Raw genomic sequence first — 56,924 nt, 5'->3', positions numbered from 1 at the left:
ACGGTCTCGAACTCCGACACCCACCAGCCCGAGCGCAGCACGGTGTCCTTCTGGGGCGCGTTGGCGAACCGGGCGGCGCCCGCGGGGAAGGCGGTGCTGGGGTTGCGGGTATAGGCCGTCGGCGCGGCGCAGTTGCTGGCCTCCACGTAGGTGGAGTGCGAGTAGAAGTCGTGGGTGGTGTGTGAGCGGACGCCCACGGACTCACGCACCTGCACGTCCAGCTTGTCCAGGTACTTGCGCTTCAGACAGCCGGTCTTCGTCGGCTGGCAGTGGTTGTTCTTCTCCACGACGACCTTGGCCCACAGGTCGTCGATGGCGGCCTTCACGCGGATGCGCTTGTCGCTCGGGCTGGCGATGACGGAGTTGCTCCAGGCCCGGTCCATGAGCTGCCGCGCGTTCAGCCCGGTGGCGCCTCCGGTGCGAAGGACGACGGTGTCGTCGTCGGCGTGCCACTCGGCGGGGCACCACGGCGCGAACCCATTGCCGCAGCCGTTGTCGACCCAATAGTTGTACTCGTCCAGCGCGTCGTTCTCGTCGTTGCCCCACAGACCGGGAGCCACGTTGCCCTGCCGGTGGATGGCGCGGTGGGGCTCGGTGTCGAAGGCCAGGGCCCCCGCCGCCAGGAGCCCGCAGGCCACGGCGGTCAGTACGCGTGCGTGATTCATCGTCCACCTCCCCACGGGTTCACGATGCGGCCGGAGTTCACATCCCCCGCGGCCGTCTGGCAGGCGAAGCCGCCGTCCACGTCCTCGATGATGATGACGGGCGCCTCTTCCTCGGGCAGGCCGGCATCGTCGGTGCCGCCGTCGCGCACCTCGGTGCCCGGCCAGGTGCCGCCGTCAAGCTCGCGCGGCTGCGTGGGCACGCGGGAGATGGGCTGGCCCGGTGGGACGGGCTTCTCCTCACACTCGCGCTCCGGTGAGGCCGGGCCCCGCGGAGGCTCGCCCTCCAGGTCCGCCAGCTTGCCGCAGAAGGAGAGGGGACCCTCGAAGCAGACGGTGCGCTCGAGCAGGTTGCCACTCACCTGCACTGGCACCTCCCGCCGCTCTCCGGCGCCTGGACCCGTGCCGGCGAACGTGGCGATGAAGGCCGTGGAGAACTGGCCCGTGCGGCCGTCGTAATCGCCCTGCGCGCACGAGGGGAACTCCGTGGGCGGGAAGGGGTTGGACTCGGTGACGCAGTCGGACCAGGTGAGCGCGCGCGTGCTCCCGTCAGGCAGGGCCAGCTTCAGTGTCGTGCCTGGCTGGGGACGGATGCGCCAGAGGGTGGTGTCCCGCGCGGCGTAGGCTTCGTCCGGCAGGGGCTCGACGGGAGCGCCGTGATAGCCGGCGTCGGCCGTGCTGCGGGTGAAGGTGAGCTCCTCGAGGGGCTGCTCGACCTGCAGCTTCAGCCGGCCGTTCAGCCGGGCGACGACGGGCTGGGTGGCGCCCGGGAGTCGAAGGCCGGGCTGCCCTTCCAGTCGCGCGGAGAGCGGCCGCCGCACCAATGGCGCGCAGGTGTACAGCAGGCACTTCCCGTCCTCGGTGGTGAGCGTGCTGTCGGCGCACTTCAGCGCCGGAGGCTCCACGGGGATGGGCTCGGGCCGGGGGGTAGGCTCGGGAAGAGGAAGAGGCGGTGGTGGCTTCGGCGGACAGCCGACGCTCATGGCGCCGAGCAGAAGCAAGGTGGGCAGCAACCCGCGGATGCCGGAACGCAGCGACATGAAGTGAACGCCCCCCTTCCGCGAGTCGTTCGCGGAGTGAAGGCGAGGGTAGTTCCCGCGAGTGGAGTGGCAAGAAAGTGGCCCTGTTCCACCCGCACGCGCGGTAGCACCCGCTTCCTCGAGGCTCACGACGTGAGCTCCGAGGCCCCTTGGTTCTATTGCCGGCGGAAGGTGATGCCTCCGACCAGGAACCGGGTGTTGATGGCCATCAGCTCGCGGCCCTGGTCGACGATGATGAAGGTGACGGGGACCGGATCACTGATGGGCGAGCCCGGGAAGACGGCCTGGCTGGTCCCTATCCCGTCGGGGCCGACCGAGTAGCTGCAGCTCGACGACTGGTTGGTCATCGTCTGCCCGTTGATGTTGACGACGGTGGTGACCGAACAGCCGCCTCTTCCGTCGAAGGAGACCTTGCCCACCCCGACCGAGGGCACCGGCGGGCCGCCCCCCGGTGGCAGAAACATGCCGAAGGAGGACGAAAAGCCCCAGACGCCCTGGAGCGAGCGGTTGTTGTATCGCCGGTGGTCGCCCTTCAGGCTGTCGTCGTCATCGCGGAGAGCGTCGTCATCGCGGGCGGCCAGCGACGACCTGGCGGTCACCGCGGCTCCCACCCCCACGACCATCGCCAGCAGAACCTTCACCCTCATCCCCGCGAGCCGGAAGCGTCTGGCTCCAATCATGACTCTCCTCCTTCCGTCGTATCCACCCATCAAACCGCCGCCCTCAGGTGGCAGTATCGGCGGTGACGAGGAATGCCACGGAGCAATCACCGTGGGGTTGCCAGGGATTGGGCAATCGACTCCACCGAGCATGAAGCAGTGGACGCATGGGCTGCACCGAGCGGCCATGTCGATGCGGGCGGGCGGCGCTGTGCGCCGCGGTCCGGGATGCCCTCGCGCGCGTGGAGCCCGCCCCGTCCCCTCACGTCACGTAGCGGCACGCGCGGGGGCGTTCGGCAGGATGACCACCTTGGCAGTACGTCGAAGTAGCAACCCGGACGAGCCTGGGAAATACACCGGTCCAGCGAGGGTGGCCTTCGAGCCGGAACCCGCGTTTCATGCCGCGAGCACCTGCTCCCTCTTGGCGCGCAAGAGGGAGGTGCGTCCGGCAACCCCGGCGCATGCCCGCGCCAGAACGGCTTCATTGCAGACTGATCTTGCGGATCATGTTGTTGCCGTAGTCCGCCACGAAGAGCGTTCCCGAGGCGTCCACGGTCACGGCTTGGGGCAGATTGAAACGCGCATTGGCTCCCGTGCCATTCGCGCTGCCGTTGCTGCCGACGCCAGCCTTGCCGGCGAGGGTCGTGACCACACCCGCGGAGGTGACCTTGCGGATCAGGTTGTCAGCGATGCTGGAGACGAAGACATTGCCTGAGGCATCCACCGTCACCCCCATCGGATCGCCGAAACTGGCGGCTGTCCCGGTGCCGTCTGCACTGCCGACAAAGCCGGTGCCGGCCAAGGTGCTGACCACACCCGCCGCCGTGATCTTTCGGATCAGGTCGCTGGAAGGTTCGGCCACATAGACGTTGCCGGAGGCATCCACCGCGACCGCTCTGGGTCCGGTGAAGCTGGCGGCGGTGCCGATGCCATTGGTGCTGCCATGGCTGCCGCTGCCGGCCAGCGTCGTGACAACACCGGCCGGGGTGATCTTGCGAATCGACAAGTTGCCGGAATCGGCCACGTAGACGTTGCCGGACGTGTCCACGGCCACCCCCAGGGGGCCCCTGAAGCTGGCGGCAGTGCCGGTGGCATCGGTGCTCCCCGGTGTGGTGCTGCCGGCCAGCGTGCTGACCAGCCCTGCCGGCGTGATCTTGCGGATCATCTGGTTGAAAGAGTCGGCCACATAGACGTTGCCCGAGGTGTCGACGGTCACGCCACTGGGGGCACTGAAACTGGCGGCGGTGCCCATGCCATTCGTGCTGCCACTGCTGGCGCTGCCGGCCAGCGTGGTGACAACACCGGCCGGTGTGATCTTGCGGATCAGGTTGTTGTTGAACTCCGCCACATAGACGTTGCCCTGGATGTCCGTGGCGATGCCCATGGGTCCGTTGAAACTGGCCGCGGCACCGATGCCGTTGGCGCTGCCGGCGCTGGTGCTGCCGGCCAGAGTGGTGACCACCCCTGAGCCGGAGGGATCGGCAGGGTCCGGCTCAGGATTGCCTCCGCCTCCGCCTCCGCAGGCAGAGAGGAGCACCGCGCAGACCGCGGCGGAAACCAGGCGCGCGTTCGCACCAGGGAAAGTGGGCAGGACACGATCCGCCAACGACGACGGCATGTGACGACAGGAAGCATGGTTCATGGAATTCCAGGGAACGAGCAGTGCCGGTCTATCGGCCCGGATTCCATAAACCACTCCCACGATCTTGCCGAGCACTACGGGATGCCCTCGCGCGCGTGGAGCCCGCCCCGTCCCCTCACGTCACGTAGCGGCACGCGCGGGAGTGTTCGGCAGGATGACCACCTTCCCCGAGGTCTTCCGCTGAGCCAGCGCACGGTGGGCGTCTGCCAGCTCGCGCAGCGCGAAGGTCTGTCCGACGACGACCTCCAGCTTCCCGCGCGCCACGAGCGCGAAGACGTCGCGGAGCGTCTCGCCCTGGACCTCCGGTGGCAGCGCCGGCAGCGCGAAGCCGACGAGCGACTGGTTCTGGAAGAGCAGCTGGGTGAACTGCTCGCTGCTCACAGAGGTGCTGAACATGCTGTCGGCGCCGAAGACGACCATCCTTCCTCGCGGCGCCAGCGCGCGGAGGCTCCGTGCGAAGGACTCGCCCCCGTCCCTCTCGAAGACCACGTCGGCGCCGCGTCCCTCCGTGGCTTCCCGGACGCGCTCGGGCCAATCCGCGCGCATGGAGTCGACGGTGCCGTCCGCGCCCAGCCGCCGGGCGAGCGCGCGCTTCTCCTCGGTGCTGGCTCCGGCGATGACACGGCCCGCGCCGAGCTGCTTCGCGAGCTGCACCATGAAGGAGCCCACGCCGCCCGCCGCCGCGGGGATGAACACCGTCTCACCTTCCCGCAGACGGGCCGCGACCCGGAGCCCGGCCAGTGCGGCGGGCGCCTGGCTCAGCAGGGCCACGGCCTTCTCGAAGGGAAGGTCGTCTGGAATCGGGGTGACGAGCGGGGCCGGTGCGACGGCCAGCTCCGCGAAGGCGCCCTGCGCCGGCAGCATCGCCACGACGCGAGCGCCCTTCTGGAGCCGTGACACCCCGCTTCCGACGGCGCTGATGATGCCCGCGGCCTCGTAGCCCGGGGTGAACGGCGGGTTGGGCGCTCCCGGTACGTGGCCCGCGCGCTGCAACAACTCCGCGTAGTTCAGGCCGGCGGCGTGGACCTGGATGAGCACCTCGCCCTCGCCCGGAACGGGTGCCTCCAGCTCCTCGAGCCGAAGCTCCTCGGGACCACCAAAACGCAGCAATCGCATCGCCTTCATGTCTGTCTCCAGGGTGGAGCCGCGCATCGGGAGAAGCGGCTCGCGACGGAAGGTAGTCCCGTGAATCCGGACGGGCACTGGCTACACGTCCGTCTTCATGGTCCATTCGTCCTGACGGAGGAGCCATGGACGTCCTCGCCGACACGCTGCACGGCATTCACATGCGGAGCATGGTCAACGGCCGGCTGGAGGTGACCGCGCCCTGGGGCATGCGCGTCGATGCGCGAGACGTGTGCCTCTTCTACGTGGTCTCCCGTGGGAGCTGCGTGCTGGAAATCGAGGGCACGCGCCACGTGCTCGCGAGCGGCGACTTCGTCTTCATCCTCGGCGGGGTGTCCTACGTCCTCAAGGACAGCGCGAAGACGCGCCCCGTCCCGGTCAGCGAGGTCTACGCGAGCCGGAGCGGACGCTGCGGAGGCGTCGTCCGCTACGGTGGAGGGGGCGCGCCCACGACGCTCATCTGCGGTCGCTTCATCTTCGATGGAACCTCGCTGAGCCCGCTCGTCGCGAGCCTGCCGCCGTTCCTCCATGTGAAGGGGGACGGCGGCATCGCCACGCGGTGGCTGGAGTCCACCATGCAGTTCGTGGCCTCGGAGATGGAGGCCGAGCAACCCGGCTACGAGACTGTGGCGAGCCGGCTGGGCGACGTGCTCCTGGTCCAGGCCCTGCGGACGCACGTGGCCTCCCTTCCCCCCGAGCAGGGAGGTTGGCTCCAGGCGCTCACCGACCCGAGGCTCAGCACCGCGCTCCAGCGCCTGCACGAGCGGCCCGAGGCGCCGTGGACGGTAGAGGGGCTCGCCCGCGCCGCCGGCATGTCGCGCTCGGTGTTCGCCGCGCGCTTCAAGTCCATCGTGGGCGAGGGGCCCCTGACGTACCTGACGCGCTGGCGCATGCACAAGGCCACGCGGCTGATGACGGCGGGGAACCTGTCGGCGAGCGAGATTGCCCAGGCGGTGGGCTACGAGACCGACAGCGCCTTCGTGAAGGCCTTCAAGCGTCATGTCGGAGAGACGCCCGGCGCGTATCGGCGCCGCCTCAAGGGGCGCGACGCGGACTCCGTGCCTGGGAGGAACAGGGGCCCTGTTGCGACGTGAGGCGCGAGTGGGCATGGGGCGCTGAGGGGGCAGGAGGGTCGCACGCCGATGCGGCGGCCGTCGGGGAGGGGCCGCTGTCCCGGCGGCTGGTCGGTATCCCCGAGCCGGCGCCGGACGAACCGCTCCCCGCCCTGTCTGCTGCGGTGCTCGCGGAGTGGCCCACACCGCTTGCCGCCGAATCGCGACACCTGGAGGCCATCACACACTCAGGGGGCAGGCCGCGTGAATGCTGCGCGCGGCGCGGAGCCACTCCACCTTCATGGCACAGGTGATTCGCTGAAGGATGGTGACGGCCATGAGATGGAGAGCCAATGCCCCCCTCCTGGGCGCAGCGGTGCGTGCCCTGGCGGTCGTTGGATTCGTCCTCGCCACGGGCCCCGTGGCCGCACAGGAGAGGCGCGATGCGGAGAAGGTGGACCCGGAGGCCGACCGCATCCTGCGCTCGATGTCCAGCTTCCTCGCTGGCCAGAAGGCCTTCTCCGTAGACTACGACGTGGACAGCGAGGTCATCGACAAGGACGGGCAGAAGCTGCAGTTCAGCAGCTCGGGCCTCCTCGAGGTGCAGCGGCCCGGCATGCTCCACGCGACACGCCGCGGCGGCTACGTCGATGCCGAGCTCTTCTTCGACGGACGGACCCTCACGCTCCTCGGCAAGAATCAGAACGCCTACTTCCAGCTGAATGGACCGACCACGATTGACGAGGCCATCGAGACGCTCCGCGGCGAGGCGAACCTGGACCTCGCGGGCGCCGACCTGCTGTACGCCTCACCCTACGATGCGCTGCGCACCGACGTGAAGGGTGGCACCTATCTGGGACCCGCCGTCGTGGATGGCATCGAGTGCGACCACCTCGCGTTCCGCGCGGACAAGGTGGACTGGCAGCTCTGGGTGCAGCGGGGAGACAGGCCGCTCCCCATCAAGTACGTCATCACCAGCAAGTGGATTACCGGTGCTCCCCAGTACACCGTCCGCCTTCGCAACTGGAAACTCCAGCCGCAGCTGGATGCCCGGCGCTTCGAGTTCAGGCCCCCCGCGGGCGTCAAGCGATTGGAGTCGATTCCAACCAACGAGCTGGGTGAGCTGCACGGAGGCGCGCAGCCATGAAGACCCGGTCAATTCGCTGGAAGGGTGTCCTCCCGGCCGCGGCGTTCGCCGCCCTCCTGATGGGTGACCTCGTCCCCGTGGCCGAAGCCGTCGTCGGCCGTCCCGCCACGCCGGTGAGCGTCGCGGGCGTCGCGCGCCGGACCACCCGGCGGACCGTGGTCCGCACCTCGGCCTACGTGGCGGCGCTGCCGCATGGCTGCACCACGGTCACCATCAACGGGATGGGGCTCCATCAATGCGGCGCTACCTACTACCAGGCGTCCGGCTCGCAGTACGTCGTCGTGCAGGTCGATTGAGCCGTGAGTCACGGGGCGGGGCAGGGCCGTAGCGGCCTCCGCGCCCCGAAAGCCAGACGCTCTCAGGGGCCGCGAAGGGTGGAGCTCAATCGGTGAGGAGGAACTCGACCCCCGTCGGTGGACTCACGATGGGGGAGGAGCGGCAGCAGGTGGGCGTGTGCTGGGCCTCGTTGCCGAGTTGCTGCGGACCTGTTCGCACTGCCTATCTTTGTCTCTGAGTTCTTCCATGCGTGAGAGCCGGAGCAATCATGGGAGCGCACGCAGGATTGGAGGGACCCGTGCAGGCCCGGCGTGCCGGCCTCCTCTTGCTCGAGGGTCTCGCGATCATCGCCGGATATGTCCTGCTGGGCTGGGTCGGACAGCGCATCATCGTCGCTGGCCGACTGGTCGCCCTCTGGCCAGCGGCGGGGTATGCCCTTGCGATACTGCTGCTGAGGGGCCCTTCGCGGTGGCCCGCCATCCTGCTCGGGTCACTGATCGTCTCCGAGCTCTGGCTCCTGGAAGTCGGGGGTACCTCATCCCCTCGTGGGCACGTCGCGGCGATCCTGACGGGAGGGGTCCGCGCGCTCACAAGCGTGGTGGGCGCTCGGCTCATTCGCTGGCAGAACGGGCCTCCTCGATGGCCTGGCACTGTACGCGGCGCCGTGAGCTTCGTGCTCATCGCCGGTCTCATCTATCCCGCGGTGGTTGCCGTGGCGACCCATTACTCGATGTGGTTGAGCGGAAACGCCGTGGCCGCTCGGATGTCCCTGCACTCGCTGTGGGGCTGGTTCATCGCCAACAGCACGGGCGCCCTGGTCGTGGCGCCGCTCATCCTGGTATTCGCCGCGCCCTCCATGGCGTATCCGCGCCGACCGCACTGGGAGCTGGCCTTGCTTGGCTCGCTCTACCTGGTGGGCAGCTTCGCCTCCATCGAACTCGGACGATGGCTCGGGTTGGGCGGCCTGATGGCATACCCGCTTGTTCCTCTCATGATCTGGGCGGCGCTCCGGTTCGGCTCGCGAGGGGCCGCCGTCAACAACCTGATCTGGGCCGCCGCGCTCATCGTGTTCGCCCTGTCGAATCCCTCATCGATGGAGACGGCCCAGGTCTTCTTCCAGACCCAGGCGCGGATCGTGGTGTTCTCCGCCGTCATCCTCGTGCTGGCCGCAGCCATCGAGGATCGGCAACAGATGCGGGAGGCTTTGGAGGAGGAGCGCCAGAGTCTCGAGCAGCGGGTGGCCGAGCGCACCCGCGACCTCGCACGCTCCCTCTCCTTGCAGAGCCACGCGCGCCAGTCCGCGGAGCAGGCCTACCGAGAAGCCCGCCAGGCGCTGGGGCTGCGCGACGAGTTCCTCGCGATTGCCGCTCACGAGCTGCGGACCCCGTTGACGTCCATGAAGGCGCAGATCCAGCACCTGGAGCGGCTGCTGGACAACCCGTCCGCCAGTCGCGTCGAGTCCTCTCGGCTGAGGTCCGCGGTCGCCAGCACGTCACAGCAGTTGAGGCGTTTTCAGTATCTCTGCGACCAGCTCCTGGACATCACGCGACTCACCCTGGGCAGGCTCGAGCTGCGGTATGAGCGGCTCGATCTCCGGGGCCTCGTGGAGGAGCAGATGGGTCTCCAGGCCGGGGCCGCGTCGAGCGCCCGTTCGGAGCTCCGACTCGAGTGCGCGGGCCCGATCGTCGGCGAGTGGGATCGGGGGCGGCTCGAGCAGATCGTGTGCAACCTGCTCTCCAATGCGATCAAGTTCGGCGCGGGAAGCCCCATCACGCTCAGGCTCCAGGGGCTGGCGGACCACGTGCGTCTTCAAGTCATTGATGGCGGCATAGGCATCGCGCCAGGAGATCACGCTCGGATCTTCCACCGGTTGGAGCGCGCGGTCGACTCACGGCACTACGGTGGACTGGGGCTCGGGCTCTGGATTGTCCGTCAGAGCGCCGAGGCGCTCGGAGGCGCCATCACGGTCGAGAGCGAGCTGGGAAGAGGTTCCACTTTCACCGTCGAGCTGCCGAGAACCCGCGAGGAGCCTGTTGGGGTAACGGTGCCCGGGCTCCATGACCTTCGTGCTTGAATGCAGCCCGGAGGGAAGGTCACTTGCTGGAAGTGCTGTTGCTGGCCGTGGGTGCGCCCTCGGCGGAATTGCTGAGGGGGCGACCGGAGTTGCTCGAGCGGCTCTCGTCCGCACTGGACGAGGCAGGCGCCTTGGGAGAGGACACCGCGCCCGGGTCGACGGCCTTCGCGCGACACGTCGGGGAGCAGCTGGGACGGACCGCTGACGTCGCCCGGGCCATCGAGTTGCTGCATGCTCGGGACCTGGCAATGGCCCTGGCATGCGTGGAGGGCAAGCCAGGCGCCCTGGCCTGGATGGAGACGTCCATCTTCGCGAAGCTCGGGGCCCCGCTCGCGCGCGTGGACGCCTCTCCCGCTTTCGTGGCCGAGGTGGTCCAGCATGTCCGGACCTGGCTCCTGCTCCCCCGGGAGGACGGGCCGCCGCGACTGATGGACTACTCGGGAATGGGACCGTTGCGCTCCTGGGTCCGGGCCACCGCGGTCCGGGCCGCGCTTCGGATGCGCAAGGCGAAGGGGCAGGAGGAGCCGACGGAATCGGAAGTCCTCGCCCGCCATGCCCTGCCGGACGTGACGCCGGAGGCGATGTACCTGCGCGCCGACGTGCGCCAGCACGTCCGTGAAGCCCTGGCCCAGGTCGTCCGGACACTCGACACGGAGGAGCAGGAGGTGCTCCGGCTCTTCTTCGTGGATCAGCTCTCCTTGACGCGCATGGGCGAGCTGCTCGGGCTGCACAAGTCCACCCTTTCGCGGCGACTGTCCGCCGCGCACTCCCTGCTGGAGAAGAGAACGCGGAAGCTGCTCGCAGACCGGCTGGCCCTGTCCACCCCTGAGCTGGAGAGCCTGATGCGCGCCGTGAGAAGCCAGCTGGACCTCAGCCTCTCCGGCGTGTTCGGCGCGCCCCGATGAACTGCCCCGATGAGGGCTCGCTCTCCCTCTACGTCGCCGGGCTGCTTGCCGCCGCGGAACACGAAGCCCTCCGCGCACACCTGCGCGACTGCTCCGAATGCCGGGCCGCGCTCGGGGCGCTCGAGGCGCCCGACGACGAGCCTCCCGAGGCCCGAGGCGCGCTGGTCCCCGGCGACCGGGTGGGCCGCTTCGTGGTGCTGTACCCGGTGGGCGAAGGCGGGATGGGCCGGGTCTATGCCGCGTATGACCCCGAGCTGGACCGCAACGTGGCGCTCAAGGTGCTCCATGCCCGGCAACTGCGAAGGCTGGACCTTCCGCAGGCCAAGGCGCGGCTCGAACGGGAGGCCCGTGCGATGGCCCGGCTCTCCCATCCGCACGTGGCCAGCATCCACGACGTCGGGGAACGGGACGGGCAGCTCTTCCTCGTCATGGAGCTCCTCGAGGGAGGCACCCTCCGGCAGTGGCTGCGAGAGCGGCCGCGCTCACGGCAGGAGGTCCTCACGGCCTTCGCGCAGGCCGCTGAGGGGCTTGCCGCCGCGCACGCGGTGGGCATCGTCCATCGCGACTTCAAGCCGGACAACGTGGTGCTCACCCGTGACGGGCAGGTGCGCGTCACCGACTTCGGCCTCGCGCATGCCGTGGCGTCGCCCCAGGTGGGCGCGCCGGTCCCAAAGGGGACTCTCGGTGAGCCGCTCACCGTCAGCGGGGCCCTGCTCGGGACGCCGGCCTATAGCGCGCCCGAGCAACTGCGCGGGGAGCGGGGCGACGCACGCGCGGACCAGTTCTCCTTCTGCGTGGCGCTCTACGAAGCGCTCAACGGCCAGCACCCCTTCCAGGCCACCACCCCCGAGGAGCTGTTGGCGAGGGTGGAGGCAGGCACCATCCGGTCCGAGACCACGCGGCTTCCCGGCTGGCTCAGGGCGGCCGTGCGCCGGGGCCTCTCGGCGAGCCCCGTCTCGCGCTTCGGCTCCATGGCGGAGCTGGGACGGTTGCTGTCGAGGGATCCCCACCGGTGGAAGAAGCGGGCGGCGGCGCTCGCCGTCGGTGTGCTGCTGTCGGTGATGGCGGTGCACCAGTCGGTTGCGACCTGGCGGCAGCGAAACGAGCTGTGCCGCGACAGCGCGCGGCACCTGGCTGGCATCTGGGACGCGCGGAGCCGGGAGGCCGTCCACCGTGCCTTCCTCGCGACTGGAAGCCCCGCCGCCCCGTACTCCTTCCAGGCCGTGGCCACCGCGCTGGACCGCTTCGCCCAGGACTGGGTGGCGCAGCACGAGGAGTCCTGCGCGGCCACCCGGCTGCGCGGCGAACAGTCGGACCAGATGCTGGAGCTGCGCATGGCCTGCCTGGAGCGGCGGCGAAAGGACCTGGAGGCGCTGTCCGCCGCGCTCCAGCGCGCGGAGGCGACCACCGTGGAGGAGGGCTTCCAGCTGGGTGCGTCGCTGGGAGGGCTGTCGCGCTGCGCGGACACGCGTGCGCTGCGAGAGGCGGTGCCCCTCCCTGACGACCCCGCCGTCCAAGCGGAGGTCCAGGCGGTACGCGCGGAGCTCTCGCGCTCGCAGGCAGAGGCGCTGGCGGGTCGCCGTCTGGAAGCCATGAAGCTGGCGGTGGCCAGCCGCGAGCGCGCGCTCCGCACCCGCTACCGTCCGTTAGAGGCGGAGGCGCTCCTTGCCATGGGCAGACTGCAGCACAGGGAAGGCGCCTTCGAGGAGGCGCGACGCTCCCTGACGCAGGCCGCGCTGTCGGCGGAGGCGGGCCGGAGCTTCGCCGTGCTCGTGCAGTCCCTGAGCGCGCTGGCCTGGGTCCAGAGCACGCGGCTGGCGGCCCCCGAGGAGGCCTTCCACCATCTCCAGCGCGCTGAGGCGGTGCTCGAGCAACTCCAGGACCCCGACCTCGCGGCCGACGTGAAGGCCACCCGCGCGGAGCTGCTCGAAGCACAGGGCCGCTTCGACGAGGCCGAGCCGCTCCTGGCGGAGCTGGTCGACCGGGCCGGCGCGCGCGCGGATACCTGGGAGTGGGCCCAGATGCGCATGAGACAGGGAGTCCTGCTCATGAAGCAGGGTCGCCCGATGGATGCACGGCGCATCCATGAGGAGGCCACCGCGCGATACGAGAAGCTCCGGGGCCCGAGCGACTGGGAGGTGGCCACCGCCCTGCTCAACCTGGGCGCGACCCTGTATGAGCAGGGCGAGCTCACACGCGCGGAGGAGCTGTTCCAGCGCGCGCTTCGCACCTACCAGTCCTTCTTCGGGAAGCCCGCGCTGGACACGGCGCTGACGCTCACCAACCTGGCCCTCCTCTATTCCGAGTGGGGACGCAGCCGCGAGGCGCTCCAGGCGGCGGAGGAGGCCGTGGCCATGGCTCGCCAGCTCCTGACGCCGGACCACCCATACCTGGGCATGCTGGAAGGCAACCGGCTGACCATCCTGGGCGAAATGGGTGACCGCACCCTGGAGCTCGAATACTCCCGGCGCCAGATGGCCCAGAGGGAGCGCGACTATGGTGCCGACCACGCAGAGGTGGGTCTGGACCTGCACTCCATCGGGGTGTTGCTGCGCGAGCTCGGACGCCCCGCGGAAGCACGGGAGGCCCACCGCCGCGCCCGCCTGCTCCTCGCGCCAAGGCTGGAAGCGGGGAAGTCGTCAGGGGAGGAGCTGCTGGCGACGGCCGACGCCGAGTGGTTCCTCGGGGAGACAGTGGACGCACGGAGGCACGCGGAGGCCGCCCTGAAGACGCTGGAGCGGGCCTATGGTCCCCGCGCGCTCCCCAGGGTGGATGCGCTCCACCTGATGGGGCGCATGCACCTGGCGCGAGGGGAGCTCGCCCAATCCCTCCTCCCGCTCCAGGAGGCACTGAAGGTGCTGACGGAGCAGTCCATCACCTCGGCGCGAACCCCGTTGGTGCGCGCGACGCTCGCCCAGGCACTGCATGAAACCGGGGCGGCCCGGGAAGCCTGCGCGCAGGCACGCATCGCTCGCGCCGAGCTCGTGCCATGGGCAAGAGCCCACCCGCGTGAGCAGGCCGAGCTGGCGGCGTTCCTGTCTCGCTGCCAGTGACTTGCAGAAAGAATGCAACAGCCCGGGGGCGGGCTGACTCCAGGAGGACAGACCGGCCGCTCTTCCACTTCGCGGCCGGAGTGCACCTCTCGAAACCCTGTCGACTCCTGGAGCGTCCTTCGTGAATACCCGCCTGTTCGTCGTGCTGTTCTGCCTGGGGCTCGTTGCGTGTGGTGAGGATTCTCCGTCCCCGGGTGGGTCGGAGGAGAAGGATGGCGGCGTGACGCAGCCGCCTCCCCGGGACTCCGGCGTGGTGACGCCACAGTGTGACCCGAACGTCGACCGGCTGACCGGCAGCTCCACCATCAGGGGTGGAACGGTGGAGTGGCGGCAGTTCTGCTCCGCCGCACCTGGCTCCCTCCTGCCGGGCGCCGAAGTCCGGCAGAGGTGCTCGACGACGGCGGACTGCCAGGAAATCCTCTGCTCCTGCACGACCGCGGCCAAGAGCTTCGCTGCGCGCACGTGTGGCGACGGCCTGTGCCGCGGCGTCTCCGAAGCCTGCCTCTATTCCTTGAACAAGGAACCCCGGCTCTGCCAGTAGTCCCCAGTCCCGCTGAAAAGGACTGGGATTGCCTGCCGGCCCTGGAAAGGCCGGCGAGGCGTGGCTTGCTGTCGCCCCACGGCATCCCCAGCATTTGAGGAGGCATCACAGGAGGGGAGTCCGTGCAAAACCTCGCCCGGGTGTTCAGTCTGCTCCTGCTTCTCGTCGTACCGGCCTGCACCCACGAGGAGAAGGAGCCCCTGCGCGTCGCCACGCTCCTCTGGCCGGGAAGCGAGCCCATCTTCCTCGCGCGGGACCTCGGCTACATCGACGACGGCTCGATTCGCCTGGTGGAGTACTCCACCACCCAGGGAGGGACCACCCGCGAGTTCCGCAATGGGGTGCTCGACGCGGCCTTCGTCACGTTCGACGTCGCCCTCCAACTCCAGCAACAGGGCTTCGAGCCCCGGGTGGTGCTCGTCGTCGACTATTCGGAAGGCGCGGATGCCATCGTCGCGCGTCCGGGGGTGAGGCGACTCGAGGACCTCCGGGGCAAGCGCGTGGCGGTGGAAGATCTGGTGGTGAGCATCTACGTGCTCGGCCGGGCCCTGGAGCTGGCGGGGCTCCAGCCCTCGGACATCCAGATCCTCCGGATACCGATCGATCAGCACCTGCGCGCCTATGAGTCGGGACAGGTGGATGCCGTGGTCACCTATGAGCCCTTCGTGAGCAAGCTGCGCGCCGCGGGCGCCCACTCGCTCTTCGACAGCCGTCAGCTCCCCGGAGAGATCGTGGACATGCTGGTGGTGCGCAAGGACGTCCTCGAGAAGAAACCCGAGCAGGTGGAGCACCTGCTCCAGGGATGGCGCCGCGCCCTGCGCTATCTGGAGGAGCACCCGGCCGACGCCGTGGCCCGCATGAGCCCCCGCCTCGACACGAGCCCCTCCGAGCTCGCCTCCATGTTGGACAAGCTGCGACTGCTCTCACTGGAGGACAACCGTTCCCTGCTACGGGGGCCCTCCTCACCCCTCATCGAATCGGCGCGGCAGCTCCAACGCTTCATGCTGGAGGAAGGGCTGCTGCGCGAGCCGGTACAGACCGAGCAGATGCTGGACGCACGCCCTCTCGAGGCGACCCGGGAGCGCCGGTGATGAAGCGCCCCCAGTGCAGCGGCACTGGGGACCGGTCTGGGCACCCTCACAGGCTTCCCCCGCTTCCCCCGCTGCGCATCACCATCCCGCTGGTGCTGCTGCTCTTCGCGGTCACGCTGGGCCTGCTGGACCTGCAGCAGAACTCGCGCCTCGCCTCCCTCCGTGTGGAAGAGAGCTCCCTCCAGGAGTTCACCCGACACCTGGGCGAGAAGCAGTACCAGCTGGAACTACTCCTCCGACTGCGCGAGCCCGAGCGGGTCCGGGAGGAGGTCGCCAGTCTCGGTGCGGATACGCACGTGAAGATGGCGTTGCTCGTCGACGACACCGGCAAGGTGCTCGCCTCGATGCGGCGCGCGGAGATAGGCCATCAGGCCCGGGAGCTCTACCCCGGGCTGTTCACCCGGGAAGCAGAACAGCAGGCGCACCGGGCCCGCGAGGACCTCGTCTCGAGCGTCCAGGTGACTCCGGATCGTCAGGCCATCGTGGCCTGGTTCCCGGTGATCGGCCCCACGAGTCTCGATCAGCTCACCCCCCCGGCGGTCTGGTTGCTCACCGTCGAGCGGGACCTCACCACCCTCAAGGCGCAGGCGCGCAACCATGTGTGGATGAACGTGGTGCGGCGCAGTGGTGCGCTCGCGGGGCTCGCGGGGCTGCTCTGGCTCTTCTTCCACTTCGTCCTCACCCGCCGGGTGGACCGGCTGGTCACCACCGCCCGCCGCTTCGCCGCGCGCGACTGGGATGCGCGCAGTGGGCTCTCCGGGAGCGACGAGCTCGCCGGGGTGGGGCGCGCCTTCGACGAAATGGGTGAGCGACTCCGTGAGACCCAGACCCAGCTCGAAGAGAGCGAGTCCCAGATCCGGCTGTTGCTCGACTCGGTCGCCGAGGGCATCTTCGGGCTGGACCTCGACGGGCGCAGCACCTTCGTCAATCGCTCCGCCGTCCGGATGCTTGGCTATTCGGACGCGCGGGAGTTGCAGGGGGTCGATGCGCACGCGACGTGGCATTACGCCCGGGCGGATGGCACGGCCTATCCCCCGAGCGAGTGCCCCATCCTCCAGGCGCTGAGCGTCGGCACCAAGCACCACGACGAGCGGGATTTCCTCTGGCGCAAGGACGGCAGCCGCCTGGCAGTGGAGTACTGGTCCTACCCCATGCACCAGAGGGGCCAGCGAATCGGCGCCGTCGCGACGTTCGTGGACATCACCGCGCGCCAGCGCGCCGAGGAGGCCCAGCGGTTCCTCATCGACGTCAGCACGCAACTGGCGGAGCTGCTCGACGAGAAGAGCACCCTGGAGCGCGTGGCGCGGCTGGCCATTCCCCAGCTCGGCCAGTGGTGCGTCATCGACACGGTGGACGACGAGGGCATGCTCCACCCCGCGGCTCAGGTACACCAGGACCCGGCCCGACAGGAACTGCTCCGCGAGCTGGCGCAGCATCCTCCCCCGAGCTGGAACACGCTCCAGCCCACCGCGCGCGTGCTGCGCACCGGCAATCCCCTCCTCGGGGACGAGACCTCCCAGGCGCTGCTCCACACCGACAACTCCGATGCGGAGTACCCGCGGTTGCTGCAACGACTCGGAACGAGAACCGCCATCGCCCTCCCCATCACCGTGCGGGGACAGGCGCTGGCGGCCATGCTCCTGGTCTCGGGCACGCCAGGCTTCCGGTACGGCCCGCTCGAGCTGGAGCTCGCCGAGGAGCTCGCCCGACGAGCCTCGGTCGCCATGGACAACGCCCGGCTCTACCGCCAGTCCCAGGAGGCGGTGCGCCTGCGCGAGGACTTCCTCTCCGTGGCCTCCCACGAGCTACACACCCCCCTCACACCTCTGCGCCTGCATCTGCAGACGCTCCAGCGTGCGCTGGCCTCCCCTCGGGATGGAGCCGCCTGCACCCATCTGCTCCCGAAGGTGGACAAGGCGCTCGGACAGGTGAAGCGCCTGTCCCTGCTCGTCGATGATCTGCTCGACGTCTCTCGGCTCGCCTCCGGCCGGCTCCGCCTGCAACTGGAGGAGGTGGACATGGGGGAGCTGACCCGGGAGCTGGTCGAGCGTTTCGCCGAGCAGGCCAGCACCGCCAGCTGCCAGTTCTTCGTCTCCACCGAGGGGGCCACCGTCGGCCACTGGGACCGGACATACCTGGAGCAGGTCCTCACCAACCTCGTCACCAACGCGCTGAAGTACGGTGTGGGCAAGCCGGTGGAGTTCCACGTCTCCTCATCCGGAGGATGGGCGCACTGGAGCATCCGGGACCACGGCATCGGAATCGCCGCCAAGGACCTCGAGCGCATCTTTGGACGTTTCGAGCGGGCGGTCTCCACCCGGCAGTACGGTGGATTGGGACTGGGCCTCTACCTCTCACGAGCCATCGTCAACGCGCTCGGGGGAGAGATCCACGTCGAGAGCCAGCCAGGAGCCGGAGCACTCTTCACCGTCGAGCTGCCGCTCGAACCCACCCTGGACTCGAGAGAACCCGGGGTCCCCTCACCGGACCCGGCCGGCGAAGGCCCTCCCGCACCTGGGCCCTGAGCCTTACCGGACCTCCCTGAAGCAGGTTAGCGTGCCCTCCGCATGCCGACCGAGGTCACTGTCCAGTCCACGTTGTTCGAGTCCCTCGTCCGCTTCACGAAGCCCGATGCGAAGCTCCGCGCCGACTTCCTGGCGGCGGGGTACGACGTGGACAAGCCACGCGCCACGTACCCGGCCGCCGTGTACCTCGGGTGCCAGGAAGCGGTGCTACGCCACCTGTACCCGGGCAAGGAGCGCAAGGCCGCGCAGCGGGAACTGGGGCGCGAATTGGTCCGCATGTACTTCGAGACGCTGGTGGGCCGCGTCGTGGGCATGGCCCTGAAGGTGGCCGGCCCCGAGCGCGCCATGAAGCGCGTGGCGCTGAGCTTCAGCTCGGTGCTCTCCCCGGTGGACATCCAGGGTCAGCAACTGGCGCCCGCGGACTGGCGCGTCCAGTTCCGCGGCTACCCCTTCCCGGCGGACGCCGCCGCGGGCACGTGCGAAGGCGCCCTGCGGCAGGCCGGCGCCACCCAGCCTCGCGTGGAAATCGAGCGGTACGAGGGCACGGACGGCTTCGACCTGCGCATCCGCTGGTGACGACTCCCGGCGGCCTGCACCGCCGGGAGGACCCAGGGCTTCAGCGCGTGGGCCGGGCTTCCATCGCCACCTGCTGTTCCTCGGTGGGCTCCGTGACGTTGTCGCTGGACGTGCGGTCGATGAGCACGTTGAGCGGATCGACGCCCACCTGCGCGGGCTTCACCGGGACGGTGAACTGAATCTCCGACTCGCCCTTGGGCACCTTGCGCTTCTCCAGGAAGACGGCCTCGCCCTTCTCGTCGAGCGCGCCCACGTCCATCCAGTCGTTGAAGTCCAACTCCGTCTGGGTGCCCTTGTCGTCACTCCGGTACTTCTTCGCCATCACCTTGAGGGTGACGTCCCACGTGCCCTTGTCATTCTTTCGCGTCGTCGCGGACACGGTGCGGTTGTCGTAGAGGGTGATGGTGTCGAAGAGGTCCTCGAGCAGGTACTGGTACTCGGGAGGCGTCTCCTCACGGAGGAAGCCGAGCAGCTCGGTGGAGCCCGTGTACGGCGGGCCCTGGAAGCGCACCTTCTCCACGTAGCGCTTCAGCGCGCGGTTGACGCGCTCCTCGCCGATGAAGTCCTGCAGCGCGTACATGACGAGGCTGCCCTTGTTGTAGTGGATGTACGCCTGGTTCTCCACGCGCGACAGGGGCACTTCCTTCTTCCGTTCAATGGCGCGGCCCATGAGGTAGCGGTCCAGCTCGAACTTGAGGAAGCGCTTCATCTTCTCCGGCCCGTAGCGGTGCTTCATCACCATCAGCGCCGAGTACTGCGCCATCGTCTCGGACGTCATCGTCGCGCCCTGGGCGCGCCCGCCGACCACCTGGTGGGCCCACCACTGGTGGGCAATCTCGTGCGCGGTGACGTAGTACGGGTAGTCCACGTCGTCGGCGTTGCCCTCGCGCACCCGGGCGATGAAGCCGAGGCCCTCCGAGTAGGGAATCGTGTTGGGGAAGGACTGGGCGAACAGCTGGTAGCGGGGGAACTCGAGGATGCGCGCCTGCCGGTGCTGGTACGGCCCGAAGCTCTCGCTGCAGTACTCCAGCGCGTCCTTCATTCCGCGCATCATCCGCTCCAACGCGTAGGTGTGCGTGGGGTGGTGGTAGATCTCCAGCTTCACGTCGCGCCACGTGTCGCGCGTGACTGCGTAGCGCGCGGACAGCACGGAGAAGAAGTTGAGGATGGGCTGGTCCATCTTGTAGCGGAAGAAGCGGCGGCCGTTCTCCGTCCACTCCTTCTCCAGGTAGCCTGGTGCCACCGCAATCTGGTCCGGCGACGTGCTCACCGTGGCCTGGAAGGAGATGAAGTCCGAGTCCTGCCGGATGTAGTTGTCCTCGCGGGCCTTCGGGTCATCGCGGTCGGGCAGGCGCTCCTTCGGCGCGAGGCCGTACTCCTTGCGGTCCCCGTCCTCCACCAGCTCCGAGTCCTTCTGGTAGCCGAGCACCGGCAGGTTGCCGTTGTTGAAGAAGGTGCCGTTGCCGGCGATGTCCGTGCGCTGCGTCCCATGCTCGAAGCCGCGCGTGCCGAACTCCAGGTCGAAGGCGAGGTCGGCCTCGGCACCGGGAGCCAGAGGCGTGGGCAATTCGAAGACGAACAGCCCCAGCGCGGTGTCGTGTGAAGCGGGCTTGTCCACCCCGGCGATGGAGAGCCTGCGCACCCGCGCATCCTGCGGGAGGCTGATGAGCACCTTCTGGATGGGCGCCTGCGTCTTGTTGCGGACGCGATAGGTGCCGAGCGACTCCAGCCGTAGCTCCTCCGGGTAGATGTTGAAGGTGACGTCCGCGGAGATGATGCGCGGGTGGGGCAGGTCCGCGTAGGACTTGTATTCCTTCTCGTACCGGGCCGTCAGGCGCTCGCGGTCCTTCGCCGTGACGTACGGATTGAGGATGTGCGTGTTGTAGAAGATGAACGCTCCGGCCCCGAGGAACACGAGCAGCGACAGCGCGGCGGCCAGTGTCCAGCCCGTGGAGCGCCGGGCCTTCGCTGCGGCCCAGCGTTCGCGCCAGCGAGTCTCTCGTCCGCGCACGGTGAGCAGCAGGCCCGTCGCGACGAGGAGCGCCGCCGCCGCGTACCAGTACAGCCGGTACCAGAAGATGACCGGGAGCAGGTTCGCGTAGCGGTTCATGTCCGAGTACTGCACCGACGGCTCGGAGGCATAGCGGACGAGGGCGTCCTCCACGCCCAGCAGCCCCAGCCCGGCCTGGGCCGCGAAGTAGAGCACCATCACCAGGTACGCGAGGTACTTCTGGTGGATGAGCACCTGCGCGAAGAACGCGAGCACGCAAAGCAGCACGTCGCGCAGGTAGTCCAGGAGGATGAGCTGGGTGAAGTAGAGGTTCCACTCGATGTCGAAGAAGCCGCGGCCCACCTGGGACACGAGCGCGGCGACGGCGACGACGCCTTTGAGCGAGAGCGCGACGAGCAGCAGCGCGCCCAGCTTGCCGGAATAGACGACCCACGTCGGGACGCGCGTGGCGTCCACGATGTCGCCGAGCTCCGCGTCGCGCTCCTTCCACACCAGCTCGCCTGCGTAGAAGGTAATCGTGATGAGGACGAAGGGACGGAACGTGCCCATCGCGAGCTCCAGCACCTGCCACGTCACCGGGTACGTGGGCGTGCCGAAGATCTGATTCGAGAAGAGGATGCCGAGCGTGACGAAGGAGAGCCCGGCCACCACGAAGGACCAGTACACGGGCGAGCGGAGGACGTCGCGGAAGGCGAGCCACGCGGAGGACGCCGCGGTGCGGAGCCAGCTTCCCGTCGTCGGCGCGGCGGCAACGGAGGGCAGGGCGACGGGCGCCGGAGAGGTCGCCTCGCGAATCACGCTCCGGCCGCTGTGCTCCTCCACGGTGGTGCGGAAGCGGGCCACCGCGAGCCCGAGCAGCGCCGCGCCCGCGGCGAGCCAGATGAGGCGGTTGGCGAGCATGGCGCCGGACAGCGACACCAGGTCGCGGTTGCGCTCATCGGGCGTCCAGTACCGCGTCGCCGTCTCGAAGGTGATGAACCCGAACGGGTCCAGCAGCGAGCCCAGGTGCTGGTACTGCACGTCCCCGACGGCCGCGCTGATGACGATGTAGCCGAGCACCAGGACGACGATGCCCACGTACACCGGGGCCATGCGCCGGGTGACGGCGGCCAGCGTGAAGAAGAGGGCTCCACAGAAGAACAGCGTGGGCCACACGCCGATGACATAGGGCCACAGGTACGCGGCCGTCTGGTTCGTGGTGAGCTGGGAGTGGTCCATCAGCCACGCCACGACGAGTCCCACCGCCAGGCCGGGGAGGATGGACAGCAGGAGCACCGCACTGAAGAGGTACGCGCCCAGGAAGCGGCCGAGCAGGTACGGGGCCTTCTTCACGTTCTTCGTGAAGATGAGCATCCACGTGCCGTGACCGAAGTCCTGGTACGCGGCCTGACCGAAGACTGCGGCCACCATGAGCAGGCCGAAGAAGGCGAGCGTGGTGATGAGGCCGAAGAGGCTGTGGGGGCTGTTGGCGAAGACGCGCTCGGAGCCGGAGCTCGCCGAGACGCTCTTGAACACGCCTCCGGTGGCCATCGCCATCAGCAGGCCGGCGCCGGCCAGGACCACGGCGTAGACCCAGGTGGAGATCATCTTCACCCGGCGCCGCAGCTCGAAGAACACGAGGGCAGAGAACATGGCGTGCCCCCTCAGGACTGCTTCTGGGCCCGGGACAGGGCGTGGAAGTAGACGTCCTCCAGGTCGGGATTCGCGGGCTCGAAGCCCGGCGGCTGGGTCTCCGCATAGACGTGGACGAGCCGCTGCCCGGCCACGCGGCGCACGGCGATGACCTCCAGCTCCTTCATCAGGGCGTCCAGTTCCTCCTGCTGGGAGATGAAGCGCTTCCACACGCGCTGCTGGAGCGCGTCCACGAGCTTGAGCGGGTGCCCGCTGAGGACGACGTTGCCCTGCGCGAGGATGGCCATGTTCTGGCAGAGGTCCGCGACGTCCGAGACGATGTGCGTGGACAGCAGCACCACGACGTCGGTGCTGATTTCGGCGAGCAGGTTGTGGAAGCGGAAGCGCTCGGCGGGGTCGAGGCCGGCGGTGGGCTCGTCGACGATGAGGAGCTTGGGGTTGCCGAGCAGCGCCTGGGCGATGCCGAAGCGCTGTTTCATGCCGCCAGAGAAGCCGCCGAGCCGGCGGTCCCGGTGCTCCCAGAGGTTGGTCTTCTGGAGCAGCGCCTTCACCGCGTCATGGCGCGGGCCCCGCTGGGCGAGTCCCTTGAGCTGGGCGAGGTGGTCCAGCATGTCCCACGCCGTCACCTTGGGGTACACGCCGAAGTCCTGGGGCAGGTAGCCGAGCACCTCGCGCAGCCGGTCCTTGTCGCGGCGCACGTCGATGCCGTCGAATGTCAGGGTGCCCGTGTCCACGTCCTGCAGCGTGGCGATGCTGCGCATCAGCGTGGACTTGCCGGCGCCGTTGGGCCCGAGCAGCCCGAACATGCCCCGGGGGATGGTGAGGTTGACACCCTGCAACGCGCGAGTGCCGTTGGGGTACGTCTTCGACACGCCTTCCAGTCTGAGCTCCATGGAAGCGCACGCTAGCGGACCATGGGGCCGGTGCGCGAGGCTCGCGGGACCGGTAGCATGCGGTCATGTCCTCTTCATGCCGGAGCACCGCCGCGGCCCTGGCCCTCGTCCTCTGCGCGTGCGGGGACGGTGAGCCGGTGATGCTGGAGGCGGTGGCCGCGGACTGCGCGGGAGGCCCGGCGCAGCAGTTGGACCGGCTGCCCTCGGGCAGCATGGTGCTCAACGCGTACTTCCTGCAGGAGGAGGCGGCGCGCGACGTGCGGCGCGGGCTGCCGGAGTCGCCGGTGCTGGAAGAAGTGCTGGCGAAGGCGGCGGCACTGGGCGTGCGGGCGGTGCGGACCAACGGGCACAACGAAGCGATGTCGAAGGTGGGGGACAGCGCCATGCAGGTGGCGCCGCTCCAGTACGACGAGGTGTCGCTCGTGGGGCTGGACCGGGTGCTTGCCCGGGCGCGGGTGCATGGCGTGCGGCTGGTGCTGACGCTGGGCAACTACTGGGACGCGTATGGCGGGGCGCGGCAGTACGTGGAGTGGGCGGGACTGCCGCAGCCAGTGGAGGGCGACCCGCGCTTCTTCACCGAGCCCTCCGTGGTGGCGCACTACAAGTCGCACGTGGCGCGACTGCTGGAGCGGGTGAACACGGTGGACGGCATCCGCTACGGCGACCACCCGGCGGTGCTCGCATGGGAGTTGCTCAACGAGCCGCGCGGGAAGGGATTGGACAAGGAGGGCGTGAAGCTGCGCGCCTGGATTGACGACGTGGCGCGCGAGGTGAAGGCGCATGCGCCCGGTCACCTGGTGGGCACGGGGGAGGAGGGCTTCGAGCCGTCAGCGGAAGGCTATGACGGTGCGTTCTGGACGGCGGTAGGGTCGACGATGCTGCGCACTCCGGGCTCCAGCTTCGCTCGGAACACGGCGTCACCGTTCATCGACTTCGCGTCCGTGCACTTCTATCCGGAGGCGTGGGGACTGGACGGCCCGGGCACGGCGGTGGCGGGAGCGAAGTGGATTTCTGAGCACGCCGCGATTGCGCGGAGCCTGGGCAAGCCGCTGTTCGTCGGGGAACTGGGGCTGCGTAACGAGGGCGACCTGGACCTGTCGCAGCGCCGCGCGCTCTACCGGGGCTGGCTGGAGTGCATGCGCGAGGAGGGCCTGGGGGCCGGAGCGCTGTGGATGTTCGCCAATGACTCACGGCCCGATGCCTGGGATGCGCACACGTTCTATTTCCGTGACGGCACGGCGCCGGAGGACCCGGTGAACCGCTACGCGGACCTCATCATCGAGGCGGCCTCGGCGGCTCGGTGACGCCCGGGGCGCGTCCCTTGGGGACGCGGCTGCGTTCCAGCGGGCAGCGGACGGTACGCGCGGTGAGGGCGTGTGCCTCGGGAGGGAGCGGCACGCGAGTGGCAAGGGAGTGGGTCCGGGAGCAGAGATGGCCTTCCAGGAACGACTCGCGCTGGACCTGTCGCTGAGCATCGGCGGGCAGACCTTCTCCGTGCCGGGCGGACAGGTGGAGTCGTGCTCCGTGCACCTGACGCTTCATGGCTTCACCGCGTCCGTGACGTTCTGGACCGGGCTGGAGAAGGACGACGCGGCGCTCTTCACCGCCTTCTCCACGCCAGACCTCCTCAAGGTCCGGCTGTCCATCTCCGGGGGCTACCCGGTGCCGGCGTCACCGCCAGCGCCGCTCGTCGTGCAGGGGCTTGCTCGCACCCGGCGACTGGAAGCGCGGACGCATGGCACGGTGGAGGGCACGGCCGTGCGCTTCCGCCGCTACACCGTGGACTTCGAGGATGCCGCGCGGGTGGTCTGGCGCCAGCACCGCCCCACCGAGCTGCACACCCAGATGTCGCTGGCAGACCTGCTCGCGGCCCACACCGCGGGCGCCGTCACGCTGGAGTGTGACTGGGACGTGCTCGACGAGAAGCGGCCCCTGGTCTGCCTGGCGCTCGGGGAAGATGCTCCGGGCACCAGCTTCCACGACTTCGTCCTCTGGCTGGCGCACGCCTACGGCGGGGCCTGGACGTATGACTCCGGGAGAGACGGCTACACCCTGTCCGGGCGGAAGCCCCGAGTGGGCACGGTGGCGCGCCTCGGCTCGGACCGGGTCGAGCGGTGCGAGGTGCTCCTTCCGCCCGTGCCCCGCCATGCGGCGCGGGTTCTCAATGGCTCGGCACTCCAGGGCGCTTCGCTGGACGTGGACTCCCAACAGGCTGCCACCGGCATCCGCCACGACTTCCTGGTGCGCACGCCCATTGCCGCCGAGGCAGAGCAGCGACAGTCGCTGGAGGCTGCGCGGCTGCGCGTGCCCCAGCGTCAGGTCCGGCTCACGTTCTGTCACTTCCCCACCGTCGCGGTGCACCCGGGCGCGGGGCTTCGGCTGGAGGGAACTGGGTGGAGCAAAGGCGCCGTGGGTACGGGCGAGGACCTGCGCGCGGTGGAGCTGTCGCTGGAGGCGCGGACCCTGCACTCGGGGCCACACGATGGGCTGCAGGTGTCGCATGCGGGCTACACGGTGGAGATGAGCGCGCGGCTGGAGCGAGCCTCCGACATCTCGGTGGAGCTGCCGCCGTTTCGTCGGCCGCGTTACCCGCTGCACGTCGAGGGCAAGGTGCACAGCCCGGCGGGCGGGGAGACGGACCGCACCTGGCTGCTGTCCGAGGACACGAAGACGTCCGTGCTCGCATGGCAGGTGACGGTGCCGATGTGGAACAAGACGGTCCGCGTACCGGCGGAGCCCGGGGCCTTTCCGGGCGAGTTCTACTTCCCGCCCTACAAGCATGAGCGGGTGCTGGTGGCCCTTCACTTCGACCGGGCCGAGCTGCACCGCCACCTCGACTGGGCCGAGGGGGCGCGCCTCCCGCAGGACGGGCAGGGCGATGGGATGCTGCTGGGCAAGAGCGCCACGAGCCAGACGTCGCTCACCCACGACTACCAGGACGGCAAGCCCGTGTGGAACATTCACCGGGTCTCGGGCGCGGACACGGGGACCGTGCGCATGGCCGAGGGCGTGCTGCTGCTCCAGACGAAGGAAGACCCGGGGGCGGGTTCCACTGAGTCCACCTACGACGTGTCCCCCCAGGTGGAGTCGGCGCGGGCGGACCTGTCGGCCGGCGTCACGGGGGCGATGGGGGAGATGACGGCCACATACCGGGTGGCCTCTGGCAGTGGGCAGGCGAAGCTGGACGGGGCAACGACTGAGACCACGGCCGCGCTCGAAGCGGCGCAGGCGGCAGTGAGCGCGAAGGTCTCCGAGGCACGTGCCGAGCTCAATGGGGCGCTGTCTGGTTTATCGGGACGCACGGCCCCGCTCTCGGGCGCTGCGGCGGAAGCTCGCGCGGCGCTGGAGCGGCTGAAGTGAGACGGGAGCGACAGGCCATGGCAGCGCGGGAGCCGCGTGGCATGGATGTGCTGACGGCGCGGATGACGACGTGGGCGCGGCGTCGCAAGGCGGTGCGGAAGTCGGCAGGGGAGGGCACGTCATGAAGGCACTGCTCGGCACGGTGACGGAGCTGAAGGGTGAGCTGGAGTCCACCGGGGCAGGTCTCTCCTCGCGTCTTGGCGCTGCTCGCGAAGACGTCGAGGCTCGGGCTGGTGGTGTCGGGGCGCTCATCGCAACCTTGCGTCCCGAGATGGAGCCAGCACTCACCGCACTTTCCGCGCGCATCGAGGCGCTCGATGCGAAGCTGGCGGCGCGTGAGGCCACGCCGGAAGTAGGCAGGCTCCGTGCTGGACTCCCACCGCTGCGCGCACAGGTGGAGAGCACGGCGAGCGCCGTGTCCGGGACGCTCTCCGCGCTGGAGCAGGGTGTGGGGGCGACGCTCGCGAGCGCGACCGAGGGAGCCTCTGGCGCGCTGGATGCGCTGGACACACTCCTCTCCGGACAGGTGGCCACGCTGCTCGGGCAGGTGGAGGCCGTGGCGGCCGCGCTGCTTCCCGCCATCGAACAGGTGGAGGCCCTTATCACCGGAGCCCAGGCGGCCCTGGATGCGCTGGTGAAATCCGCCCTGGCCGCGGTCGCCGCCATTCGCGAGCCGCTCCAGCGGGCGGTGGACAGCGCGCTGTCCACGCTCGACACCCTCGTCGGGCAGATGGCCGTCGTGAAGGAGCAGGTGATGGCCCTCTTCGCGCCACTGCCCGCCGTGCTGGAGCAACTCCAGACGCTCTATCAGACGCTGACCGGCTCACTGGACGCGCTGCTCGTCCGGCTCAACTCCCTGCTGGATGCGATTCCCGTCTCCAATCTTCCAAAGCCACTGGTGGACCCCGCGATTCAGGCGATTGGACAGGTGGTGACCCAGGTCACCCAGCAGCTCGGCACCTTCTCCAGCCAGGCCGCGCAGCAGCTCCAGTCCCTGCAACAGCAGCTCCTGTCACGCGTGGACTCCGTCCAGTCCCAGGCCGTGCAGCAGGTGGAGACAGTCCAGCAGCGGCTCGTGCAGCAGGTGGACACGCTGAAGCAGTCCATTCTCCAGGCCGTGGAGCCGGCGGGCGCACAGTTGGATCAGGCGGTGGCCGCGGCCGTCACGCAGCTCGGCACCGCGAAGGAACAGGCCGTGCAGCAGGTCCTCGCCGTGAAGGAGCCACTGACCGCGCGGGTAGACGCGGTGAAGACCCAGGTGAAGGCCGGGCTGCCGGAGCTGGGCCAGCGGGTGGATGCCGGCACCGAGGCCGCCAAGGCGCAGGTGGATGCGGCCGTCACGTCCGCCGAGGCGCAGGTGGCCACCGCGCGCACGCAGCTGAAGACCGGGGTCGATGCGACGGACGCCTCCGTGGGGGCCTCGCTCGATGCACTGGAGGTCCAGGCGGGCGCGCTCGCCACGGCGTGAGCGCGCGGCTCAGGGCGCCTTGGCTTCCACCTTGGCTTCGACCTTCGGTGGCTCGGCCTTCGGTTCCTCCGCCTTCTTCGCCCCGCTTCCCTTGCGGGTGGGGCGCCGCGCGACATCCGTACGGATGCGGCTCTCCTCCAGCTCGATGTCCACCTTGCCCGGGAAGGGCGCATCCAGCAGCACCTGCCAGGCGCCGTCCGGCGTGGTGAACAGGAAGGACACCGCCAGCGACGCGTCCTCGGGAACCTTCACGCGCGTCTCCGTCCGCGTCCCCGGGTACACCACCAACGTCTCCACCATCGAGTCGTCCGGGTGCACCACCTGCTTCGCCACGTCAGCGTAGGACTCCGTCAGGTACTGCTTCGCGTCCACCGCGCGCACCACCATCTGCAGCGGACGCCCCTGGTTCGCTCCCGGCGGAGCATTCACTCGCACCGACAGGTGACCCGGTCCGCAACCCACCGTGCCCAGCACCAGCGCCAGTCCCACCGCCGTGAAGCCGCCCGCGTTCATCGCACCACCTCCCGGAAGACGGTCCACGGCCCGCCCCGCATCCCGAAGCGCAGCCGCAGCTCCGTCGCCACCGTGGCTTCCGGTCCGGGTAGGGGCCACGCCGCGTTCTGCTCCTCGTCGAACGAGGCCTCATCCAGCAGCCGGAAGCAGTTCCACGACGAACGCGACAGCTCCGTGGACCGGTAGCGCTTTATCTCGCTCCCGGGCGTGCGCAGCTCCGCCCCCACCGAGGCCGTCTTCGGCTCCCACCAGCTCAGCGGGAACTCCTGCCAGGCCGGCGTCTGGTTGAACCCGAAGGCCGCGGCGGCGCCGCACTTCAGGAACGACATGGTGACGAATCCACCCGCGCCGGTGGCCGGCAGCGGCAGCGGGCGCACCTGCAACGGCAGCGGCTTCGGTTTGCCCTCGTCGTCCCACAGCGTCCGGGACAGCCGGGACAGCCGGCTCAGCATCAGCAACATGCGCGGTGGCACCGAGAGCTGCTGGCGCAACGGCCGGCGCAGCATCCACTCCGTGCCCTTCTCCTCCACCACCGGTGTCAGCACCTGCGCGACGAACTGCCAGAAGGCCCCGTCCCCACGGCGCAGCACGCCCAGCTCCTCGGGGTCGAGCTCCTTGCTCGACTCGATGTTGAACGGGTAGCGCCGCAGCAGCGGCTCCAGTGTGCGCTGGCGCTGCTCGTCCCACTGCTCCGCGAGCACCCGTTCCAGCTCCGCCCGCCCCAGCTCGCGCGTCAGCACGAAGGGCTCGCGAAAGGGGCGCCGTAGCTCGCCCAGCAGGCCCTGCTTGTCCAGCCACGCGTCCACGCGCGCCAGGTACGAGCCCTCGTCCTCCAGCATCATCGACAGGGCCACCCGTCCCAGCGGCGAAATCAGGTCCACCAACTGGGTACCCCCGCCCTCCGGCACCGCGGCCCCCGGGCCCGCCTTCGCCGCGATGGGCGGCGAGGCTGCCGAGCCCGCCAGCTCCGCCTGGAGCTGGGACACCAGCAAGAGGTACGGCACGAGCTGCGCCGTCTGCCCGTCCTTGTCCGGCGTCATCAGCTGGACGATGGGGGAGAACATCGCCAGCTCCTGGCGCAGCGGTGCGTAGTACGGGCTCTGCAGCGGACCGATACCGGCGCCATCCGCCACCTCGCGCAGCATCGTCGTCAGGTCGGACGCGGGCTGGGAGAGCGCCGCGAGCTGCGAGGTCAGTGTCAGCGCTCCCGCCGTGAAGCGCTGCTCGCGGTAGCGCACCAGCAGGTCCTGCCGGTACTGCCGCGCGAAGGTGCCCACCTTGCGCAGCACGTAGGCCTGGCGCTGGGCCGCTTCCGCCTGGCTCAGCTTCGTGTCCGCCATGCGCAGGGTGAACTCGTCCACCAGCGGCTTGAGGTCCGTGTCGAACCCCAGGCGCCCCGTGGGGCGCGGCAGGGCCAGCGTGTCCCCCGTCCTCCCGGAGGGCAGGTCCGCGTCCGCCAGCCCCAGGCCCACCTCGGACGCGGAGGACACGGCGCCCGCGGGAAGCCCCTTGGACGCTCGGCGCGGGAAGGGCCACCGCCCCGCCTCGCGCTGGCGGATGAGCTTCTCCAGCAGCATCCGCGACACCTCGCGCGGGCGGAACTCGAAGGCCTGCTGGGGCATCCGCACCTCGATGCGGGCCGCGCCCTCGCCCGGCAGGAAGAGGCCGTCGGTGCGCGTGAGCAACTGCGCCGTGGTCATGGTCTCCACCGCCTCCAGCCCGGTGCCGATGTCCTCCTCCAGGCGCAGCACCTCCATCAGGTCCGCACGGTGCTTGTGGAGCCAGTCCAGCGCCTGCGGGATGCTCGCCACGTTCTTCAGCGTGCCCTGGTTCTCTGGCGCGCGAGACGTGTCGATGAGCGCCAGCAGTTCGCGCGTGGAGCCGTACACGGCGCTGCGCGCGAGCGCGGCGTGCAGCCGCCTGCGCTCCACCTCCAGCGCGTCCCACTGCTCCAGATCCACCTCCCGGGCGGACAGCACTGCCTGGAGCTTCCGGAGGTGGGCCGTCCACGGGTTCAGGTAGCTGTCCACCTCCAGCCATGCATAGGGCCACCGAAGCCACGCGGTGTCCGGTTGCTCCTCCGCTCGCACCAGCCAGGGCACGTCGCTGCTGATGATGTAGTCACCGACGGCTTCCTCCCGAAGCCCCGTGGCCTGCACCCAGGCACCGGCCTCCGAGGCGCGCCCCTCCGACAGGTGCACGCCCAGCGCGTCGGTGGCCCAGCCCCAGCGCCGGTGGTGCTTCGCGTTCAGCGACGACAGGACATGGTTGCCCAGGTCGTCATTGCGCGAGGCACGGACCACCGCCAGCAGGTGCAGCATCTGCTCCGGCTGGCACAGCTTCTCGTGCTCGCAGTCGTCCGGGACGAGGCGCTCCGACAGGGCGGACTCCGCCGGCGCGCAGCCGGGGATGAGGGCCCCGCAGCGCGAGCACTCCTGCTGGCAGCGCTCCAGCAGCGGCTTGAGGTGCGCCAGGCGGATGCCGCGGGCCATGCGCCCGCGCAGCTCCGTCATCTCCGAAGTGAAGCTGTCCTCGAGAGGCGGCCAGTAGCTCTTGGTGGACCAGAGCGTCGCCATGGCGTTCATGGTGGCCCGCGCCTTGCCCTCCACCACCTCGCCGGATGGGGTGAGGTGCTGCTCCTCCAGGTGCGTCACCGTCGCGTCGAAGTCCGACATGGCCGCCTCGGCCGCGTCCAGCCGCAGGCGGAAGACGCCGTACGCCGCGAGCACCGGCAGGCACCCGAGCGCCAGCAGCGCGGCGCAGCGTCGCAGGTGCACCCCGAGGTAGCGCGCCCGCAGCTCCGGGGGCTTCTGCTCCTGGGTGAAGGTGAGGGCCCCGGCCGAGCGCGCCTCGGGCTCGGGCGAGGACAGGTACACGTGGGTGAGCTTCGGCGGGTAGGAGAGGGCGCCGCCCTCGCACAGCCCGGAGACGAAGCGCGCGAGCGCCGCGAAGGACTCGCCACCCCGGGCGTAGAACTCCTCCAGCCGGCCGAAGGACTCCACGGACAGGGACACCAGGCCGAGCGCGAAGTACTGCTCCATGGGCTGCAGGCCCGAGGCCAGCCGTGCTTCCTCGCCAGGTGGTGGCACGTCCCATTGCAGCGGAGCGCCGTGGGTGCGCAGCAGCCGGGCGAAGTCCGCGAAGCCCTCCATCGCATCCATGTGCGTCAGGCACAGCCGCGTCTCCACGGACGCCTTGCACACCTCGGTGAGGAGGTTGAGCTTGCCGCGCACCAGCTGGGTGATGCGCCGCACCTCGTCCGGGGGCGACTCCGCCAGCCAGCGCGCGTCCAGCGCGATGACGACCAGCGCCCGCTGCCGGCGGAAGGTCGCCTTCCACAGCTTGCGCAGCGCGTGGCGCGCCTCCCGCGAGTCGTCCTCCAGCAGCGAGGACGACACCTCCTGCACCACGCGGTCCGCGCCGAGGAAGCACTGCAGCAGCGGGTCCGACGTGTGGCTGGGCATGAACTGGCGCTCCTGCCGCCGCCAATCCACCTCCAGGTCGATGAGCCGCGTCTTGCCGCTGCCGGCGGGGCCGAACACCACCACGGTGGGAAAGTCGCGCACGGCCACGCGGTAGCGCCAGGGCAGGGCGCCCAGGAAGCGCTGGCGGATGCGCAACAGCCTCCGGGACTCCAGCGTCCTGCGCGGCTCCCGCGTGGGTGCCTCGCGGCGCCGCTTGCGCCACCACCACACGACGGCCACCACCAGCGCCACGGTGAGGAGCACCGCCAGCCCTACCAGCACCCAGGTCAGGTACGGACGCGCGGCCTCCGCGGTCTCCACCGCCGCGCCCGTGGCTGCCGTCACCTTGTCTCCGGCCCCCGCCATGCTCAGTCCCTCCTCCCGCCTGCGTCCGCGCGGGACGCAAGCTGCAGGCCCTCGAGGACGTCCTCCAGGACGTCCAGCGACTGGAGCAGTCGCGCGCGCCAGGCCTCCCGCTCCTTCGGTGCAGGACGCGTGCCTCCGGGCCCGGGCTCCAGTGCTCGCGCGCCCTGGCGCAGCGTGTCCACCAGCGGCTCGGTGCCCGCGCGCAGCGCACCCAGCTCCGCCTCCATCAACTGCTCCAGGTGCTCCAGGCGCCGGGGCAGTCCCTCCGGCTCCCGGACCGCGGTGCTCCGCTCTCGGGCGGAGGCGGCAGCGGGGGGACGCGCTTCGCTCATGACCCGCACCTCAAAGGTTGGACAGCCGCCACAGCAGCACGGGCAGGAGGAGGATGATGCCGGCCGTGACGGCGTAGTACCGCCACGGGAAGTCGTAGACGGTGGGCGCGGTCGCAGCGGTTGCGTGGGCTTCCGGTGCGGCCACCCGCTCCGGCTGGGGAATGCGCGCCGCAAGCCGCTCGCGGTACTCGCGCAGGCGGGCCGGGTGGCCCACGTGGCGTCCGGCGAAGCCGGCGGTGAGGCAGAAGTGGAGCAGCTCGAAGAGCAGGGGCGGCGTGTCCTGGCGGTGCAGCCCGGTGTCGGCCAGCTCGAAGAAGGCGTCCCCACCCGAGTCCACGCCGAACAGCCTCAACTGCAGCAGCGGCCAATGCGGCGCGTCCGCGTCGTCCAGCCGCCGCAGCGCCTTCTCGTCCAGGAGGAAGGTGAAGGGCTGGAGGGCCTGCTCCACGTCCTCGGAGCGCAGCTCCCCGCTCAGCGCGGCCCGCAGGCCCTCTATCTCGGCTTGCAGACGCCTCGCCAGCGCGTCCAGCGTCTCCGGGGACAGGCGCTCGCGCGACGCATCCAGGGGTGGCAGCTCGGCGTCGAGCAGGTCGTCCACGTGGCGGTACGTGAGCAGGATGGTCTTCCAATGCGACAGCTTCATGTCCGCGCTCCTTCCGGCAGCGTCAGCGGGCCCACGCCGGCCACGGTGGCCCGCAGCTCCACGGATGCCTCGTGGTTCCACGCGTCCAGCAGGCGTCGCACCAGGTCCAGGAAGCACGCCACCAGCGGCTCCAGGCCGGGCTCGAACGGCTCCAGCACCACCTCGTAGACGTGCCGCAGCCCCGAGCCGCGCAGGGCGCTGTCCGGCACGCGCGACACGGACAGCTCACGCAACAGCGGCAGCACGCGGCGGAAGGGTCCCTCCCTCGGAGTGCCCAGGTGCTCCAGCACCGCGCGCAGCTCGTCCAGGCCGAGCGTGGCCCGCGCCTTCCAGGCCAGCAGTTGCGTGAGCGCCGTCAAATCATCGTGCAGCGGGCTGTCCCGGTGCGGCTGGAGCGGGCCCACCAGCCTCCAGTCCAGCCCCTCGATGAAGCGGCCCGGCACCGTGACGCCGACGCGGCCCGACGCCTCGGCCGCGAAGCGGGGCTGGTGCCAGAGCGCCTCCACCACCAGCTTGCGCGGCGTGGTGAAGGCCTCGGGCATCCGCAGCACCAGCTGGGGCGAAGGGCCATTCACGCCGGGCACGTCCTCCACCTCGTACGAGGGCCCCGTGCCCGGCAGGTGCGCCGGGCGCAGCGGGGCCAGCCCCGCCTTCGTCAGCTCGTACACGCCCGTCACCGAGTGCAGCGCCAGCTCGCGTCCGGCGCTCATGTTGCGGATGGGGTGCTCGGAGCGCGTGCCGTCCGTGGTGATGACCTGCGCCGGCTCCGCTTTGAGATTCACCACCGGTACCGCGAAGGGCACGAAGAAGTCCGGCCGGTGCGAGCGCCCCACCGTCCACGCCTGTGCCAGGTCGAAGCACACGCTGAAGCGGCGCCACGCCCCGTGCGCGGGTGGCACCTCCACGTGGACGAACAGCTCCGGCTCCGGGAAGAGGAACGCGGCGCGCAGCTGCTGGAGCGGGTGCGCGTACGCAGCGGTGTCATCCGGCGCGGGCGCCTCGCGGCCGAAGGACACCGCGCAGGTGGCGCCGGTGGAGTGCTCGTCCGCCCGCTCTCCGTACACCACGCTCACGCTCCGTAAGTGCTGGCGCAGCGCGTGGAACACCGCCAGCGACGGGAGGTACTCGTCCAGGTGGCGCACGTGCAGGCTCAGCGTGCCCACCGCGTCGTTGCGCTCGTGGCGCGACTCGAAGGTGAGGATGAGCCGGTGGCCCCCGCGCACCAGCGGGCGCACCTCCGTGGACTCCAGCGTGACGGGCAGCACGCGCAGCTCCCGTTGGAGACGGAAGGTGCCGGCCACGCCATCCGCGGGCGCTAGCCGCAGCTCGGTGCCCCGGGGCAGCACCACGGCCTCGCCCAATTTCCCCGTGGGCACCGCCTGCACCACGGCGGCGGTGGGCAGCGGCTCCAGCAGGAAGTCGAAGAAGCCGGCGAAGAGGCGTCGCCACGTGGAGCGCAGGTTCTGCAGCGTCGCGTGCCGCGTCTGCACGGAGAAGAAGGCCAGCGCCTCGATGAGGCGCCGCACGTCCGGGTCCTCCCGCTCCAGCGGGGCCGCGGGGTAGCGCTCGTGGAAGTGCTGGCGGAAGCGCTCCAGCGAGGCCATCTCCTCGAGGAAGTCCTGGTAGATGCGGTCCGTCGTTGCCTGGCTCACCGTGTCGCTCCCTTGCTCAGCCCAGCTTCACCAGCGCACCCGCCACGCTGGTGATGCCGCTCGCCTTGAGGTTCGCCATGCCCTGCGCTTCCAAATCCAACGAGGCCTGACCGGACACCTTGGCCATGGCCCCGGCCAGCTCCGCCTGCGTCTGGCCGGACAGCTTCAGCGTGAGGCCCTCCACCTTCGCCTCGCCGGCGGTGGCCTTCATCGCCGCGGACATGCCCTGGAGTGCGAGCTGCCCGGTGGCCTCCACGTTGACGTTGGCCGTGGAGGACAGCTTCGCGTCCGCGGTGGCGCTCTGAGTGAGCTTCGCCTGCGAGGTGAGCGTCATGTCCTGCGTGCTCTCCAGCGCGAGCGTGGCCTGGCTCGTCCACTTCGAGGCCTGCTTGGACAGGAGGGTGACGGTGTCCGCGTCCACCTTGAAGTCCTTGCAGGTGACGGTGACGCTGTCCGCCTTCTGCACCACGGTGCTGGTGTCGGACGCCCCGGCGACCTTCATCGTGATGCTCGTGCCGTCCATCACCACCGTCTGCACGATGTTCGCCTCGGCGTTGCTCACCTTGACGGTGATGCCCTTCTGCTTGTCCAGCTCGATGGTGCAGACCAGCGTCCCCATGACGTCTCCTCGCCTTCAGCCCTGCTCCTCCTCCACGTGGATGAGCAGCGTGCCCTCCTTGATTTCGATGCGGGCCGTGTCCTTCGCGTTGGTCCTCTGCAAGAGGAAGACCGGCTTGCCGTCCGTGTACGAGTGCTTCAGCGACGTGCCGCTCTCTGCTGTCTTGCCGACCATCAGGTGCACGCCCTGGCCGTCCGCGGGCATGCGCGCCCCGTCACGCCAGTCCAGGAAGCGCTTGAGCCACGACTTCTGGAAGTCCAGCGCCACCAGCACGCGCTGCCCCTTGTAGGCGGGGAAGTAGAAGTGCCCCGGCAGCAGGTGCGGGTTGAAGGGGACGGTGATGACCTGGTCCTCCCACAGCGGCACCTTCACGTGGTAGCCGTCCAGCGAGGTGGCGCTGTCCGTGTATGCCTGCCACGTCTCGTCGGCCTCCTCGCCGGCCTCGCTGACGATGGTGCCCTCCACGTAGCGCGGCCAGCGCGGCGGCGTGTACGGCGGCAGGTCCACCCACGTCTCCGCCTCGCGTTCCAGCCGCGTGGCCATGGAGAAGTGGAAGCCCGCGTTCGGCTCCAGGTGCTCCGCGTCCGGGCCGGGCTGGAGCGCCTCGCCGCGCACGTGCAGGTGGCGCACGCGGTACGTCGCGCCCGCCGCCAGCCCCGTCGCGGACCAGGCCTCCGTCGAGGGCAGCTTCACGAGCGTCCCGGGCGCGAGCGCCGCGGCGGGGAAGCGGCGCCAGCCCAGCTCCACTTCCATGCCGGGCACCTTGAGGCGCGCCGTCTCCAGCGTCACGCGCGCCTCCACCTCGTCGGCGACGGAGGTGCGCAGCAGCACGTCCTGACGGATGCCGGTGACGGCCCGGGTATTCGCGATGGGCGTGGTGGCCGCGCCCTCCGCCACCGCGTTGAGCACCGCCATTTCGTGACGGGGCACCTCCGGGAAGGTGAGCGCCACGGTGTCCACGTCCGGCGCGAGCACGTCCACCGGCGTGCCCGAGGCCGCCTTCGCCGCGGACAGCGAGAGCCCCTGCGCCGTGTAGTCCCAGGCCAGCACGCCATTGCGCGTGTGCACGTACCAGACCAGGAAGTCGTAGAAGCTGGCGCCGTCCTCCGGGGGCAGCCCGAGGAAGAGCTGCGCGTGCGTCGTTCCCAGGCCGTCCTGCCAGTCGTACGTGAGGGAGAGCTTCTCGCCCTTGTGCGCGTCCAGCACGTCCTGAACCGTCTTCTGCGTGTAGAGGCTGATGGGGTGGTGCTGTCCCCACAGCAGCCGCGCCGCGTCCATGAAGCGCACCCCGTAGCGGCGGTACAGCAGGGGCGTGCCCGGCGTCGGGGTCGCGGGCAGCTCCACCAGCGAGCGCTCCGCCACCAGGCCCTTCACCTTCAGTGGGGTGATTGCGGGCTGGGACGCGGCGTCCGTCTGCACCGCCTTCAGCTCCAGCTCCACCTCCAGCAGGTCCGGCTCCAGGAAGGCGGCCTTCAGCGCGTCCGACTCCAGCCCGCCCACCTCCGCGTTGTCCGCGACGAGGAAGTCCACCCGGCCCTCGAAGCCCCAGGCGCGCAGGTCCAACTCGAAGGACTTCACGTCGCCGGGAGGAATGGCGTGCGCGGTGCCTCCGGCGGTGAGGGTGACGGACACGGCGAGCCGGTCCGCGAAGGTGCCCGCCTTCATGGCTCCGGCTCCACCCGCACCCGGCCACTCTGGGTGTCGAAGAGCAGGCGCAGCTTGTGGTGCGTGCCGCCCAGCACGGCACTCAGCCCGAAGTGCAGCCAGAGGCCGGCGTCCCGGCCGCGCAGCGTCACCACCACCTCCGTCAGGCGGGGCTCATGGCGCGCAATCTCCTCGCGCAGCTCGGCGGTGAGCGTCTCGACCAGCTCCCGCGTGCCGTACTTCTCCGTGTAGTCGCCCAGGCCGAAGTCGCGCCGGAAGAAGCCGTAGCCCTCGCGCGTGTTGAGCACGGCCTCCAGGTTGAGCAGCACGTGCTCCAGGCCGTGCCGCCCCGTGGACCCGGGCCGGCGGCCCCCGGAGAACTTCTCGAGGAAGGAGGCGCGCCCCATGTCACGCCTTCCGCCAGAAGAGCGAGACCTGCGCCCCCTGGAGCGCCGGAGTGATGAAGAAGGCCACGCCGTCCTCGCGCAGCGCGAGCTGCCACTCCTCACCCGGGACCAGCTGGTACCAGTCGATTTCCGGGCCCAGCGCGTGCGGGAAGGCCGGGTGGGGCACGTGGTGGAAGGGGATGCCCTTGAGGGCCATGCGCCGCACCATGGACAGGCGCGAGGGGCTGGCCAGCTTCACCCCGTCCAGGGGCAGGGGCTCCGCGGCCTGACGGCGCTGCACCAGCAGATAGACCTCGCTGCCGTCCCGCACCTCCGTGGGCAGCGGCGAGAACGTGAACTGTCCATCCCTCGCGGTGAAGGGGCGGTGCGTGGTCCGCGTCGCTTCCGGACGGAGCGCGCGGGTCAGCAGCTCCAGCCACCGTCCCAGCCCCTTGCCGGGTGCGTCGTGCTGGTACGCGGGCAGCGTCCCGTCAGGAAGCAGCTCCAGGTAGCAGCACGCCTCGAAGTAGAGCTGCCGCAGGGCGTCGAAGAGGGCGTAGGGGTGGGGAGAGATGTGGTGCCGCATGTCGTCCCGCAGTGATTGCAACCGGTGGACCTGGCACAGCGCCCGGCGGGCGCTGGAGAGCCTGTCACTGCGCAGGTAGCTGTCCGACAGGCGCGCCAGGAGCTGGAGGCGGGCCTGCTCCAGCAGCGCGTCCAGCCGTCCCAGCAGGCCGCCCAGGAAGGGGTGGGGGCCCACCAGCAGCAGTGGTGGCACCTGCTCCTCCGACAGGTGCCACACGCCTTCGGTGTCGCGGCGGAACGTGGCCAGGGCCAGTGAGTCCACCGCCCCGTCCAGCACCGGCTCCGCCGACAGCCGCAGCACGCGCAGCACCCGCTCCAGCACCGGCGGGTCCTCCGCGTACAGCCGTACTCCTTCGGCGCTCGTCGTGTCCCGCAGCACGTGCAGGTACACGGTGGCCTCCGAGCGGCCGGTGCCCTCCAGCGAGAAGGGCGCCAGCACCGCGTTGCCCGGCACGTCCACCACGAAGCCGGCGGGCGTCACCGCCGTCAGCGTGGAGACGGACAGGCTGCCGCCGGCAAGGAGCGGCTCGCTCCACGTCATCGCCGCCACGCCGTGGGCCGGCATGCCGGACAGCGAGGCGTGGAGGCGGACCTGCGCCTCCAGCGCCTGCTCCTGGGCCTCGAAGTGCTCCGGAAGCAGCGTCTGGCCGACGCGCCAGCGGACGCGGGCGAGCTTGAAGGGGGACATGGGGCGCTCGGGGTGGGGGGCGCGGGCCTACGCCGTCTCCGTCACGCCCCACTTCTTCACGATGTTCTTCGAGGACGCGGCCGCCACGTTGACGGACTGCTCCAGCGTCTTGGGCTTGATGCCGATCTGGAAGGTGAAGTTCTTGGGCGACTGCACCTCCCGGGACTCGTTGTTCGCCACCTTGATGGTCAGCCGGTCCCCGTTCTTCTCCAGGAGGCCGTTGAGGTCCGAGTCCACGAAGCAGGACTTGAAGTACTTCTTGGCGATCGGGTCGTACTCGTAGACGACGTACTTGAAGACCACCTCCACGTTGGCGAAGGTGCCCAGCAGCATCTCGGCGATCTTCGTCTTGTTGGACGTGGACAGCTGCCCGTTGAAGTACATGGCGTCGGTGACGCCCGTGTCCCAGTGGTAGCTGTTGAGCACGGCGACCACCTTGGACGTGAGCGCCTTGTCGGGCTGCTCGGGGTCCGAGATGGTCTCCATGTCCGCGGTGAGCGCCTGGCCGCCAATGGTGACGGACAGGATGTAGCCGACGGCGGTCTGCTGGTCCTTCTTGAAGTTGAAGCCCTGGTACACGTCCAGGTCGCGAGAAAACTCAGGCATGGCTTGCTCCTAAATGGGGTGAGGGTGGGACGTGGCGCCGCGCTAGCCGAGCCGGGACTCGAGCATCAGCTCCACGTTGAGGCCTTCGAACTGGATGTGCGGGAGGACGGCGACCTTGCAGTCGTACCAGCCGATTTCCCCCGCGCGCTGCAGCACCTCGACGCTGGTGGCCTTGAAGGGGAAGCGCCGCACCGTCAGGTCGTCGGGGCTGGCCACCGTGGTGACGTAGCCGGCCAGCCACGCGTCGATCTGCCGCTGGATGTACGCCGCGTCCGCGGTGCTGCCGATGTTGTCCCGCATGATGCACTTGATGTAGTGCGCCAGCCGGGTGATGGAGAACGTGTAGGCCAGGTTGGTGACGAGCTGCGAGTTCTCCGAGTCCTTGGGGTCCTTGAAGCGCTTGGACACCTTGGCGGACTGGGTGCTGAAGAACGTCGCGTCGCTGGAGCTCTTCCGGTACACCAGCGGCATGAAGCCGCAGCGGGCGAACTCGTACTCGCGGTAGTCGGGAATCGCGATCTCCACCGGCGCCTTGAGCTCCTCCTGGCCGCGCAGGAAGAAGGTGTCCACGGGCAGGCCGTTGATGAGGCCGCCGCCCTTGGGGCCGCGGATGGCCTGGCACCAGCCGGAGATCTCGAACGCCTTCGCCATGTTGCGGGCGAAGAGGATGGACGCGTTGCCCCAGAGGTACTTCTTCGAGTCTCCCTGGGAGTCCTCGGTGAAGTGCAGGTCGTCACACGGGTTCTTGTCCGGGTGCCAGGGCAGGCGCAGCACGTAGCGCGGGAAGGTGAGGCCCAGGTAGGCGGCCTCCTCGCTGTCGCGCAGCGCGTTCCACTTGCCGTAGCGCGGGTGGGCCAGCGCACCCTCCAGGTCCTTGATGGCCTCCATCTCCTCCACCTTCTCGCAGCCGAAGAACTTCGGGCTGACGGCGCCGATGAAGGGGCAGTGCGCGGCGTTGGCCACCTTGGCCATGGCCTGCAGCCACTTGATGTCGGCGGGGGAGGAGCTGAACTCGTACTGGCCGATGAGCGCGCCGAAGGGCCGGCCGCCGTACTGGTCGTACTCCTGGATGTAGACCTTGTCGAAGAGCGCTCCCGCGAAGACGTCCGCGGAGTTGTTCTCGAAGTCCTGGGCCAGCTCGCTCTTGGCCACGTCCAGCAGGTCGATGGCGATGTTGGCCTTGAAGTTGGTGTGCGCGACGAGGTCCTCCAGGCCGCGCCAGGCGGACTCCATCTCCTGGAACTTGTCGTGGTGGAGGATTTCGTTCATCTGGTCGTCGATCATCGCGTCGATGCGGCTGATGACGTCCAGCACCTGGCCCTTGTCGAAGCGCACGGCATCGCCATGGCCCGTCTCGGCGGGCGGCACGTTCTGGAGGAGCGCGGCCAGCGAGGACATGAAGCGCGCCTCGATGGTGACCTCCTTCTCATCGAGGGCGGGGACGAACTTCTCGGCGATCATCGGCTTGGCGTCCGCGGGACGCTCCAGCCGCACGCTCTTGAAGAGATTGGGCAGATAAGAGGTTTCAGCCATGGTGGGACCTCGGAGTGAAAGGGTGGGGAAGGGCGGGGCTCACGACTTCACCGTCGCGGCGACCGTCTCCTTGGCTTCGGCGGTGGTGGTGGCGGGCACGGCGGCAGCGGTAGCAGCGGACGTGCCAGCGGCGGCGGTGGCGGGGGTGGCCTTGGAGGGCAGGCGCAGCGACTCGTAGTCCTTGAGCTCGGCGAGCACCTGCTTGAGGGCCTCCTTGTTGGAGAACAGCTCGTAGACGAGCCCGCGCAGCGCCTTCTGGTTGTCGATGCTGGACTGCATCTCCAGGAGCAGCTTCTTGAGCAGCCGCAGCGCCTTGAGCTTGGGGACGTGGTGGACGACCTCGTCCGGATGGAAGGACTTCATCCGGTCGATGGGCAGCTCGACGTCGAGGTCCGCCTCCACGTCCGGGTTGATGCGGTTGGGCACCTGGAAGCGCAAGGACATCTTCATGTCCTTCATCAGCTCATCCAGGTTGCGCCCGTTGACGGAGCGCAGCTTGCGGGCCTCGAGGTCGACCTTGCGGTCCTCCGAGGAGCCCAGCGAGAAGTCGCCCAGCATCAGCATCCGCAGTGGGAGGCTGACCGTCTCCGCCTCGCCGTTGATGGTGGTCCGGTACGTCAGCGTGATGCGCGACCGGGGCAATTGGTCCTGAATCGACATGGTTCGGCTCTCCCCTCGTGAGGACTGCACTGCGTTGCGACGTCACTGCGTCAGGTGGTGGCGCGACGTGTCCCCGGAGAAGAGGACGGCCTGTCGCGGCTGTTCGGCGGGACCGCCGATGATGGGCTCGTAGCCCAGGTGGTGGGTGTCTTCGATTCGGGCGTGGCCGTGCTGGTCCCTGAGCACCAGCAGCACGGTGAGCAAGAGCGGCGTGTCCGCCAGGTGCGGCAGCACGCGCGAGCGCAGGCGGCGGCGTGCCTCCACGGCCCACGGCGTGCCGGTGCCGGAGGTTGCCTCATGGGTGTACAGCCACGCCTCCATGCCGCCGGTGGGGATGGTGGCGAAGCCGCCCATGGCGTTGCCATCTCCGAGCACCGTGCCACCCAGCCGCACGCCGTGCGTGTCGATGCGCTGGCGCCGGGTGGCGCGCTGCACGCGGACCTCGGCCTCCGGGAAGGCGTGGGCGAAGAGCCAGTGCAGGGTGCTGGGGCACGCGGGGCGCAGCAGGCCCAGGCGGTGTCGGGCGTTGCCCTCCCAGCCGGGGAGCAGCGACGCGTCCCGCTCCGGGAAGAGGCCGGCGACGCGCGCGCGCAAGAGGACGTGGTCGAAGTACCCGAGAAAGCTCTCCAGCGCATCGTGCTCCAGCCGCTCCATGGCCTTGAGGAAGAAGGAGGGCAGCGGCGTCTGCACGCTGAGCAGGCCCAGGTTGAGGGTGACGATGGCGCGGCGGGGCTGGCGCACGAAGGTGATGGATTGCACCAGGTGGGGCGCGTGCACGGTGCCGCGGTGGCTGCGCAGCTCGATGTCGCTCTCGCCGTAGCCCTCCTTGGCGAGCAGGTCCATCAGCGCGGGCAGGTCGAAGGACTGGATGCGCTCGGTGATGCGCTGCTCGATGGATGGGTTGTCCATGGCGTCAGTCCTCCTCTCCGCGCCGGCTCACGGGCTGGGCCAGGAAGGCGTCCAGGTCCACGCGATAGAGCTGCTCCAGGGCGCGCTGGGGCAGTGAGTCGGCTTCATGCAGGAAGGGTTCCAGCTCGCGCGCGTGCGTGCTCAGTCCGCTGTAGAAGCGTGAGAAGAGCGACGGCAGGTAGACGCGCGGGTCGAAGCGCTCCACCGTGCCCACCACGTCCGCGGCCACCACGCCTGCCTTGGTGATTTCGCCCTTCGCCAGCAGCGTGTCGAACGCCTCCAGCTTGCGCAGCAGCAGCGCCATGGCCGGGGAGATGGGCAGGCCCGGGGCGGGGGGCGGCGCCACGGGAGCCTGGGCGGGCGCGGCCGGAGTTGGCGCACTCGTGGCGGCAGTGGGCGCGGAGGTGGGCTCAGGCTCGGGAGGCGTGGGAGGTGCGGGCCGGGGCAGTGCCTGGACGTGGCGGGTCAGCCAGAGGGTGAGGTTGCGGAAGGGCTCCTCGCACCCGTTCTTCGGCAGGGTGGTGGCGAGCGCGGTGAGGATGGGCTCGGTGAGGGAGAGCGCCTCCTCCAGCGGGGCGCGGTTGTCGGGCTCGCACCAGCGCTGCCAGGTCGCGTCCCGTTTCTTCTCCTGGTGCGCGAGGTGCTTGTTCAGCGTGCGCAGCAACCAGCGCAGGCCGGTGTCGGTGAAGACGTCGCGCTTGTCCTCGGGGCCGAGCGCCGCGTGGCTCGTGGTGAGCACCTGGTGCACGGAGCGGAAGATGCCCGCCATGGCGAGGAGCCCCTGCTCGTGGAAGGCGCCGAAGAGGTACGGGCCTACGAGCCGCGCGTCGTGGACTCCCTCGCGCAGCAGCGCCTCCGCGCCCCGGGCGGCGCCGGCGTAGTCACCCCGGGCGACGGCCTCGGTGAAGGCTTCGATTCTCGCGTCGGGCGCGTCGCCCTCGGAGGCCGGGGGAGGCGGGCCCTGCAGCGGCTGCTCCATCAGCGTGCCGTCGAAGGGGACGGAGATGAGGGCCGCGTCAGCCATCGATGACCTTGAACTGGCCGGGGGTGACGACCTGGATGACGCCGCCGTACGAGCACATCAGCTTCGAGTTGCTCTCCAGCGCGGGCATGTTCCCCACGAGCACCTTGGGGCAGCCCGGCACCCACGGTGCGGCAGTGGCGGGGATGCAGGGCATGGGCGTGAGCACGCCCAGGGCCGCCGCTGTCGCAGCCGCCACCATGGGGTTGGCGAGCGACTGGCACATCCCGAAGGGCGGGATGTTGAGCAGGGGCACGTTGTCCATGATGTTGGCCGCGGGCGTCGTGCCCATCACCTTGTTGGTGGGCAGGACGACGAGCGACGAGGGCGCGACGCCGAAGCTGCATTGCAGCATTGCTCCCATCACCACCTGGACGCCCATGTCCGCGCTCCTCGCGCCCGGTGTGCTTCGTGGGCGCGAAGCACGACCTTGCGCGGAGCGTGCCAGCGTCGCGGACACCGCATCGCCGTACGTGCGTACGCGCTCCCGGTGCGCTCCAGCGGGCTCGGCATCACGGGAAGCGGCGGGCTCTCGCGTGAAAGCGCGTTGCCGGGGGAAGCACGGGCGTCCGGTGTGAACGCGCGCTCCGTGAGCCGGTTGATACACACGCGTTGCGGGTGAACGCAGTGGCGTCCGGTGGACACGCGAGCGCCGCGAGACGCATGAAACACGGTGTTTCATCCATCCATGCGTCGCACCGGGAAGCGCGGCGTCCGTGAGGAACGCGAGCGTCCGGTTGCTTCCCGGGGCGCCTCGTACCGCGGGGCATGGCGACGGGACGCGCGGCGGCGCGCGTAAGGCACGTGAGCGCCTCGTTACTTCTTCGTACCCGGGGGGACGCCGTCACCGGACGCGTCCGTCATCTCCAGCGCGCGGCCGCGCAGCGCCGTCAGCGCCTGGAACATCGGGTCCGAGGACTTCCGGTGGAGCGCGCCTGTGAGGTACTGCGAGCGGCACCACGCATCATCGACGCGGCCGTCCTTCGTCCGTCGCGGGTATAGCGGGAACAGCTCGGTGCGGTCCGGCAGGTGCTCGGCGCCCAGCCGCAACTCCAGGCGACGGCGGAGCTCCTGGCGGCGCGGTCCGGCCTCTCGCTCGAAGACGTCCGCGCCTTCCGCGCCGGTGAAGACGAGGAGCACGTGCCGGTGATGACCCGGAGTCCCTCCCGTGGGGACGATCGACACCGAGGCTCCGGCGCAGAAGGGGAGGTCCGCGAGCGCCGCTGCAACCTCCGCGGCGAGGTAGACGCGCCCCTCGCGCCGGGCGTCACGTGTCCCGGCGAAGAGGAACGTGCCGCGCCCGCGCGTGAGGACGACGTAGCCGGGAGGTCGCTTCTTGTCCGGCAGCACGGTGAAGACGCCCACGTCGCCCGCGGCCTCCTGCCCGCTCATGTTGAGGTCGCGCAGGGCCCAGGCCCGTCCCGGAGCGGGAGCGACGCCCGTGTGGACGTCCGTCACCCTCCGCCCCGAGGTGATCACCGCGCCCCCCGCGCTCGCGTCGATGAGGACGTTGGAGAAGGGCACGCCAGCGAGGTCGCACTGGCGCACCCAGTCCCGCCAGGCCTGCCAGTCCAGGGGCTCGTCGGCGGAGCGGAACCAGTGCGCCACGTTGCGCAGGGGGCCCGAGCGCGCGCGCAGCAGCGCGTCCCTCAGTGCGGGAGAGACGCCGAGCGCGCGCAGCGGGTGCTCGGTGAGGAGGCCAGGCGCTCGCTCGACGTCCGCGGGCTCCAGGTGGAGGAAGGTGGCGCCGCGCAGCAGCGTGGCCAGCAGCAGGGCCGGCTGATGCTGGAGGAAGTGGAAGCCGGGCGCGGCCAGGTGGTCCCCGGGACCGAGGCCGAAGGTGAGCAGCCCGTCGCACAGCGCGCCCCGCCACGCCGCTTCCGCGGTGAGGGGCACGGGCGTGTCCGTCGGGTCCACGAGGGGAGAGAACAGGAGCGCCACCGGCTCGTCGGGGCGGTACGTGTGCGAGGTGAAGGCGGGCGCGGCGTCTCCGCGCGAGCGCAGCAGCCGCGACTCGAAGCCCTTGAGGAGCGGCGCCTGGTGCGGCTCGGCGGCGACGTGGTCCGGCGCGAGCTTCGAGAGCCGGCGCGAGAGGAAGTGCGTGCCCGTGGTCGGCAGCAGGCTGACGCAGGTGCCCAGCTTCAGGGCGGCCATGAGGGAGACGAGCAGCTCCGGTCCAACGCCATACAGGAGGCACAGCTTCGCGCCGGGCTTCACGCCCTGCGAGGCCCACTCGGCGGCGCGGCGCGAGGCGCGGTCCTGGAGCTCGCGGTAGCCCAGCGTCTGCCAGCCGCGCAGCGGGTCCCACGCGCGCAGCGCCACCCCGCCCGGGTCGGCGTGCCGGGTGACGAGGTCATGGAAGAAGTCGTGGTGCTGCCCGGGCCGGCTCTTGGGCGCGGGCGTGCCCCGGCTCGCGTGGTGGGCGGCGAGCGCCATGGCGAAGCCGTCCGGATCGGTCCAGCTCTGCTGGCGCCAGTCCGGCAGGTCCGCGTCGAGCTGGCGGAGGATGTCGCGAAGGTCGAAGGGCATCGCGCGCGCTTCCTCGAGCCTGTTACTGCTCCACGTTGAAGACCTTGATCTCGCTCGCCGTGTCCCAGAGTTTCTGCCAGGCCTGCTCCGATGTCCTCCGAGCCTGGGACAGCGGGCCCCACCACGCCTCGTTCTCGTCGCGGAGCCACTGCTTGATCTGCTCGCTCTGCGACTCGTTGTACCCGATGCGGGTGCTTTCGAGCTGCCCCTTCTCCGGCTTCACCTTCCAGGGCAGGCGGCGGCCCTGGACGATCTGCTCGACGATGGCCTCGGCGACCTTCGGAGGGATGTGGGGGAACTCGGACGCGATGTAGACGGCGAGCATGGTGCGGTCATCCGTCGTGAAGTTGGATTCGCCCCCTTTGACGATGTGGTCGGGAATCATGTTGTTGAGCGCCGCCGCGGCGGCCCGCACCGCGCCGAGCTGCGCCGCCGCCAGCACGGAGGCAACCGCCGAGCCCGCCGGCTTGAGCGGCGTGCTGAGCCCCCTGGGCTGGGCATTGGGGAACACCTTCTTGAGGTCCGGCACCTTCGACGGGTCCACCTGATGCTGGAGCAGGAGTCCCACGCTGATCAGCTTGAGGTAGTCCTCGGCCTCCGTGACGTGCTTGTCGACATACGTCACCGTGCTCTCGCGCACCCTCCTCTCCTCGAGCGTCTCGTTGACCTTGATGGGTGGGGTGAAGGCGAATTGCTCGCGGTAGTTGTGCTGCACGCTCGTCGCCTCACCCAAGCCCTTGAGGAGCCGGGCCTCGTCGGGCCGGACTGCCGCGAGGGACTCGGCGGCGGCGCCGATGATCTGCAGGCCGCGGCCGTAGGTCGTCTCCTTCACCTGGATGCCGAGCACCGTCTGGTACGGAAGGCCGAAGATCTGGTCCTTGTCATAGATGGGTTCCAGGTCGTCCCAGCACAGTCCGCCCCGACTCAACACATCCCCGACGGCGCCCGTGTCCATCGGGTTCTGACCGAGCGCCGGCACGTAGAAGTCCACCTCGTAGGAGGACTCCTGGTCGCTCTCTTCCTTGAACTCGATGTCGACCTGGACCTTGCCCTTGGTCTCCCCGAGGCTGACGGTCACCTTGTCGTTCCGGGCGGAGACCTTCACCTCGGTGACGCCGTTCTCCTCGTCATCGTCCTCGGGGAGGTCGAGCTGGAGGCGGCTCTTGGTGGGGCTGACGCTCAGGCGGTTGCCGCTGAGCCATGCGGGCTCCTCGCTGCGGAACAGGTAGACGGTGTACCCGTGCTCACGGGCTCGCTGAACGGCGTCGATGCCCGCGTTGGCGCCATGGATGATGACCGTCAGGTCCTCCTTGTCGCTCTCGGCGTTCTCCGGGTGCATCAGCATGAAGCGGTCCAGGTTGATGATTCGGCTGCGCAGGAACTCCATTGCTTCGGAGTCCTGCCTCACGTTCGGCGCCGGCTGGGGCACGTACCGCTCATACGGGAAGGTGAAGTGCGGCCCGGCGCCCATCCCGAGGATGACCTTGGCGGCCAGGACGGGGGCGTCTCCGCCCACGTCCAGCGCGAAGAGGTCCCCTTTCCGGCTGACGGACCTGAGGAGGTTGCCGCCAGTGCGGTGGGCTCCCTGCTTCACCGCCCAGGCGAGGACGTCACTGTTCTGCGCGACCCAGTCCTGACGGGGGAGGTACTTCGTGGTGTACCTGGGGACCTGGTCGCTCCACTGGGCGATGTTGTGGACCTCGTGGTTGATGAACCCCTCGCCGCGGATGGTGGCCTCCCACGCGTCCTTGTTGCCGATGATGACGGTGCGGGACCACTTGAAGCCGGGTATCTCCGCGCTGCGCTGACGGAGGGCATTGATGTAGTAGGCGATGCTGCTGCCGTACCCGACGAACGCCAGCTGGTAGACCTTCTTGGTGCTCGGCACGACGTACTCGTTGCCCACCGGGTCCTGCCACCGGACGAAGTCTCCCTTCGGCACTCCGTTCGGCATCAACTGCCAGAGGTGGTCCTTGTCGAGCAGGTAGACGCTCATCGTGCCCTCTCCTGGTGGGGCGGCCGCATGGGGTGATGCGGTCTCGTCCCGCCACCAACAGCAACCCACGTGCCGTGACGCCGCGAGGGCGGGGCGCCAGCCTGTTGCGCCGTGAGCGCGACGGAGAACCCACAGGGCGCGCCGTCCCGCCGGGACGATGCCGCGTCCCGGGGGAACGCAGCCGGAGGACGGGGACTCGAGGCGGAGCGCGGACCCAAAGCAGAAGGGCCCGAGCACGCACTGGCGCCCGGGCCCTCATGTCATGTCATGACTGGTGTCTGACGGCCCATGCGCCGGGCCCGGACGCTTCAGCGTGTCTCAGTACGCCACGTGCACGTGGTCGCCGTGGCCGCCGATGGCGCCGATGTTGGTGCCGTTCTTGATGCCACCCACCGGGTCATAGAACAGCTCGGTGGGGCGCGAGCCGGCGAGGCGGCGGTAGTACGCGGCCATCTGCGACGGGCTGCCCGCCACGTCGATGGCGCGGCCCTTGTAGTGGTACGAGCCCGGCGTGTGCGTGCCGCCCGTGGTGGACGTAATCGTCAGCCCCATCTGCCGGGCCAGGTTCGACGCGAAGTCCAGCTTCTGCCGGTTGCTGCCATTCACCGGGAAGTTGCCCGGGGTGCCCTGGGTGCTGCCGGGGCGGCCGCCGTCCGGCTTGCCGTCCCACATGTCCTGGTTGCGCGAGTTGAAGATGGAGCGGCCCGTGTTGTTGCCCACGATGCCGTCCGCCGCCAGGTGGTGCGAGCGCTGGTATGCCACCACCGCCGCCTTCGTCTTCGCCCCGAAGATGCCGTCCGCCGCGCCCGTGTTGTAGCCAGCGCGAGACAGGGTCTGCTGGAGCCGCGTCACATCCGAACCGCGCGAACCGACCTGGAGCATGGGAGGCCTCGTTCTCTCTTGGGGGGCGAAATTCTCAGTACAAGAGAGTTATCGGGACCTACATCCGGAAGTTGCTTACGAAGTGCGCAAAGTCGCTAAAGGTGGGATGGAGCTTCCGTTTCACACGGAAATCAAGCCCTTACGGATACCCTCGGTGACGGCCTCGACGCGGTTGGTGACCTCGAGCTTCCGGTAGATGTGCTCCAGGTGGGTGCGGATGGTGGCCTTGCTGAGGCTGAGGAGCCGGGCCGCCTCGCTGTTCGACACCCCCTTGGCGATGAGCTGGAGGATTTCGCGCTCGCGGTCCGACAGCGGCTTGAGCGGGGGCTCCTGGGCGGACACGACCTCCGGGGGGACTTCCGGCGCGGGGGCCGGGGGCTCGGTGAGGACAGGGCCGGAGTCCGGGTCCACGCGGAAGTGACGCAAGAGGCGGCGGGCGAGGTTGGGCTGGATGACGGTGCCGCCCGCGCGGACCTCCTTGATGGCCTCGATGATCTTGTCCACCGGGGCGCCCTTGAGGAGGTAGCCGGACGCGCCGGCCTTCACCGCCTCCAGCACTTTGTCCTCCTCGTCGAAGATGGTGAAGATGAGGATCTCCATCTTCGGGAAGCGCGCCTTCACCTCGCGCGTGACGTCGATGCCGCTCATGCGCGGCAGCCCCAGATCCAGCAGGAGCACGTCAGGCATCAGCTTGGGCACTTCCTCCAGCGCGGCCTCGCCGGACAGCGCGGTGCCGACGATGTCGATGTCCTGTTGACCCTCGAAGAGGCGGAGCTGGTTCTTGAGGATCTTCGTCTGGTCTTCCACCACGAAGACGCGGATGGGGGGCGCGGCGGGAGGGGCGTCCACGGGGGCTCCGGTCATGACGGCATACAGGGAAGCGAGAAGGCCACCTGGGCGCCAGCGCCCGGCGACGAGTCCACGATGAGCTGGCCGCCGAGCTTCATGGCGCGCTCGCGCATGTTCAGCAGGCCGTAGTGGCCGCGCGGCGTGCGGGACGGGTCGAAGCCCTTGCCGTCATCGCGGACGATGAGGTGCACGCGGTCCTCGCTGAAGTCGAGCCGCACGTACACGGCCTTCGCCTCCGCGTGCTTCACCGCGTTGGACAGCGACTCCTGGAGGATGCGGAACAGCGCGAGCTGCGCGTCCGGGGACAGCTTGCGCTGCAGGCCGGTGCGCTCGAAGCGGATGTCCAGGCCGGTGCGCTCGCGGAACGTCTTCGCGTAGTCCTCCAGGCCCTGCGCCAGCTCGAAGTCCTCGCGCATCATCCGCAGGTTGCGGCGCAGCTCCTCGATGGACTCCTCCGCGGTGGCCTTCAGCTCGCGGATCTCCGAGCGCAGCCCGTCCTCGCGCGCGAGGTTCAGGATGTACTCGGCCTGGATGATCATGGACGAGAGCGAAGCGCCCAGGCCGTCATGGATTTCGCGCGCCAGGCGGTTGCGCTCCTCCACCACGGCCAGCTCCTTCAAGTCGCCCTGGAGCGCCACCACCTCGCGGTGCGCGGTGGCCTCGCGCTCGTTCAGGTACACGAGCACGTAGACGATGATGAAGTTGAGCGCGAGGTACCAGAGCAGCGTGAGCAGCTCCACCGCCGTCACCGAGCGGTTGAGGAGCAGATCGAGCCGCGTGGTAATCGGCAGCGCCAGCAGCGGCGGGAGGATGGCCAGCGGCTTGGGGTAGAGGATGGAGAACAGCGTGGTGAAGAGCAGCTGCGTGGCGAGCAGCGGACTCTGCAGACCGCCGCCCACCACGGGCTTGGCGATGAGCACGACCATGATGGTCAGGTCGAGGCAGAGCGTGGTGTACGTCACCCAGCGGCCGGCCTTCGGGTGGTCTATGACGAGCAGGTTCGCGACGCTGTAGAGCAGCATCGTGAAGTAGCCCACGAAGGAGAACGGCCCGGTGAGGCCGAAGTAGCCGCTCCACGCGGGCACCGCGAGGATGAGCAGGCCCAGCGTGAGGAACATCATCCGCGCGTAGAAGAGCGCGCGGGCGCGGGCAACGAAGCGGTCCTGTTCCCAGGACGCGGTGGCCTGTTCCGCGGAGACACTGTCCGTCAGCTTGCGGCGCTCCAGCACCTCCCGCACGCGGGCGCGCAGGTCATTGGCTGGCGTCTCCTCGCCCACAGCGAGATGGGTGTTCATCGGGCAGGCAGCTTACGGGAGCGGGCGGGCGGGCGGAAATCCGGGGAGCGGCTTGCTTCCCTCCCGGGTGGGGGAGGGGGCACGCCCGGGGCCTCGCGCGGCACCGCCCCGCGTCACTTCGCGCAGGCCTGGCGGGCCTCCGGCTTGCGCTGGAAGACGTACTCCAGCCGGTCCTTCTGCTCGCCGGTGCGCTCGTCGAAGAGCGGCGTGCCGCCCGCGTACATGGTGCCTTCGGGGTGGCCGTACTTGTCCAGGCCGTGGCTCTCGAGCCAGCGGTCCACGCAGGCCTCCTGCGTCTTGCGGTCACCGCCGCTCTTCGCCATGCCACCGGCGTCCTTCGAGGCCGGGCCTGCGTCCCTGGAGGGCGCGCCCGCGTCGTCAGAGGCAGTCAGGGCACCGCGCGAGGTGCCCGTCTGGGCGCCGTCCGAGGGGACGCCCGCGTCCTTCACGGCCTCCATGGCGTCGCGCGGGTCCGGCTGGGAGGCGGACGCGTCGGTGGGCCCGGGGCCCTCGCCGGTGTTCTTGTGGCAGCCGACCGCCAGGAGGAGGGCGGTGGAAAAGACGAGCACGCCGGGCAGGTTTCTCATATGTCCTGGCAGGTGAGGTCCGCGTCGAAGCGGCACGGTGGGTGGGCGCCTGCGCCCTTCTTCTCGGTGGACGCAGGGGCACGCACCTTATTCGCTTCCGACCCCCCGCGAAGGGGCAATCCGATGCATGGGCACGACACCGACCATCATCCCCGCATCCCCCACGCCTCGCGCCTCGAGCGCGCCCGGGTGCTCCTCGTGGGTGCCGGCGGCCTGGGCTGCCCGGCGTCGCTGGCACTGGCGCAGGCCGGTGTCGGCCACCTGACGCTCGCGGACCCGGACCGCGTGGACATGACGAACCTGCCGCGCCAGCTCTGGCACCGGCCCGCCGACGTGGGCCGCAACAAGGCGGAGTCCGCCGCCGCGGGCCTGGCGCGCGCGTTCCCCGCGCTGTCCACCGAGGCCCTGCCGGAGCGCGTGGACGCGGGCAACGCGGAGGCCCTCTTCCGCGCGCACGACGCCGTCATCGACGCCACGGACGGGGTGGCCACCAAGTTCTTCCTCTCGGACGTGGCGGTGCTCACGGGCGTGCCGCTCGTCTATGGGGGCGTGCTGCGCATGCAGGGACAGGCGATGCGGGTGGACCCTCGCGGACCGTGCCTGCGCTGTCTCTACGAGGCACCGCCTCCGCCGGACGCGGTGCCCACGTGCGCGCAGGCAGGGGTGCTCGGCTCGCTCGCGGGGTTGGTGGGCGCGGTGCAGTCGCTGCTCGCGCTGGAGCTGCTGTCCGGCGCCGCGCGCCCCGTCCCTGGCGAGGCCACGCTGCACGTGCTGGACGGCGTGTCGCTGCTGGGCCGCCGCGTCCGGGTGGAGCGCGCGCCCGACTGCCCGGGCTGCCGCGTCACCGCCGTGCCGGAGTACCCGGAGGCCGCACAGGAGGCCGAGTCATGTCCGAGGTGAAGGCCACGCTCGACATCACGCGCGAGGTCTGTCCGATGACCTACGTGCGCACCAAGCTGAAGCTGGAGGCGCTGGAGCCGGGGACGCTGCTGGAGGTGCTCCTGCGCGGCGCCGAGCCGCTGAAGAACGTGCCTCGCAGCGCGCGCGACGAGGGGCACGAAGTCGTGTCCCTGGAGCCGCGCCCCGACGGTACCCACGTGTTGTTGCTTCGCAAGCAGGGACGGTGAGCCATCATGACGACCATCCGCATTCCCACTCCGATGCGCACCTTCACGCGCAACCAGTCCGAAGTCACCGCCTCCGGCGCCACCGTGCGCGAGGTGCTGAAAGACTTGGACGCGCGCTTCCCCGGCATCGGCGCGCGCCTCCTCGACGAGCGCGGTGCCGTGCGCCGCTACGTCAACGTCTTCCTCAACGACGAGGACATCCGCGCCCTGCGCGAGCTGGACACGCCGGTGGCGGACACGGACCGCCTCACGCTCATCCCCGCCATGGCGGGAGGCTGAGGCATGGTGCTGCGTGAGGACCAGATCCTCCGCTACTCGCGGCAGATCCTCCTGCGCGACGTGGGCGGACGCGGGCAGGAGGCGCTGCTGGCGGGCACCGCGCGGGTGGATGCCACCGGCGCCTCGGGGATGACGGCCGCGGCGTACCTCGCCGGAGGCGGCACCCCGGTGGTGGGCACGGGCTCGCTGCCGCTGGGCCCGTGGGCGCCTGGCTTCCTCGTGTCGGCGGACGACGTGGGCCGCCCCGCGGTGGAGGCCCTCGACGCGGCGGTGCCCCAACTGAACCCGGACGCGGCCGGCGCCGGGCGGGGTGGGGGACTGGTGGCGGAGCTGCCCTCGGGCTGGAGCGGCGAGGCCCCGTGGGTGGCCCTGGGCGGCGACGGCATGCGGGCGGCCGTCGTCTTCCGTGGCGCGGACGGCTGTGTCTGGTGCTTCGGGGAGACGGTGCGGCACCTCGTCCAGCCCCCGGACGGCGCGCTGGGCGTGGCCCTGGGGGCGCTGGGCGCCCTGGTGTTCCAGCGGCTGCGGCTGGGCCTGGGCCCCGCGCTGGGAGGCCGCTGGCTGGTCGCTCCGGGCGTCGTGGAGGAACTGGAAGTGCGCAAGTGTGCCCGCTGCGCCGCCGCGAGCCCGGAGCCGGCCCGGCCGTGATCCGCTGGCCCGAGCCCGGCTGGCCGCTGGCCGTCCGCGACGCGGTGGTGCACCACCTGGAGTCCGCGTACCCCGAAGAGGGCTGTGGGGTGATTCTCCAGACGGGGGACGCGGGCCCGTGGAGGGTCCGCCCGCTGCGCAACGCCGCCGCCCGCCCGCACACCGCCTACGCCTTCGCCCCCGAGGAGTGGCTGGCCGTCTCCATGGAGGCGGACGCACGGGCAGAGCGGGTGGTGTGCGTCTTCCACTCCCACGTGGAGTCACCCGCCACGTTCTCCCCGGAAGACCGGGCCCAGGCAGCCCCGGAAGGTCACCCGCTGCTGCCCGGAGTTTCCTACCTCATCGGATCCGTACACCGAGGCTGTGTGGTCTGGGTGTGTCAGTACGGGTGGCAGGGGGACGATTTCAGGCTCCAAGAGCCCTGAAAAAGTCATTTCATAAACGAAAAACCCATGTGTCGGCAGGCACTTGACTGCCCGCTCACCCCACCTGCGGAAAGGTGTGTGCGAATTGTCAAGTGAGGGGGTTTTCGTCTATAACCACGCGCATCTTCTGGATCTGCGGCGTCCACCTGCAGCTTGCAAGAAGCGCTCCGGACGCAGGGAGTTGAACAGGCTTATGGCCCCCAACACTGGTTTCACCCTCTGGCTGACCGGCATGTCCGGGACCGGGAAGAGCACGACGGCGGCATACATCGCGGCGCGCCTGCGGCAGGTTGGCCGCCACGTGGAGATCCTCGACGAAGGGGAGCTCGGCGAGGCGCTCTGGGCCGGGCTGGGCGATGCGAAGGAGGACCGCACCACGGTGGTCCGCCGCCTCGGCTTCGTTGCGAACCTCCTGACCCGCAACGGCGTCGCGGCGCTGGTGGCCTGCGTGAGCCCGTACAAGACGGGCCGCGAGGAGAACCGTCGCGCCGTCGGCCGCTACGTCGAGGTCTACGTCGACTGCCCGACCGAGAAGCTCATCGAGCGCGACAGCACCGGTCGCTACAAGAAGGCGCTCAACGGCGAGATTCCCAACTTCATCGGCATCACCGAGCCGTACGAGCCGCCCAACTCGCCGGAAGTGACGATCCACTCCGACGTCGAGTCGGTGGAGGACGGCGCGGCGAAGATCTTCCAGTCGCTCCTGGACCTCGGCTACATGAACACCGAGGAGCTGAAGATCATCACCGGCAAGAAGATGAAGGCCAACCCGCTGCCGGCCAAGGGCGAGAAGGCCGAGAAGGCGGAGAAGGGCGCCGCCAAGGCGGACAAGGGCGCCAAGGCCCGCCGCGGTGACGAGGCCCGTCCGGCCGCCAAGGCCGCCGCGAAGGCGGACAAGGGCGCCAAGGCGCGTCCGGCGACGCGCGCGGCCCGGGTGGCGAAGCCGGCCCCCTCGGCCAAGAAGCCCGCGAAGAACAAGGCCCGCTGAGCGAGGGGCCGTCCGGCCCACGCTCCCATCACCCTGAAGGGCTCCAGGTTGCCGCGTCTTCCGCGTGCAATCCGGGGCCCTTCCGTTTTAGGAGTTCCCCCATGCTGAGCCCCGAGCGGATCCAGAGCCTGTGTGAGTCCTCGCGCCCGAAGCTGGAGGCCATGCGCGCCGCGCTGCGCGCCCATGGCAGTGCGCTGGTGGCCTTCTCCGGAGGCGTGGATTCCACCTTTGTGCTGAAGGTCGCGGTGGAGGAATTGGGCGAGCGCGCCCTGGCGCTCACCGCGCTGTCCGCCTCTGTCGCGCCGGAAGAGGCGCAGGAGGCGCGGGAGCTGGCGGAGCGGATGGGTGCGCGGCACGTGGTGGTGGGCAGCAACGAGCTGGCGAATCCGCAGTACGCGGCCAACCCGACCAACCGCTGCTACTTCTGCAAGACCGAGCTGTACGACATCTGCGAGGTCCGGCGGAGCGAGTTGGGCCTGGCGGTGGTGCTGGACGGCTTCAACGCGGACGACTTCAAGGACCACCGGCCCGGGCACAAGGCGGCGCAGGAGCACAAGGTGGTGTCTCCGCTGGCGCAGGCGGGGCTGACGAAGGACGAGATTCGCGCCTGGAGCCAGTCGTTGGGGCTGCCCACGTGGGACAAGCCGCAGATGGCGTGCCTGGCGTCGCGCATTCCGTACGGCACGGCGGTGACGCGGGACCGGCTCATCCAGATTGCCTCCGCGGAGTCCGAGATGCGCAAGCTGGGCTTCCGGCAGTTCCGCGTGCGCTACCACCAGGAGGTGGCGCGGCTGGAGGTGGCGGCGGAGGAGTACGAGCGCTTCCTGGCCGCGGACGTGCGCCAGAAGGTCAACGCTGCGTTCCTGGCGCTGGGGTTCAAGTTCGTGTCGTTGGATCTGGAGCCGTTCCGTTCGGGACGCATGAACGAGGCGGCGGGCGTGGCGCGGCCGGAGGCTGGGAAGGTCGCGGGGTTCTCGCTGCCTGTGGTGAGCTGAGCCGCGGTGGAGCGGTGGCGGCGGGTTCGATTCCCGCCGCCTCCACATTCAGAAGCCCCGCAACCTCACCGGGTTGCGGGGCTTCTTCTTTGCCCGCGTTGCCTCATGGTGCAAGCAGCCCGGCTCCGCTCCCGCTTGAGGGAACGCTCAGCTGACTGGAAGCGTTTGCAGTCACCGCCGGGAACAGTCTCCCGGCGGCTCAGACGCCATGATGCCCGTCCTGCACGCCTGCGCTAGCTTGGAGTGGTCTGCTCCCCAATTCTCGGACCAGTTGAAGCGTGAGAGCGTCCTCGCGGCCAGGAGGCAGGTCGGTCGTGAGGAAGAGCAGATTCAATGAGGAGCAGATGGTCCGCATCCTGCGGGAGGCGGAGGCCCCTGGCGCCAGCGTGGTGGAGGTGGCGCGGAAGCACGGCATCACCGAGCAGACGCTCTACCGGTGGCGGCAGAAGTTTGGCGGCATGGAGGCCAGCGACGCAGCTCGGCTCAAGGAGCTGGAGAAGGAGAACGCGCGACTGAAGAAGCTGCTGGCCGAGAGGGACCTCGAAATCGAGGTCATGAAGGAAATCTCCACAAGAAATGGTGAGCGCGCCCGTCCGCCGCCGGCAGGTGCGGTACGCCGAGGAGCGAGGCGTGTCGCAACGCCGGGCGTGCGCGCTGCTACAGGTGGCCCGCAGCAGCCTGGGCTACGCCAGCCGCAAGGAGGCGAAGGACGCGGCCCTGGTGGAGAAGCTGCGCGGCATTGCTCGGGCACGCCCCCGGTTCGGCTACCGGCGGGCTTGGGCCCTGCTGCGGCGTGACGGGCCTGCCGTCAACGTGAAGCGGGTGCACCGGCTCTGGAGGAAGGCCCCCTGTGTCAGGGAACATGTCGCCTCGGCTGACGTGCCGAGTTGACGACGCCCTGGGGGCGAGAGCAGGCAGAACGCGGTGCCGTACACGGATGCATTCAAGGCGCAGATGGTGAAGCGGATGGT

The 56,924-nt window shown here is 69.8% G+C and carries 48 protein-coding genes and 1 pseudogene (1 of these 49 running past the window's edge); 21 read left to right on the top strand and 28 right to left on the bottom strand.

What is annotated here, in order from left to right:
• From G4D86_RS10680 to G4D86_RS10660, 5 genes are all read right to left on the bottom strand, one after another.
• Window positions 1–665 carry the 5' portion of a hypothetical protein gene (locus G4D86_RS10680; protein WP_163992351.1) on the bottom strand. It extends 466 nt beyond the left edge of the window, so 665 of the gene's 1,131 nt are visible here — the first part of the coding sequence; the start codon lies at window positions 663–665; the stop codon falls past the left edge of the window.
• On the bottom strand, window positions 662–1,702 hold the full coding sequence (locus tag G4D86_RS10675; RefSeq protein ID WP_163992350.1) for a hypothetical protein: 1,041 nt from the start codon (window positions 1,700–1,702) through the stop codon (window positions 662–664). The genes G4D86_RS10680 and G4D86_RS10675 overlap by 4 nt, the downstream gene beginning before the upstream one ends.
• 155 nt (window positions 1,703–1,857) lie before the next feature.
• Window positions 1,858–2,382 carry a hypothetical protein gene (locus tag G4D86_RS10670; RefSeq protein ID WP_163992348.1) on the bottom strand — a complete coding sequence of 175 codons (525 nt, stop codon included), beginning with the start codon at window positions 2,380–2,382 and terminating at the stop codon, window positions 1,858–1,860.
• A gap of 460 nt (window positions 2,383–2,842) precedes the next feature.
• Entirely contained in the window at window positions 2,843–4,078 is a 1,236-nt protein-coding gene (locus tag G4D86_RS10665; protein ID WP_205519532.1) for an NHL repeat-containing protein, read from the bottom strand.
• 45 nt (window positions 4,079–4,123) lie between these two features.
• The gene (locus G4D86_RS10660) at window positions 4,124–5,128 is read right to left on the bottom strand and encodes a quinone oxidoreductase family protein (RefSeq protein WP_163992346.1); all 1,005 of its coding nucleotides are present in this window, start codon (window positions 5,126–5,128) and stop codon (window positions 4,124–4,126) included.
• Between the two features lie 125 nt (window positions 5,129–5,253).
• On the opposite strand from G4D86_RS10660, the gene G4D86_RS10655 reads away from it, so the two are divergent.
• The 10 genes from G4D86_RS10655 to G4D86_RS10610 all read left to right on the top strand — a co-directional run bounded on the left by G4D86_RS10655 (window position 5,254) and on the right by G4D86_RS10610 (window position 18,368).
• On the top strand, window positions 5,254–6,222 hold the full coding sequence (locus G4D86_RS10655; RefSeq protein WP_163992344.1) for an AraC family transcriptional regulator: 969 nt from the start codon (window positions 5,254–5,256) through the stop codon (window positions 6,220–6,222).
• A 295-nt stretch (window positions 6,223–6,517) separates the two neighbouring features.
• Window positions 6,518–7,327 (top strand): DUF2092 domain-containing protein, encoded by an 810-nt coding sequence (locus G4D86_RS10650; RefSeq protein ID WP_163992342.1) that lies wholly within the window; start codon window positions 6,518–6,520, stop codon window positions 7,325–7,327.
• Complete coding sequence (locus tag G4D86_RS10645; RefSeq protein ID WP_163992340.1) at window positions 7,324–7,623, top strand: hypothetical protein; 300 nt, start codon at window positions 7,324–7,326, stop codon at window positions 7,621–7,623. Before G4D86_RS10650 ends, G4D86_RS10645 begins: the two co-directional genes overlap by 4 nt.
• Window positions 7,624–7,901: 278 nt before the next feature.
• Window positions 7,902–9,677, top strand: coding sequence for a sensor histidine kinase (locus G4D86_RS10640; protein ID WP_163992338.1), 1,776 nt, complete (start codon window positions 7,902–7,904; stop codon window positions 9,675–9,677).
• A gap of 32 nt (window positions 9,678–9,709) precedes the next feature.
• The gene (locus tag G4D86_RS10635; RefSeq protein WP_240360210.1) at window positions 9,710–10,582 is read left to right on the top strand and encodes a transcriptional regulator; all 873 of its coding nucleotides are present in this window, start codon (window positions 9,710–9,712) and stop codon (window positions 10,580–10,582) included.
• On the top strand, window positions 10,579–13,635 hold the full coding sequence (locus G4D86_RS10630; protein WP_163992336.1) for a protein kinase domain-containing protein: 3,057 nt from the start codon (window positions 10,579–10,581) through the stop codon (window positions 13,633–13,635). The genes G4D86_RS10635 and G4D86_RS10630 overlap by 4 nt, the downstream gene beginning before the upstream one ends.
• 121 nt (window positions 13,636–13,756) lie before the next feature.
• Window positions 13,757–14,176: a hypothetical protein gene (locus G4D86_RS10625; protein ID WP_163992334.1), complete on the top strand. Its 420-nt coding sequence runs from the start codon at window positions 13,757–13,759 to the stop codon at window positions 14,174–14,176.
• Between the two features lie 122 nt (window positions 14,177–14,298).
• On the top strand, window positions 14,299–15,267 hold the full coding sequence (locus tag G4D86_RS10620) for an ABC transporter substrate-binding protein (protein ID WP_163992332.1): 969 nt from the start codon (window positions 14,299–14,301) through the stop codon (window positions 15,265–15,267).
• Window positions 15,267–17,792, top strand: a complete 2,526-nt coding sequence (locus tag G4D86_RS10615; protein ID WP_163992330.1) for an ATP-binding protein — start codon at window positions 15,267–15,269, stop codon at window positions 17,790–17,792. The genes G4D86_RS10620 and G4D86_RS10615 overlap by 1 nt, the downstream gene beginning before the upstream one ends.
• Window positions 17,793–17,834: 42 nt before the next feature.
• On the top strand, window positions 17,835–18,368 hold the full coding sequence (locus tag G4D86_RS10610) for a DUF2378 family protein (RefSeq protein ID WP_163992328.1): 534 nt from the start codon (window positions 17,835–17,837) through the stop codon (window positions 18,366–18,368).
• A 40-nt stretch (window positions 18,369–18,408) separates the two neighbouring features.
• Here the strand turns inward: G4D86_RS10610 and G4D86_RS10605 are convergent, their stop codons facing one another.
• Window positions 18,409–22,011, bottom strand: a complete 3,603-nt coding sequence (locus G4D86_RS10605; RefSeq protein ID WP_163992326.1) for an ABC transporter permease/M1 family aminopeptidase — start codon at window positions 22,009–22,011, stop codon at window positions 18,409–18,411.
• Between the two features lie 11 nt (window positions 22,012–22,022).
• Window positions 22,023–22,904 carry an ABC transporter ATP-binding protein gene (locus G4D86_RS10600; RefSeq protein WP_163992324.1) on the bottom strand — a complete coding sequence of 294 codons (882 nt, stop codon included), beginning with the start codon at window positions 22,902–22,904 and terminating at the stop codon, window positions 22,023–22,025.
• 65 nt (window positions 22,905–22,969) lie between these two features.
• On the opposite strand from G4D86_RS10600, the gene G4D86_RS10595 reads away from it, so the two are divergent.
• The 3 genes from G4D86_RS10595 to G4D86_RS10585 all read left to right on the top strand — a co-directional run bounded on the left by G4D86_RS10595 (window position 22,970) and on the right by G4D86_RS10585 (window position 27,732).
• The gene (locus tag G4D86_RS10595; protein ID WP_163992322.1) at window positions 22,970–24,208 is read left to right on the top strand and encodes a glycoside hydrolase 5 family protein; all 1,239 of its coding nucleotides are present in this window, start codon (window positions 22,970–22,972) and stop codon (window positions 24,206–24,208) included.
• Between the two features lie 127 nt (window positions 24,209–24,335).
• Entirely contained in the window at window positions 24,336–26,264 is a 1,929-nt protein-coding gene (locus G4D86_RS10590; RefSeq protein ID WP_163992320.1) for a hypothetical protein, read from the top strand.
• Between the two features lie 121 nt (window positions 26,265–26,385).
• Window positions 26,386–27,732 carry a hypothetical protein gene (locus tag G4D86_RS10585; RefSeq protein WP_163992318.1) on the top strand — a complete coding sequence of 449 codons (1,347 nt, stop codon included), beginning with the start codon at window positions 26,386–26,388 and terminating at the stop codon, window positions 27,730–27,732.
• A gap of 9 nt (window positions 27,733–27,741) precedes the next feature.
• Here the strand turns inward: G4D86_RS10585 and G4D86_RS10580 are convergent, their stop codons facing one another.
• From G4D86_RS10580 to G4D86_RS10480, 21 genes are all read right to left on the bottom strand, one after another.
• Entirely contained in the window at window positions 27,742–28,245 is a 504-nt protein-coding gene (locus tag G4D86_RS10580) for a hypothetical protein (protein WP_163992316.1), read from the bottom strand.
• Window positions 28,242–32,075: a type VI secretion system membrane subunit TssM gene (locus tag G4D86_RS10575; RefSeq protein ID WP_163992314.1), complete on the bottom strand. Its 3,834-nt coding sequence runs from the start codon at window positions 32,073–32,075 to the stop codon at window positions 28,242–28,244. The genes G4D86_RS10580 and G4D86_RS10575 overlap by 4 nt, the downstream gene beginning before the upstream one ends.
• Window positions 32,076–32,077: 2 nt before the next feature.
• The gene (locus tag G4D86_RS10570; RefSeq protein WP_240360175.1) at window positions 32,078–32,407 is read right to left on the bottom strand and encodes a hypothetical protein; all 330 of its coding nucleotides are present in this window, start codon (window positions 32,405–32,407) and stop codon (window positions 32,078–32,080) included.
• Window positions 32,408–32,417: 10 nt separating this feature from the next.
• Window positions 32,418–33,050: a DotU family type IV/VI secretion system protein gene (locus G4D86_RS10565; protein ID WP_163992312.1), complete on the bottom strand. Its 633-nt coding sequence runs from the start codon at window positions 33,048–33,050 to the stop codon at window positions 32,418–32,420.
• Window positions 33,047–34,702 (bottom strand): type VI secretion system baseplate subunit TssF, encoded by a 1,656-nt coding sequence (locus G4D86_RS10560; protein WP_240360174.1) that lies wholly within the window; start codon window positions 34,700–34,702, stop codon window positions 33,047–33,049. Before G4D86_RS10560 ends, G4D86_RS10565 begins: the two co-directional genes overlap by 4 nt.
• Before the next feature lie 16 nt (window positions 34,703–34,718).
• Window positions 34,719–35,321 carry a hypothetical protein gene (locus G4D86_RS10555; RefSeq protein WP_163992310.1) on the bottom strand — a complete coding sequence of 201 codons (603 nt, stop codon included), beginning with the start codon at window positions 35,319–35,321 and terminating at the stop codon, window positions 34,719–34,721.
• Between the two features lie 15 nt (window positions 35,322–35,336).
• The gene (locus G4D86_RS10550; protein ID WP_163992308.1) at window positions 35,337–36,986 is read right to left on the bottom strand and encodes a hypothetical protein; all 1,650 of its coding nucleotides are present in this window, start codon (window positions 36,984–36,986) and stop codon (window positions 35,337–35,339) included.
• Window positions 36,983–37,372: a type VI secretion system baseplate subunit TssE gene (gene tssE, locus G4D86_RS10545; RefSeq protein ID WP_163992306.1), complete on the bottom strand. Its 390-nt coding sequence runs from the start codon at window positions 37,370–37,372 to the stop codon at window positions 36,983–36,985. The genes G4D86_RS10550 and tssE overlap by 4 nt, the downstream gene beginning before the upstream one ends.
• Window position 37,373: 1 nt before the next feature.
• Window positions 37,374–38,624 carry a type VI secretion system baseplate subunit TssK gene (tssK, locus tag G4D86_RS10540; RefSeq protein ID WP_163992304.1) on the bottom strand — a complete coding sequence of 417 codons (1,251 nt, stop codon included), beginning with the start codon at window positions 38,622–38,624 and terminating at the stop codon, window positions 37,374–37,376.
• Between the two features lie 27 nt (window positions 38,625–38,651).
• Window positions 38,652–39,230: a hypothetical protein gene (locus tag G4D86_RS10535; protein ID WP_163992301.1), complete on the bottom strand. Its 579-nt coding sequence runs from the start codon at window positions 39,228–39,230 to the stop codon at window positions 38,652–38,654.
• 42 nt (window positions 39,231–39,272) lie between these two features.
• Window positions 39,273–40,763 (bottom strand): type VI secretion system contractile sheath large subunit, encoded by a 1,491-nt coding sequence (tssC, locus tag G4D86_RS10530; RefSeq protein ID WP_163992299.1) that lies wholly within the window; start codon window positions 40,761–40,763, stop codon window positions 39,273–39,275.
• Window positions 40,764–40,802: 39 nt separating this feature from the next.
• Window positions 40,803–41,423: a type VI secretion system contractile sheath small subunit gene (gene tssB / locus G4D86_RS10525; protein ID WP_163992298.1), complete on the bottom strand. Its 621-nt coding sequence runs from the start codon at window positions 41,421–41,423 to the stop codon at window positions 40,803–40,805.
• A 42-nt stretch (window positions 41,424–41,465) separates the two neighbouring features.
• Window positions 41,466–42,332 (bottom strand): type VI secretion system baseplate subunit TssG, encoded by an 867-nt coding sequence (locus G4D86_RS10520; RefSeq protein WP_163992287.1) that lies wholly within the window; start codon window positions 42,330–42,332, stop codon window positions 41,466–41,468.
• A gap of 4 nt (window positions 42,333–42,336) precedes the next feature.
• A complete protein-coding gene (locus tag G4D86_RS10515) occupies window positions 42,337–43,356 on the bottom strand; it encodes a type VI secretion system protein IglI family protein (protein ID WP_163992285.1) in 1,020 nt (339 codons plus the stop codon).
• Window positions 43,349–43,735, bottom strand: a complete 387-nt coding sequence (locus G4D86_RS10510; RefSeq protein ID WP_163992283.1) for a DUF4280 domain-containing protein — start codon at window positions 43,733–43,735, stop codon at window positions 43,349–43,351. Before G4D86_RS10510 ends, G4D86_RS10515 begins: the two co-directional genes overlap by 8 nt.
• Before the next feature lie 434 nt (window positions 43,736–44,169).
• Entirely contained in the window at window positions 44,170–45,882 is a 1,713-nt protein-coding gene (locus G4D86_RS10505) for a class I adenylate-forming enzyme family protein (RefSeq protein WP_163992281.1), read from the bottom strand.
• Between the two features lie 22 nt (window positions 45,883–45,904).
• Window positions 45,905–47,878 (bottom strand): hypothetical protein, encoded by a 1,974-nt coding sequence (locus G4D86_RS10500; protein WP_163992280.1) that lies wholly within the window; start codon window positions 47,876–47,878, stop codon window positions 45,905–45,907.
• A 318-nt stretch (window positions 47,879–48,196) separates the two neighbouring features.
• Window positions 48,197–48,760, bottom strand: coding sequence for a peptidoglycan-binding domain-containing protein (locus G4D86_RS10495; RefSeq protein ID WP_163992277.1), 564 nt, complete (start codon window positions 48,758–48,760; stop codon window positions 48,197–48,199).
• A 120-nt stretch (window positions 48,761–48,880) separates the two neighbouring features.
• Entirely contained in the window at window positions 48,881–49,624 is a 744-nt protein-coding gene (locus G4D86_RS10490) for a response regulator (protein ID WP_163992275.1), read from the bottom strand.
• Window positions 49,621–50,904 carry a sensor histidine kinase gene (locus G4D86_RS10485; RefSeq protein WP_163992273.1) on the bottom strand — a complete coding sequence of 428 codons (1,284 nt, stop codon included), beginning with the start codon at window positions 50,902–50,904 and terminating at the stop codon, window positions 49,621–49,623. Before G4D86_RS10485 ends, G4D86_RS10490 begins: the two co-directional genes overlap by 4 nt.
• Window positions 50,905–51,017: 113 nt before the next feature.
• Window positions 51,018–51,491: a hypothetical protein gene (locus G4D86_RS10480; RefSeq protein ID WP_205519530.1), complete on the bottom strand. Its 474-nt coding sequence runs from the start codon at window positions 51,489–51,491 to the stop codon at window positions 51,018–51,020.
• A gap of 123 nt (window positions 51,492–51,614) precedes the next feature.
• On the opposite strand from G4D86_RS10480, the gene G4D86_RS10475 reads away from it, so the two are divergent.
• The 8 genes and pseudogenes from G4D86_RS10475 to G4D86_RS10440 form a co-directional block, all read left to right on the top strand.
• On the top strand, window positions 51,615–52,391 hold the full coding sequence (locus G4D86_RS10475; RefSeq protein ID WP_163992269.1) for a HesA/MoeB/ThiF family protein: 777 nt from the start codon (window positions 51,615–51,617) through the stop codon (window positions 52,389–52,391).
• Complete coding sequence (locus tag G4D86_RS10470) at window positions 52,379–52,618, top strand: sulfurtransferase TusA family protein (protein ID WP_163992267.1); 240 nt, start codon at window positions 52,379–52,381, stop codon at window positions 52,616–52,618. The genes G4D86_RS10475 and G4D86_RS10470 overlap by 13 nt, the downstream gene beginning before the upstream one ends.
• Window positions 52,619–52,624: 6 nt before the next feature.
• Window positions 52,625–52,897: a MoaD/ThiS family protein gene (locus G4D86_RS10465; protein WP_163992265.1), complete on the top strand. Its 273-nt coding sequence runs from the start codon at window positions 52,625–52,627 to the stop codon at window positions 52,895–52,897.
• Between the two features lie 3 nt (window positions 52,898–52,900).
• Complete coding sequence (locus G4D86_RS10460; RefSeq protein ID WP_163992263.1) at window positions 52,901–53,545, top strand: ThiF family adenylyltransferase; 645 nt, start codon at window positions 52,901–52,903, stop codon at window positions 53,543–53,545.
• Window positions 53,542–53,970 carry a M67 family metallopeptidase gene (locus G4D86_RS10455; RefSeq protein ID WP_163992262.1) on the top strand — a complete coding sequence of 143 codons (429 nt, stop codon included), beginning with the start codon at window positions 53,542–53,544 and terminating at the stop codon, window positions 53,968–53,970. The genes G4D86_RS10460 and G4D86_RS10455 overlap by 4 nt, the downstream gene beginning before the upstream one ends.
• Window positions 53,971–54,163: 193 nt before the next feature.
• Window positions 54,164–54,958 carry an adenylyl-sulfate kinase gene (gene cysC / locus G4D86_RS10450; RefSeq protein WP_163992260.1) on the top strand — a complete coding sequence of 265 codons (795 nt, stop codon included), beginning with the start codon at window positions 54,164–54,166 and terminating at the stop codon, window positions 54,956–54,958.
• 101 nt (window positions 54,959–55,059) lie between these two features.
• On the top strand, window positions 55,060–55,953 hold the full coding sequence (gene larE / locus G4D86_RS10445; RefSeq protein WP_163992258.1) for an ATP-dependent sacrificial sulfur transferase LarE: 894 nt from the start codon (window positions 55,060–55,062) through the stop codon (window positions 55,951–55,953).
• Window positions 55,954–56,267: 314 nt separating this feature from the next.
• Window positions 56,268–56,796: pseudogene (locus tag G4D86_RS10440) on the top strand (transposase); the annotation flags it as partial.
• Between the last annotated feature and the right edge of the window lie 128 nt (window positions 56,797–56,924).

Source organism: Pyxidicoccus caerfyrddinensis (genome assembly GCF_010894405.1).
Classification (GTDB): domain Bacteria; phylum Myxococcota; class Myxococcia; order Myxococcales; family Myxococcaceae; genus Myxococcus; species Myxococcus caerfyrddinensis.
Note: the sequence above shows the minus strand (reverse complement) of the source record. Positions and strands in the feature narration are given on the sequence as shown.

Bases quoted from the DNA above. Each gene is read 5' to 3' on its own strand.
- G4D86_RS10650 (WP_163992342.1), top strand. From the start codon at position 6,518: ATGAGATGGAGAGCCAATGCCCCCCTCCTGGGCGCAGCGGTGCGTGCC.
- G4D86_RS10510 (WP_163992283.1), bottom strand. From the start codon at position 43,735: ATGGGCGTCCAGGTGGTGATGGGAGCAATGCTGCAATGCAGCTTCGGC.
- G4D86_RS10675 (WP_163992350.1), bottom strand. From the start codon at position 1,702: ATGTCGCTGCGTTCCGGCATCCGCGGGTTGCTGCCCACCTTGCTTCTG.
- G4D86_RS10460 (WP_163992263.1), top strand. From the start codon at position 52,901: ATGGTGCTGCGTGAGGACCAGATCCTCCGCTACTCGCGGCAGATCCTC.
- G4D86_RS10570 (WP_240360175.1), bottom strand. From the start codon at position 32,407: ATGAGCGAAGCGCGTCCCCCCGCTGCCGCCTCCGCCCGAGAGCGGAGC.
- G4D86_RS10660 (WP_163992346.1), bottom strand. From the start codon at position 5,128: ATGAAGGCGATGCGATTGCTGCGTTTTGGTGGTCCCGAGGAGCTTCGG.
- tssK (WP_163992304.1), bottom strand. From the start codon at position 38,624: ATGTCCCCCTTCAAGCTCGCCCGCGTCCGCTGGCGCGTCGGCCAGACG.
- G4D86_RS10645 (WP_163992340.1), top strand. From the start codon at position 7,324: ATGAAGACCCGGTCAATTCGCTGGAAGGGTGTCCTCCCGGCCGCGGCG.
- G4D86_RS10605 (WP_163992326.1), bottom strand. From the start codon at position 22,011: ATGTTCTCTGCCCTCGTGTTCTTCGAGCTGCGGCGCCGGGTGAAGATG.
- G4D86_RS10490 (WP_163992275.1), bottom strand. From the start codon at position 49,624: ATGACCGGAGCCCCCGTGGACGCCCCTCCCGCCGCGCCCCCCATCCGC.
- G4D86_RS10580 (WP_163992316.1), bottom strand. From the start codon at position 28,245: ATGAACGCGGGCGGCTTCACGGCGGTGGGACTGGCGCTGGTGCTGGGC.
- G4D86_RS10475 (WP_163992269.1), top strand. From the start codon at position 51,615: ATGCATGGGCACGACACCGACCATCATCCCCGCATCCCCCACGCCTCG.
- G4D86_RS10670 (WP_163992348.1), bottom strand. From the start codon at position 2,382: ATGATTGGAGCCAGACGCTTCCGGCTCGCGGGGATGAGGGTGAAGGTT.
- G4D86_RS10595 (WP_163992322.1), top strand. From the start codon at position 22,970: ATGTCCTCTTCATGCCGGAGCACCGCCGCGGCCCTGGCCCTCGTCCTC.
- tssE (WP_163992306.1), bottom strand. From the start codon at position 37,372: ATGGGGCGCGCCTCCTTCCTCGAGAAGTTCTCCGGGGGCCGCCGGCCC.
- G4D86_RS10585 (WP_163992318.1), top strand. From the start codon at position 26,386: ATGAAGGCACTGCTCGGCACGGTGACGGAGCTGAAGGGTGAGCTGGAG.
- G4D86_RS10550 (WP_163992308.1), bottom strand. From the start codon at position 36,986: ATGAAGGCGGGCACCTTCGCGGACCGGCTCGCCGTGTCCGTCACCCTC.
- tssB (WP_163992298.1), bottom strand. From the start codon at position 41,423: ATGTCGATTCAGGACCAATTGCCCCGGTCGCGCATCACGCTGACGTAC.
- G4D86_RS10590 (WP_163992320.1), top strand. From the start codon at position 24,336: ATGGCCTTCCAGGAACGACTCGCGCTGGACCTGTCGCTGAGCATCGGC.
- G4D86_RS10505 (WP_163992281.1), bottom strand. From the start codon at position 45,882: ATGCCCTTCGACCTTCGCGACATCCTCCGCCAGCTCGACGCGGACCTG.
- G4D86_RS10565 (WP_163992312.1), bottom strand. From the start codon at position 33,050: ATGAAGCTGTCGCATTGGAAGACCATCCTGCTCACGTACCGCCACGTG.
- G4D86_RS10600 (WP_163992324.1), bottom strand. From the start codon at position 22,904: ATGGAGCTCAGACTGGAAGGCGTGTCGAAGACGTACCCCAACGGCACT.
- G4D86_RS10520 (WP_163992287.1), bottom strand. From the start codon at position 42,332: ATGGACAACCCATCCATCGAGCAGCGCATCACCGAGCGCATCCAGTCC.
- G4D86_RS10495 (WP_163992277.1), bottom strand. From the start codon at position 48,760: ATGCTCCAGGTCGGTTCGCGCGGTTCGGATGTGACGCGGCTCCAGCAG.
- cysC (WP_163992260.1), top strand. From the start codon at position 54,164: ATGGCCCCCAACACTGGTTTCACCCTCTGGCTGACCGGCATGTCCGGG.
- G4D86_RS10575 (WP_163992314.1), bottom strand. From the start codon at position 32,075: ATGGCGGGGGCCGGAGACAAGGTGACGGCAGCCACGGGCGCGGCGGTG.
- G4D86_RS10610 (WP_163992328.1), top strand. From the start codon at position 17,835: ATGCCGACCGAGGTCACTGTCCAGTCCACGTTGTTCGAGTCCCTCGTC.
- G4D86_RS10555 (WP_163992310.1), bottom strand. From the start codon at position 35,321: ATGGGGACGCTGGTCTGCACCATCGAGCTGGACAAGCAGAAGGGCATC.
- G4D86_RS10535 (WP_163992301.1), bottom strand. From the start codon at position 39,230: ATGCCTGAGTTTTCTCGCGACCTGGACGTGTACCAGGGCTTCAACTTC.
- larE (WP_163992258.1), top strand. From the start codon at position 55,060: ATGCTGAGCCCCGAGCGGATCCAGAGCCTGTGTGAGTCCTCGCGCCCG.
- G4D86_RS10485 (WP_163992273.1), bottom strand. From the start codon at position 50,904: ATGAACACCCATCTCGCTGTGGGCGAGGAGACGCCAGCCAATGACCTG.
- tssC (WP_163992299.1), bottom strand. From the start codon at position 40,763: ATGGCTGAAACCTCTTATCTGCCCAATCTCTTCAAGAGCGTGCGGCTG.
- G4D86_RS10480 (WP_205519530.1), bottom strand. From the start codon at position 51,491: ATGAGAAACCTGCCCGGCGTGCTCGTCTTTTCCACCGCCCTCCTCCTG.
- G4D86_RS10515 (WP_163992285.1), bottom strand. From the start codon at position 43,356: ATGGCTGACGCGGCCCTCATCTCCGTCCCCTTCGACGGCACGCTGATG.
- G4D86_RS10630 (WP_163992336.1), top strand. From the start codon at position 10,579: ATGAACTGCCCCGATGAGGGCTCGCTCTCCCTCTACGTCGCCGGGCTG.
- G4D86_RS10615 (WP_163992330.1), top strand. From the start codon at position 15,267: ATGAAGCGCCCCCAGTGCAGCGGCACTGGGGACCGGTCTGGGCACCCT.
- G4D86_RS10470 (WP_163992267.1), top strand. From the start codon at position 52,379: ATGTCCGAGGTGAAGGCCACGCTCGACATCACGCGCGAGGTCTGTCCG.
- G4D86_RS10465 (WP_163992265.1), top strand. From the start codon at position 52,625: ATGACGACCATCCGCATTCCCACTCCGATGCGCACCTTCACGCGCAAC.
- G4D86_RS10655 (WP_163992344.1), top strand. From the start codon at position 5,254: ATGGACGTCCTCGCCGACACGCTGCACGGCATTCACATGCGGAGCATG.
- G4D86_RS10500 (WP_163992280.1), bottom strand. From the start codon at position 47,878: ATGAGCGTCTACCTGCTCGACAAGGACCACCTCTGGCAGTTGATGCCG.